This is a genomic window from Mycobacterium heidelbergense (genome assembly GCF_050205645.1).
Classification (GTDB): Bacteria; Actinomycetota; Actinomycetes; order Mycobacteriales; family Mycobacteriaceae; genus Mycobacterium; species Mycobacterium heidelbergense_A.
Genome location: NZ_JBNMQT010000027.1, coordinates 1 through 57,671, shown reverse-complemented (window position 1 = coordinate 57,671; position 57,671 = coordinate 1). Strand labels below are relative to the sequence as shown.

Genomic DNA, 57,671 nt, shown 5'->3' with positions numbered 1-57,671 from the left:
CGTCGCCGTCGACGAACACCGTCTCCACGCCCCAGCGCGGCAGGATCTCGTTGCACACCACGAAACACGACCCGAACAGGCTGCGCGAGGCGACCAACCGGTCCCCGGCGGCCAGCAGCGCGCCCAGCGAGGTGAACACCGCGGCCATGCCGCTCGCGGTGGCGAATGCGGCCGGCGCGCCCTCGATCAGCCGCAACCGTTCCTCGAACATGGAAACGGTGGGGTTGCCGTATCGCGAGTACACGAAGCGGTCGATTTCGCCGGTGAACGACTTCTCCGCGTCGGCGGCCGACTCGTAGACGTAGCCGGACGTCAAATACATGGCCTCGGCGGTCTCGTCGAAGCCGGACCGCAGGATCCCGCCGCGCACCCCGGTGGTGGCCTGGCTGACGCCGTCGGGCAGCGGCTCGGGAATGCGGACCGAGGGAACGTCGGTCATGTGCGCCGCTCCTCCTCATCGCTTCGCTCTGCATCGTCGCCGGCGCGGGTCATAACTGCTTCCAGGGCAATCCTATTGCCCGCCAACCCGTTTCGCCGCGATGGCCGTGAGCGTTGAGATGACCTTCAAAGCCGTCGAGCACGTTGTAGGCCGGGGTGATGCCGACCTCGGTCGCGACCTCTGCGGCCCCGATGGAGCGGTTGCCCGAGCGACACAGGAAGACCACCGGCCGCTCTTCGTCGTCCGCTGCGGGCGGTATGTGGTTCCGCAGTTCGGCCGCGAAGTTCTCGTTGCGCGCCCCGTCGGTCGTATTCCATTCGATGTACACCACGTCCCGGCCGAGGCTGGACAGATCGGGCACACCGACGAACCGCCATTCGGCATCGGTGCGCACGTCGACCAGCACCGCATGGGGGTTGTCGCTGAGCATCTTCCATGCCTCGAGCGGCGTGATATCTCCTGCGTAGCTCACCCGCGTGAGTCTCGCATATTCACCGCGGTCGCCACCTGTCGGGCGCGGTCACGTGCGGCCGCCACAGCTGGCGCTGTGGCCAGCGCCACACCGAGTTGGCGCGCCGCACCCGCGGGCGGGCCGAACACCAGGAGATCGCCTTCGGGGACGGCGAGCGCGCCGCTGAGCGCGTCGGCGCCGGGAAATCCTCCCCCGTCGGTCCGCGGTATCGCGTGGGCGGCACCCGGCGAAATCATGATCGTGTCCACCGGCAGGCCGAGAATGGCGCGTGCCTGCAGATCGAACACCGAAAGCCGCTGGGTGCGCAGCGTTACCCAGGCACTCTGCCGCGGGAATGCGGTGACGTCGTTGAAGTACACCTCGTCGCCATTGATCATCAATTCGACACCGAAGACCCCGCGCCCGCCGAGCGCCTTGACGATGCGCGCGGCGATGGATTTGGCGGCGTCCAGCGCGGCGCCGCTCATTTCTTGGGGTTGCCAGGATTCCAGCAGTCCGGCCTCGGCGCGGCGATGACCGATGGGCGGGCAGAACTCGATCACCGGTCCGCGCGCGCCTTCGCTGCGCACCGCGAACAGGGTGACGTCGAATTCGATCTCGACCACCGCTTCGGCCAGCACTCGCGGTTGTGCCTGCCCGCCCGCGGCACGCCGCCAGGCGGGCGCGATGTCGTCGGGTCCGTCGACCATCGATCGTCCCGGGCCTGCCGGCCCCCTGACCGGTTTGACCAGCAACGGATACCCCGCGTGCGCGGCCACCGCCTCGAGCTCGCCGACCGATCCGGCGAACCAGAACGGCGCCGTGGGCAGGCCCAGTTGGTCGGCGGCCAGCCGGCGCAAGCCCTCACGGTCGGCGGTGAGCCGCACGGCGCGAGCGCTGGGCACCGCTTCTGCGAGCTCGTTGTGGGTCCCGGTGGCCAGGGCGTCGAGGGCGTCGACGGAGACCGCCTCGGTGGCGGTCACCACGAAGTCGGGTTGCAGCCGCAGGAAGGCCGCCGACAGCTCGTCGGCGTTGGTCATGGCGATGACGAGCGATTGGTCGGCGACCCGGTGCGCGGGCGCGTCCGCGTAACCGTCGACCGCGATCACCTCGGCGCCCAGCCGCCGCAAGGTGATCGTCAGCTCCCGGCTGAGTTCGTCGGAACCCAGCAGCAGCACGCGGGGCCGCACGTCGCCGTCCCCGCCGGCGCGCGCCTCGCCGGCCTGCGGGGCCACCACGATCGCCGACGTTTTGTCGTCGTCGGCGGGTCCGCGGTTCAAGCCGTCAGTCACTGCACAAGGATAGGTCGGCGGCGCAAAAGCGCTGCTCAGGGCTGGCCCGGCAGCAACCGCACCATCAGGCCGGTGCCTTCGGCCAACACCGCGGCGTCGCCGTCGACCAATTCGGCGGACACGAACGCCTTGCGTCCCTCGGTACTGGTGACGCGACCGCGCACCACCAACGGCGTATCGATCGGGGTGATCTTGCGGTAGTCGACATGCAGGAAGGCCGTCCGGCTGATCGGCCGTCCCGCGGCGTGCGAGATCATCCCGAACATGTGGTCAAACAGCAGCGGCAGCACACCGCCGTGCACGGCGTGGTTGCCGCCGACGTGAAACCTGGTGAAATAGCCCGTCATTTCGACGCCGTCGGGCGCATACCGTGTCAATGTCCACGGCGGCAGCAGCAGGCTGCCCATGCCGGGCAGGTCGGGCGTCCGCCCGGCCGGCGCCTTACCCTCGTCGGCTTCGAACGGGCCCAGCAACTCCACCAGCGCCGCGGCACGATCGGCCGCGTCGTCCCAGACACCGTCGCCGGGGTCGGCGGACACGGCAAGGTCCTGCAGCCGGCGCATGGACTCCACGAAGCGGCCGAATCCACGCCCGGGGCTGGCCGGGCCGTATTCCGGAAAGCCGCCGTGATGCTCGTATTCGGGGTCGAGTTGTTTGGGGTCCGGCTCGACTTGTTCTGGTTGCTGGGTCACGGGCGGGCCGCCAGGATGTCGCGGCGCACGATCGTCTGATCACGTCCGGGACCGACCCCGATGCACGAAACGTGTGCTCCGGCAAGCTCTTCCAGACGCAATACGTAGTCGCGGGCCTTGGCCGGCAGGTCGTCGAACTCGCGCGCTGCCGAGATGTCCTCCCACCAGCCGGGCAGCTCCTCGTAGATCGGCTCGGCGCGGTGCAGATCGCTTTGCGTCATCGGCATTTCATGAGTTTGGGCCCCGTCGATCCGGTAGCCGACGCACACCGGCACCGTCTCCAGGCTGGACAGGACGTCGAGTTTGGTCAGGAAGTAGTCGGTGATGCCGTTGACCCGGGTGGCGTAGCGGGCGATGACCGCGTCGAACCAGCCGCAGCGCCGGCGCCGCCCGGTGGTGACACCGAATTCGCCGCCGGTCTTCGACAGGTATTCGCCGTTCTCGTCGAACAATTCGGTGGGGAACGGGCCGGAGCCCACCCGGGTGGTGTAGGCCTTGAGGATGCCGAGCACGGTGGTGATCCGGGTCGGCCCGATGCCGGACCCGACGGCCGCACCGCCCGCCGTCGGATTCGACGACGTCACATAGGGATACGTGCCGTGGTCGACGTCGAGCAGCGTGCCCTGCGAGCCCTCCAGCAACACCGTTTCGCCGGCTTCCAACGCGGCGTTGAGCAACAGCCGGGTGTCGGCGATGCGGTGCCGAAATCCCTCGGCCTGTTCCAGCAGGACCTCGACGACGTGGTCGGCCTCCAGCGCCTTGCGGTTGTAGACCTTGACCAGGATCTGGTTCTTGAGTTCCAGCGCCGCATCGACCTTGTGCGACAACAGCTCCGGGTCGAGCACGTCGGCGACCCGGATTCCCATGCGGGCGATCTTGTCCTGATAGCAAGGGCCGATGCCGCGGCCGGTGGTGCCGATCTTCTTGTTGCCCATGTAGCGCTCGGTGACCTTGTCGATGGCGACGTGGTAGGGCATCAGCAGGTGCGCGTCGGCGGAGATCAACAGCTTGGAGGTGTCGACCCCGCGGGCCTCGAGGCCCTTCAGCTCGTCGAGCAGCACGCCGGGGTCGACGACGACGCCGTTGCCGATCACGTTGGTGACGCCCGGCGTCAGCACCCCGGACGGGATCAGATGCAGCGCGAAGTTCTCACCGGTCGGCAAGACGACCGTGTGCCCGGCATTGTTGCCGCCCTGATAGCGCACCACCCACTGCGCGCGCCCACCAAGCAGGTCGGTGGCCTTACCTTTGCCCTCGTCGCCCCATTGGGCGCCGATGAGGACGATTGCCGGCATGACATGCTCCCACCTGGTCTCGCCTGCTTATTGTGGTCCAGCCGGTGACCTACCCTATCCCAGCGATTTGCGAGGAGTGTCGTGAACACGGCCGATACCACGCCCGGTGTAGCGGTGTTGGTGTTCGGCGACGCGCGGGTGCCCCGCGGGCTGAACGGCCTGCCGATCCGCCGAGCCGACGGCGCGGCCGACTCGGCCGCCATCGACGACGCCATCGGGCCACACCCTCGGCTGGTGGTGGTCGGCGGCGACGCCGACCTGGCGGCGGTGCTCACCCGGCTGTTGCGGGCGGAACAGCTCGACGTCGAGGTGGCGTACGTGCCGCGCCGCCGCACGGCGGCGACCCGGGTCTACCGCCTCCCCGTCGGACGCCGCGCGGCCCGGCGGGCCCGGCGCGGTACGGCCCGGCGGGTGCCGCTGATCCGCGACGAAACCGGCTCGGCGATCGTGGGCCGGGCCAGCTGGCGACCCGCCGAGGACCGGGAGCCGCTTCACGGCGAAGCCGTCGTCGATGACACTGCGCTGTTCGACGGCGACGTCGCCGGTGCGGACATCGAGCCGACGTTGTCCGTGCCGGGCCTGCGGGCCAGGACTCAGGGCGGCCGATGGATCACCGGCCGCGCCGTCCAGCTGGGCAGCACGGGCGTCGTCGTGGTGCGCGACGGTGTTCCGGCACCCCGGCCCGCGCGGCGGTCGACGTTCTACCGCCACGTCGAGGGGTGGCTGCAGGTCCGGTAGTCACATTTCGGGTCCGCGCGGTGTCGATGTTTCATGACACGCATCAACGTCGCCTATTGGGCGACGACCGGCCTGCTCGCAGCCGAGTGTTTTGTGGGTGGGGCGATGGGCGCCTTGCGGCTGCAACCGTTCAAGGGCGTCGTGACGCATCTGGGATATCCGCCGTACTTCATGACCATCCTCGGCGTCTGCTACGTGGCGGCCGGCGTCGCGCTGCTGGCGCCGCGGCTGCCCCTGGTGAAGGAATGGGCGTACGCGGGCCTGATGTTCGTCTACCTCGGCGCGACGGCCTCGCACATCTGGGCCGGCGATGACGCCAAAACGCTGGTGGGTCCCGTCATTCTGGTGGGGCTCACCGTGGCCTCCTGGGCGCTGCGCCCACAGCGGAGGCGCTTGGCGGTCCGGTAGTTTCGATCGGTGAGCTTTCCCCGGGTGCACGAATCGGTGCGCCCCAGCCCGATCTTTTTGGCCCTACTCGGATTGACCGCGATCGGCGGCGTGCTGGCCTGGCTGGCCGGGGCCACCGTGCGGCCGCTGGCCTACGCCGGGGTCTTCACGTTTGTGATCGCGGGCTGGCTGGTGTCGCTGTGCCTGCACGAATTCGGGCACGCGGTGACCGCCTGGCGCTTCGGCGACCACGACGCCGCGGTGCGCGGCTATCTGACACTGGATCCACGGCGCTATAGCCATCCCGGGCTGTCGCTGCTGTTGCCGATGGTGTTCATCGCCCTGGGCGGGATCGGCCTGCCGGGCGCCGCGGTGGACCTGCGGACCTGGTTCATGACGCCCACGCGCCGCACCCTGGTCAGCCTGGCGGGCCCGGCGGCCAACCTGCTGCTGGCGATCCTGTTGCTGACGCTCACCCGGTTGTTCTTGGACCCCAACCACGTGGTGCTGTGGGCCGGCGTCGCGTTTCTCGGCTTCCTGCAGATCATGGCCGTCGTGCTGAACCTGCTGCCGATCCCGGGCCTGGACGGCTACGACGCCCTGGAGCCACACCTGAGCCCCGCGACCCAGCGCGCGGTGGCACCCGCCAAGCAGTGGGGGATTTTCATCCTGCTGTTCGTGCTGCTGGCGCCGGTGCTGAACCAATGGCTCTTCGGAATCGTGGGTTGGCTGTTCGATCTCTCGGGCGTGCCCCACATGCTGGCGGCCGCCGGCAACTCCCTCACCCGGTTCTGGAGCCGCTGGTTCTGACCCTTGCAATACATGCGCCAACGCGCATATATTGCATTCCCATGGGCGCCGGCCACAACCACACCCCGGCCGAGGCCGACGCGTCGCGGATGATCCCCCGCATGATCATGGCCGCGGCAATCCTGGCGGCCTTCTTTGTCGTGGAGTTGACGACGTCGCTGCTGATCAATTCGATCGCGTTGCTGGCCGACGCCGGCCACATGCTGACCGACGTGGTGGCGGTGTTCATGGGCTTGGCCGCCGTCGTGCTGGCCCGGCGCGGCAGTTCGTCGCCTGCACGCACCTACGGCTGGCATCGCGCCGAGGTGTTCACCGCGGTCGCCAACGCAGGGCTGCTGATCGGGGTCGCGCTATTCATCCTCTGGGAGGCCATCCGGCGGCTCCGGGACGCTCCGTCGATCCCGGGCGTGCCGATGATTGTCGTCGCGCTGGCCGGCCTGGCCGCCAACTTCGTGGTGGCGCTGCTGCTGCGCTCCCACTCGTCGCAGAGCCTGGCCGTGAAGGGCGCCTACATGGAAGTCGTCGCCGACACGGTCGGCAGCCTGGGCGTCCTGATCGCGGGCGTGGTCACCGTCACCACGCACTGGCCGTACGCCGACGTGGTGGTCGCCGTGCTGGTCGCGCTGTGGGTCCTGCCGCGGGCCATCTCCCTGGCCCGCGACGCGCTCCGGATCCTGTCCGAATCGTCGCCGGTTCACATCGACGTCGAGGAGCTGCGTTCGGCCCTGCACGCCGTCGACGGCGTGACCGAGGTACATGACCTGCACGTATGGACGCTTTCGCCCGGCAAGGACATGTGCACGGCGCACTTGACCAGCACCGCCGACTCCGCGCGCGTGCTGCAGGACGCGCGAGCGGTGTTGTCCGCGCGCGGGTTGCACCACGCCACGGTTCAGATCGACGGCCCGGGCGGCAACGGCGACTGTTCGGACGGCTGCTAGAGGCCGAGCGCCGTGCGGGCGGCCGGATCGCAGTCGTCGAGCAGATCCAGGCAACGCGCGTACTCGTCGGTCTCACCGATCGCGTCGGCGGCCCGCGCCAGCGCCGCCACACACCGCAGGAAGCCCCGGTTGGGCTCGTGCGAATACGGCACCGGCCCGAAACCCTTCCAACCATTGCGGCGCAGCTGATCCAGGCCCCGGTGATAACCCGTGCGCGCGTACGCGTAGGCCGTGATGGCCTTGTCGTCCGCCAGCGCCTCCTCGGCCAGCGCCGCCCAGGCCACCGACGCCGACGGATGCGCGGCGGCGACGATGCCCGGGTTCTCCTTGGCGAGCAGCGCGGCCTCGGCATCGCTGTCAGGAGGCAACAGAATTGGATCAGGTCCCAGAAGATCACCCATCGGCGTCATGTCGTCTATTCTGCCGTCATGCCCAACGCACCCGAGCCCGACCGCGGCGGCGCGCCGAACCGGCCTGGGTCCGAGCCGCCGGAAACCCGGAACGACCCGGCCGACGAGCGGGCCGCGGAGTTCGGCGAAGAGCAGCCCGAGGGCCAGCCCCTGATCCCCAACGACGCCGAGACCGAGACGGTGGTGCTCAACAAACCCGAGCCGGCCGGCGATCCGGAGAATCCGGAGGGGCAGCAGCGCGAACGTCGTTTCACCGCACCGGGATTCGACGCGAAAGAGACGGCGATCATCGCCACCACCCCCGAGCCCGCCACCGAGGTATTCGCAACGCCGCCGACGACGCCCGTGCCAACGCCGCCCGCCGGAATGCCACCGAAATCTGCTGTACCCCAGTCGATTCCACCACGCGACGGGGAAAAGGTCCGGACAGCAAGGCAATTCAACTGGGGATTGGTGCTGGCGCTGATCGTCGTGGTGTTGGCCCTGGCGGCGATCGCGATCCTGGGCACGGTGCTGCTGACCCGCAGCAAGCACTTGAAGGTCTCGCCGGAAGATCAGGTCCGCCACACGATCCAGCAGTTCGACGTCGCCGTGCAGCGGGGCGATCTGACGGCGCTGCGCAGCATCACGTGCGGCACCACCCGCGACGGCTATGTGGACTACGACGAGCACGCGTGGGCCGAGACCTACCAGCGCGTCTCGGCGGCCAAGCAATATCCGGTGATCGCCAGCATCGACCAGGTGGTGGTCAACGGCCAACACGCCGAGGCGAACGTCACCACGTTCATGGCCTACGACCCGCAGGTGCGCTCGACCCGCAGCCTGGACCTGCAATACCGCGACGACAAGTGGGAGATCTGCCAGTCCCCCAGCGGCTAGCTTTGGACTCTTCCGGTTTGTGCCGAGTGCCCGGCCAGCCGCGCGTTCGGTGCCGAGTGCCCGGCCAGCCGGGCATTCGCGGCGAAATCGCGGCTAGCTGACCGACTTCCCCGCGCAGTGCAGGTCGTTGCAGGCCTCGATGACCCGCTCGGTCATAGCGGCTTCGGCCTTCTTGAGGTAGCTGCGCGGGTCGTAGACCTTTTTGCTGCCCACCTCGCCGTCGACCTTGAGGACGCCGTCGTAGTTGGTGAACATGTGGCCGGCGATCGGGCGGGTGAAGGCGTACTGGGTGTCGGTGTCGACGTTCATCTTCACCACGCCGTAGCGCAGCGCCTCTTCGATCTCCGACTTCTCCGAGCCCGAGCCGCCGTGGAAAACGAAGTCGAACGGCTTGGCGTCCTCGGGCAACCCGAGCTTGGCCGCCGCCACCTTCTGCCCCTGGGCCAGGATGTCGGGGCGGAGCTTCACGTTGCCCGGCTTGTACACGCCGTGCACGTTGCCGAAGGTCGCGGCCAGCAGGTATTTGCCGTGCTCGCCGTGGCCCAGCGCGTCGATGGTCTTCTCGAAGTCGTCCGGCGTGGTGTACAGCTTGTCGTTGATCTCGTTGGCGACACCGTCCTCTTCCCCGCCGACCACACCGATCTCGATCTCGAGGATGATCTTTGCGGCCGCGGCCTCTTTGAGAAGCCCCTGCGCGATGTCCAGGTTCTCGTCGATCGGCACCGCGGAGCCGTCCCACATGTGGGACTGGAAGAGCGGGTCCTTGCCGGCGGCCACCCGTTTGGCCGAGATCGCCAGCAGCGGTCGCACGTAGGTGTCGAGCTTGTCCTTCGGGCAGTGATCGGTGTGCAGCGCGACGTTGATCGGGTATTTGGCCGCGATGCTGCGGGTGAACTTGGCCAGCGCCACCGCGCCGGTGACCATGTCTTTCACCCCGAGCCCCGACGCGAACTCCGCGCCGCCGGTGGAGAACTGGATGATGCCGTCGCTGCCGGCGTCGGCAAAGCCTTTGATGGCGGCGTTGACGGTCTCCGAGGAGGTGCAGTTGATGGCCGGGAAAGCGTATGAGTTCTCCTTGGCACGGCCCAGCATCTCGGCGTAGACCTCGGGCGTTGCGATGGGCATGAAAACTCCTCCCGGAAAGAATGACGCCTCAGTATCGCAACCGCGGCGAACGGGCTCGACACCCACTCTGGGCGGCGGCTTTGCCCGCCTGAAAGGCAACGACGGTATGTTGAACCACCATGCACACCGCCGTCACGGCCCTGCCGGACATCCTCGACCCGATGTACTGGCTGGGCGCCAACGGCGTCTTCGGGTCCGCGGTGCTGCCCGGGATCCTGATCATCGTCTTCATCGAGACCGGATTGCTGTTTCCGCTGCTGCCCGGGGAATCGCTGTTGTTCACCGGCGGGCTGCTGGCCGCGCACCCGAACCCGCCCGCCAGCATCTGGGTGCTGGCGCCCGCCGTCGCGCTGGTCGCGGTGCTGGGCGATCAGACCGGATACTTCATCGGACGGCGGATCGGGCCGGCGCTGTTCAAGAAGGAAGATTCCCGGTTCTTCAAGAAGCATTACGTGACGGAGTCGCACGCGTTCTTCGAGAAGTACGGGCCGTGGGCGATCATCCTGGCCCGCTTCGCGCCGTTCGTGCGGACCTTCGTTCCGGTGGTCGCCGGGGTGTCGTACATGCGCTACCCGGTGTTCCTCGGGTTCGACATCGTCGGCGGCATCGCCTGGGGCGGCGGCGCGACGCTGGCGGGTTACTTCCTGGGCACCGTGCCGTTCGTCCACCAGAACCTGGAAAAGATCATCCTGGCCATCCTGTTCGTGTCGCTGATGCCGGCGTTCATCGCCGCGTGGCGCGGATACAAGGGTCGCCGCCGCGCGGCCAAGCAGCCCGCGGCCGAGCAGGAGCCCGAGTCAGACCCGACTTCGCCGGTACGCAACGAAAGCGTCTAGCAGTTCCGGCCTGTCGACCGAACTGCGTTGCACGGCCTCACCCGGTGCCGCCCCGAGCAGGATCCGTTTGATCGGGATTTCCAAGCGTTTGCCGGTCAGCGTCCGCGGGATACCGGCAACCGCGAGGACGGCATCCGGCACGTGCCGCGGTGAGGCGTGCCGACGGATTTCGGTGACGATGCGCGACTTCAGCTCCTCGTCGAGTTCCACACCGTCCGTCAGGTCCACGAACAGCGGCATCCAGTAGCCGCCGTCGTCCTGCTCCACACCGACCACCAGGCAGTCGCGCACCTCGGGCAGGCCCTCGACCGCGCTGTAGATCTCGGTGCTGCCCATCCGGACGCCGAGCCGATTGAGGGTGGCGTCCGAACGGCCATGCACCACAACGGATCCCCGGTCGGTGATGGTGATCCAGTCGCCGTGACACCACACACCCGGGTACTTGTCGAAGTAGGCGGCGCGGTAACGGCTGCCGTCGTCGTCGTTCCAGAAACAGACCGGCATCGACGGCATCGGCTGGGTGAGCACGAGTTCGCCCTCCTGCCCGATGACCGGGCTTCCGTCGGCCGACCAGGATTCGACGGCCGCGCCCAGGCAGATGCACGACAGCTCGCCGGCTACCACCGGCAGAATCGGGCAGCCGCCGAGGAACGCCGTGCACACGTCGGTGCCACCGCTCATCGAGATCACCGGAACGCACCGGCCGAGTCCCTCTTGTACCCAACGGAATCCGGCCGCCGGCAGCGGTGAGCCCGTTGAACCCACCGCGCGCAGTCCGTCCAGTGGATACGTCGCACCGGGTTTCAGCTTTTCCTTGGCGCAGGCCAACAGGTAGCCGGCCCCGGTGCCGAGGAACGTGACACCGGCCTGGGCGGCGACCCGCCAGAGGCCGTCGGTCGTCGGATGGGTCGGGCTGCCGTCGTAGAGCACGATGGTGGTGTCGACCAGCAGACCGGACAGCTGAATGTTCCACATCGCCCAGCTGGTCGACGAGTACCACAGGTAGCGGTCGCCGGGGTGCAGGTCCAGCTGCAGGCTCAGATACTTCAGGTGCTCCAGCAGCACGCCGCCGTGGCCGTGCACGATGCCCTTCGGCTTGCCGGTCGTCCCCGACGAGAACAGCACCCACAGCGGATGCGCGAACGGTACGGGTGTGGTCTCCAGGGCGGCGTCCGCTTGGACGGCCGCAACCCACGGCACCAGTTCCGCGTCGGGTTCCACATCGAGCCCGAGCCGCGGCACCACCACGGTGGCCCGCAGGGTCGGCAGCGCCCGCCGGATCATGGCCAGCTCGTCGCGGCGATCGATGCGGTTGCCGGCGTAGCTCGAGCCGTCGCTCGCGACCAGCACGGCCGGCTCCAGTTGACCGAGCCTCGCGACCACGCCGTCGACGGCCAGGTCCTGATTGCACACCGCCCAGATCGCGCCCACGCTGGCCGCGGCCAGGGCGGCGACGACGGCCTCGGCGACGTTGGGCAGGTATCCGACGACCGCGTCGCCGGGCTGGACGCCGAGACCCTTGAGGTAGGCGGCGAACGCCGCCGTCTCCCGCTCCAGCCGGGCCCACGACCACTCGCTCGAGCCGTCCTCGCCGACGACGATCAGGGCGGGTCGCTCGTCGGTGGCGTGGCGGAAGACCTCGGCGGCGTAGTTGAGCGTGGCACCCGGAAACCACTCGGTGCCCGGCATGGCACGGTTGCCCAGCACCGAGCGCGGTGGGCTGCCCGTCTGGACGTCGAAGTAGGCGAAGACCGCGTCCCAAAACCATTCGATGTTGGCCACCGACTTGGCCCACAGCGCGTGGTAGTCCGCGAATTCGCCGCGTCCCGTCGCGGCGAGCCAGCGCAGGAAGCGGGTGAGGTTGGCATGCGCCAGCGTTGCCTCGTCGGGAATCCAGCCGCCGGGTTCGGTCATCTCGCGCCGGCCGCCGTCACGGCGGTGACGTTACAGGCGGCCTCCATCAGCATCCACCCGGACAGCTGCACCGACAGATCGCGCTCGGCAACCTCGGATTCCATCACAGCGCCCGCGACGAATTGCGCCGCGTGGCCGTCGGCGGTGGGCAATTGGGCGTCGCGGTCCCAGAACGGCCCGAAGACCGGCAGACCGTTCACCGTTTGCCGGTAGTCCCATGCGGATTTCGCGCTGGCTAGCACCAGTATGCGTGCGGTGTCGCGGGCCACCGCGTCGTCGGCCGAGTCTCCCGGCAGCGCGGTGGCCACCAGCGCGAGGTAGCGGGCGGTGATGCCGGCGAACAGTCCGCCGTCCCCGCCGCCGGCGCCCTTGAGCACACCCGACGTCGCCATGTGCTTGTCGACGGCCGCGACCAGGCGATGCACGCGGGCCTGGTGGCGGGCCCTGGCTTCCGCGCCGGTGCGTGACGCCAGCTCGGTTTCCAGCCCGAGCACCACGCCCTGGCAGTAGGTGTACTGCGCGCGTACCAGCGACCCGGCCTTGATGCCGTCGAACACCAGCTGCGTCTCCGGATCGATCAGTGTGGCGTCTATCCAGTCGCCCATCTGCTCGGCACGTTTCAGGACGTCGGGATGGCTGTCGGAGTAGCGGGCCAGGAACAGCCCCGCCGGTCCGTTGGCGGGGGCGTTGAAGAACTGGTCTTGCTTGCGCCATGGGATGCCACCGCCGTCCTCGGGCACCCACGCCTCGACGAACTGGTCGGCGAGCTTGGGCAGCGCGCGGTGGCGTTCGACGCCGGCTATCCGCGCCGCCCGTTCCAGCGCCAGCGCCAGCCACGCCATGTCGTCGTAATAGCTGTTGGTCCAGCGAAAGTTGTTGCGCAGCCGGTGCGAGCGCACCTGGCGGTTGATCTCGGTGCGCCGCTGCGGCCGCGGATCCCGCAGCTGCGCATCGACCAGGCAATCCAGCAGATGCGCCTGCCACCAGTAGTGCCAGGTGCCGAAAAGGCGGTCCTTGCGGGTCGACGGCCAGGCGACGACTCCGAGTTGGGTGCCCGGCAGCGCCCACAGCCGTTTCAGGTGTCGTTGTGCGACAGCGGCTTCGGAGCTGGCCGCCCGGTTGGCCCATAGCTGATCCATACCGTCCGATCCTCCCTCATGCCGGTTGCGTCGAGTCGAGTGCGCTATGACAGCTTTGCGTGTGCGTCCAGGGCGGCGACACGCCGACGAACTCCACCCTCATTGCACACTCGGGAGGATCAGACGCGCCCGGGAACACCCACTAGCTTGCCACCCACGAATTCGCAATCGGGCGCGTTGGCCAGTTGGTTGAGCGAGCCCGGCCGGTAATGCTCGGCTTGTGGTTTTGTGTTGGCGACGCAGTTCCAGACAACGCCGGTGTTCGATCGCGATCCTTGCAATGTCGCGGCCATCATGGCGACCGCAATCAGCGCAATGCCCAGTGCGGCTCCAAGCAGCTTGGCGTCCAATCTGATTGGATTGCGCGGCGCGGGGCGAGATACCGGCGGCTGGTCCGCGGTCAGGTGTCCCAATTGTGCTGACAGATCGCGGTTTTCGGCTTCCAGCCGCGCGATTTTCCGCTCGAGATCGGCGATGATTCCGACCGTGACTCGTTCGGCACCGTCGCCCGTGTCGCGGTGGTGCGGCTCAGCCACGGATTCGCGCCGCAGTAGCAGCGCGGTAGTCACTGCCCCGGCCAGGAACAGCCCGCAACTGACGCCGAACGCGACGGTGTAGCCGTGCACTGCGGCGGCGGGTTGCAAAGCGGAGCTGGGTGGCCGATGACTGGCCATGTAGCGGGTCAGTGCAGACGCGAAAATGGTTGAGAGCGCGGCCGTTCCAATGGCACCGCCGATCTGCTGGCTGGTGTTCACCATCGCCGACGCGACGCCGGCATCGGGGCCGTCAACACCTGCCGTCGCCGTGGCGATCGCAGGCGCGAACGTGAGGCCCATGCCTACTCCCAGGGCCAGGAGCGGCCCAAATACATTGCCCGCATAGGTGGAGTGGACGTCGAGCTGCGCCAGCCAGAACATGCCGCCGGCAGCGATGAGCATCCCGGGCGGAATCACCCGGCGGGGGCCCAGCCTCGGAATCAATCGCGCGTTGGCCAGACCGGCCGCCACCGCGATACCACCGGCCAGCGGCAAGAAGGCCACGCCGGTCTTGAGCGGGCTGTAGCCGAGGTTTTGCTGGGCATAGTAGGTCAGGAACAAGAAGGCGCTGAACATGCTGCAAAAGGCGATCATGATGGCCAGGTATGCGCCAACGCGGTTGCGGTCCATGACAATCCGCAGCGGCAGCAACGGTGCGTCGGCCCGCGCCTCGATCACCGCGAAGGCGGCCAGCAGCAGGCCGCTGCCGATGAACATCACGACGGTCAGCGGCGCGCTCCAGCTGTGCGTTTCGGCGTTGGACAGCCCGTAAACCAGACAGAACAAGCCCCCGGAAGCGGTGATGACGCCTAGCCAGTCGAGCCGGGCCAAGCTGCCGCGGTGATCTTTCGCCGCCACCAACGCCAGCACCCCCGCGGCCGCGACGACCGCGAAAACCAAATTCACGTACAGACACCATCGCCACGACAGCCACTCGGTCAGTGCGCCGCCGAGCAACAGACCCACGACGGCACCGCCCCCGGCGATCGCGCCGTACACGGCGAACGCCTTTCCGCGCTCTTTGGCGTCGGTGAAGACGACGTTGAGGGTGGACAAGGCCGCCGGGGCCAGAACCGCCGCGAAGGCACCCTGGAATGCGCGCGCGCCCGCCAGCACCGCGAAACTGGTCGCCGCGCCGCCGACCGCTGATGCGGCGGCGAATCCAGCCAGGCCGATCAACAACGTGCGGCGGCGCCCGACGATATCCGACAGCCGCCCCCCCAGTAGCAATAGGCTGCCGAACGCCAATGAGTAGGCGGTGATGATCCACTGCCGGCTTTCGACGCCGAAATGAAGGGACGACTGCGCGGAGGGCAACGCGATGTTCACGATCGTGGTGTCGAGCACCACCATCAACTGCGCGATGCCGATGACCGCCAGGACCAGCCATCGGTGCTGTCCGCGCGGCCGCTGCTCGGGGCCGGCGGCGCGGCGGGGAATGTCGGTTTGCGTGCTCACTGCCATGACTGTCTGGTACCCGCTGAGCCGCGATCGAAAGCCGCGGCCCCGTTACCAGGCGCGGGTCAGGTCCGCGTGCTGCCTGATCCAGGCATGCATCGCGATCCCGGCGGCGACGCCCGCGTTGATGCTGCGCGTGGAGCCAAACTGGGCGATGGACACCGTGATCGACGCACCCGTGCGGGTGTCGCCGGTGATGCCGGGCCCCTCCTGGCCGAACACCAGCAGGCACTCGCGCGGCAGCGCCGTCTCCTCCAGGCGCGCCGCGCCGGGAACGTTGTCCACGGCGACGACCGTCAGACCCGCGTCGGCGGCGAAGTCCAGCAGTTCGGCGGTGCTGTCGTGATGACACAGCCGCTGGTAACGATCGGTCACCATGGCGCCACGGCGATTCCAGCGACGTCGCCCGACGATGTGCACCGTGTGCACGGCGAACGCGTTGGCGGTTCGCACCACCGAGCCGATGTTGGCGTCGTGGCCGAAGTTCTCGATCGCCACATGCAGCGGCTGCCGGCGCGTATCGATGTCGGCGATGATCGCTTCCCGGGTCCAGTAGCGGTAGGCATCGACGACATTGCGAGTATCGCCGTCGCGCAACAGGATTGGGTCATAGCGCGGGTCGTCGGGAAGGTCGCCCTCCCAGGGCCCGACACCCCCGGCCGGTAGGCCCCATTCGGTCGGTCCGGGTCCCGTCATTTCTGCGTCCACACCCCGGCGTGGGTGCCGTCGACCGCCACCGTCGCGTAGAGCAGCGCCTCGTTGATCTCGCCCTGGGTGCACAGCGACGCGTTGACGTGAACGGCGTCCAGCGACGCGTCGGGAAGGATCAGCACCGACGACCCGTACGCCGCGCAGGCCGGATTCAATCCCGGCCCGGGCAACGTCGGCGAGGAGAGCAACATCAACGGGCCGCCGCGCTTGGCCGAGTCGTCGCGATAGCGGGCCGCGACGGAGTCGGCTTCCAGCCCTAACAGCATGTAGCCGTTGCCGTTGAACGCCCCCGCATCGCCCAATTGCGCCTTGGTGACCGGGATTCCGTCCGCGCGCCAGGCCGACAGGCTGGTGGTCTTGACGACCAGGCCGGTGTCGTTGGCATTGGTCGGCATCATCCCCAGCGGAAACGCCGCCGGATAGGCCGCCGACGTATTCGGGATCCGGTCCCGCGGCGAGTAGCTGTAGATCCCGCGGACCTGACTGTGGTCCTTCAGCGGGCCGAGGCAGACCGTGCCGGTCAGCCGGTCGGGCGGGGCCGACAGCGGAGATCCGAGGTCGTGCACGCTGGTCGCCGCGGCGTTGCAACTGCCGAGCCCGGACGCCTCGATGGGATGCGCCAGCGCGCCGTAAAGCCCGAACCGGATGTCCTCGGGCTTGGCGTGCGGCGCATGCGAATCCTTGGACGCCACCGCAGCCGAGACGTCGACCAGCACGTAGTCGCCGTCCCAGCGCAGGTTCGACACCGACATGTTCCAGCCGAGCAGCGCCAGCGATTCGCCGAGCCGCGCGCCCTGGGCGCCGTACGGGTTGACGGGATGGGTGGACCCTGAGCAGCCGACCAGGCAAACGGCCAGACAGGCGACTACCGCGATGAAGCTGCGCATACCGCCCGCGGCCTAGCCCAGCCCCAGATCGGCGAGGCCCAGCACGCTGCGGTACGACAGGCCCTCGGCCTCGATGGCCTCCGCGGCGCCGGTCGCGCGGTCCACCACGGTGGCCACGCCTACGACGTCGCCGCCCGCATCCTGCACGGCACGCACGGCCGTCAGCGCCGACGCGCCGGTGGTGCTGGTGTCCTCGACCACCAGCACGCGCTGACCGGCGACCTCCGACCCCTCGATAAGGCGTTGCAGGCCATGAGCTTTCGCCGACTTGCGCACGACGAACGCGTCGATCGGACGGCCCGGCGCGTGCATGATCGCCGTCGCCACCGGATCGGCGCCCAATGTCAGGCCGCCGACGACCGCGTAGTCCCAGTCGTGGGTGAGCTCACGCATCAGCCTGCCGATCAGCGCGGAGGCCCGGTGGTGCAGGGTGGCGCGGCGCAGGTCGACGTAGTAGTCGGCCTCCTTGCCCGACGACAACGTCACCCGCCCGTGCACCACCGACAGCTGTCGCACCAGATCGGCCAGCTCCGTGCGCTCGTCAGCTCCGGTCACGACCGCCGACTCTCTTCGTCGCGTGCGTAGCGTCGGGCGACGGGGCGTGGCATGAGCGACAGTGTACTGACCGGGTCCCGACCGGCCCGGCGCGCTATCAGCGCTGGTAGTTAGTGGCCTGATGGCCGTTGCGTCCCGCCGGCGGCGGACGCCCGCCGGGGTCGCGGCGGACCGGCTCGGGTTTGCGGCGGGCGCCCTGAACGTCGGAGCCCAGCAGCCCGGCCACGTCTTGCTGTGGGCGCCGCGCCGTCAACTCCGCGCGGCCAGCCGGAGCCAACGGCCGGCTCGGTGACGCATTGCGAAGGCCGGCCGGCGCTCCCGCCTCGGCGGAGGTCTCCTCCGGCAGCGGCGGCAACACCCGCAACAGGTCGTTGAACTGGCGGACCGTGCGCAGGCCCTCGTCCCATTGGGTGCGCGTGCTCGCGATCGGCATGGCGACCAGCGTCCAGTTCTGCTCGTTCCACATGATCTCGGCGCTGTCGGGCGCGGTGTGCGCGAAGGTGACCATGCGGCGGTCGCAGGCCCGCCGCGCCGCGTCCAGGTTGGTGGAATACACCATCCGCGGCCCGATCGCGCCCAGCAACCAAATGTCGCTCTCCCGTGGCTCTTTCAGCCCTTTGAGCCGCAGGTCGACGACCACATTGGTGCCCACCTTGCGGTGCAGCGCGATCACCGTGGCGACTTCCTCGAGGTCGAAGATGTACACGGCCTCGCCGCGAATCTGACCGAGCACGACGTTGTGGGCCGGGACATCGCCGACCGTCGACATCACCCCGCGCTTCCAGCGCTTCAGGATGTCGGTTGATTCGCGCTCGAAGTCGAAGCCGTGCGACCGCGCCCACGACCGACGCCGCCTGCTGCGTCCCCGGCGTCGATCGATATCGACGTACAGCAACACCACCGCGCCGACAAAGCACAGCGCGGAGAGCGTGAACCAAAGGGGGACCATCCCCAACAGGGTATCTGCTATCGGCCTGGAATACAGAAACCGACCAGGTCACAACCCCATCACAGCATGCACCAGGCGTCCCAGTGTGCGCTGAGGGTTTTGAGTGTGAGCCGGCGGCGCCCGGGATTCACACTCGGTTAGCCCAGAACCAGCGAGTCGCCGCCGGGACTGACGTTGACGGGCACCACGTCGCCGTCGTGCACGTCGCCCGCCAGCAACATCTTGGCCAGCTGGTCGCCGATGGCCTGCTGCACCAACCGGCGCAGCGGCCGGGCGCCGTACACCGGGTCGAACCCGCGCTGCGCCAGCCACTTCTTGGCCGGCAGCGACACCTCCAGCTGCAGCCGGCGTTGCGCCAGCCGCTTGCCCAGCTGGGCCAGCTGAATGTCGACGATCTGCACCAGCTCTTCGGGGTTGAGACCATCGAAGACCAGCACGTCGTCCAAGCGGTTGATGAACTCCGGCTTGAACGTCGCACGCACCGCGGCCAGCACCTGCTCCTCGCTGCCGCCCGACCCGAGGTTGGACGTCAGGATCAGGATCGTGTTGCGGAAGTCGACGGTGCGGCCCTGGCCGTCGGTCAGGCGACCCTCGTCGAGCACCTGCAGCAGCACGTCGAACACGTCCGGGTGGGCCTTTTCGACCTCGTCGAACAGCACCACCGTGTAGGGCCGCCGGCGTACCGCCTCGGTGAGCTGACCGCCCTGGTCGTATCCGATGTATCCGGGAGGCGCGCCCACCAGGCGGGCCACCGAGTGCTTCTCGCCGTACTCGCTCATGTCGATGCGGACCATCGCCCGCTCGTCGTCGAACAGGAAGTCCGCGAGCGCCTTGGCCAGCTCCGTCTTGCCGACGCCGGTGGGGCCCAGGAACAAGAACGATCCCGTCGGCCGGTTGGGGTCGGCGACCCCGGCGCGGCTCCGGCGCACCGCGTCGGACACGGCCTGCACGGCCTTCTTCTGCCCGACCACGCGCTTGCCCAGCTCGTCTTCCATCCGCAGCAGCTTGGCGGTCTCGCCCTCCAACAGCCGCCCGGCCGGGATGCCCGTCCACGCCGACACCACGTCGGCGATGTCGTCGGGACCGACCTCTTCCTTGAGCATCACGTTCTCGCGGGCTGTGCCCCTGCCGGCGGCCAACAGCCCTGCGGCGTCGAGTTTCTTCTCCACCTCGGGGATCCGCCCGTACCGCAGCTCGGCGGCCTTGGCCAGGTCGCCGTCGCGCTCGGCGCGCTCGGATTCACCGCGCAACGTCTCGAGCTGCTCCTTGAGCTCGCGCACGACGTCGATCGCGTTCTTCTCGTTCTGCCAGCGCGCGGTCAGCTCGGCCAGCTTCTCCTTGTGATCGGCCAGCTCGGCGCGCAGCTTTTCCAGCCGCTCCTTGGACGCCTCGTCCTCTTCCTTGGCCAGCGCCATCTCTTCGATCTCGAGCCGGCGCACCAGCCGCTCGACCTCGTCGATCTCGACGGGCCGCGAGTCGATCTCCATCCTCAGTCGCGATGCCGCCTCGTCGACGAGGTCAATCGCCTTGTCCGGCAAAAAGCGCGCCGTGATGTAGCGGTCGGACAGCGCCGCCGCGGCCACCAGCGCGGAGTCGGTGATGCGCACACCGTGGTGCACCTCGTAGCGGTCCTTCAGGCCGCGCAGGATGCCGACGGTGTCCTCGACCGACGGCTCGCCGACGAAGACCTGCTGGAAGCGCCGCTCCAGCGCGGCGTCCTTTTCGATGTGCTTGCGGTATTCGTCGAGGGTGGTGGCGCCGACCAGCCGCAGCTCGCCGCGGGCCAGCATCGGCTTGATCATGTTGCCGGCGTCCATCGCGCCCTCGCCGGTCGCGCCCGCGCCGACGATGGTGTGCAGCTCGTCGATGAACGTGATGATCTGGCCCGCGGAGTTCTTGATGTCGTCGAGCACGGCCTTGAGCCGTTCCTCGAACTCGCCGCGGTACTTGGCCCCGGCCACCATCGAGCCGAGGTCCAGGGCGATGACGGTCTTGTCCCGCAGGCTTTCCGGCACATCGCCGGCGACGATGCGCTGCGCCAGGCCCTCGACGATGGCGGTCTTGCCGACGCCGGGCTCGCCGATGAGCACCGGGTTGTTCTTGGTGCGACGGGAGAGCACCTGCACGACGCGGCGAATCTCGTTGTCCCGCCCGATGACCGGGTCGAGTTTGCCCTCGCGGGCCCGCCCGGTCAGGTCGGTGGAGTACTTTTCCAGCGCTTGGTAGGTGGACTCGGGATCGGGGCTGGTGACCCGGGCGCTGCCGCGCACTTTGACGAACGCCTCCCGCAACGCTTGCGGCGAGGCGCCATGTCCGGTCAGCAGCTTGGCGACGTCGGAGTCACCGGTGGCAAGCCCGACCATGAGGTGCTCGGTGGAGACGTATTCGTCGTCCATCTCGGTGGCCAGCTGCTGGGCGGTGGTGATGGCGGCCAGCGATTCGCGTGACAGCTGCGGTTGCGAGCTGGCGCCGCTGGCCTGCGGCAGCTGGTCCAGAAGCCGCTGCGCTTCGGCGCGGATGGTGGCGGGCTCGACGCCGACAGCCTCCAATAGCGGCGCGGCGATCCCGTCGTTCTGGGTCAGCAGCGCCAACAGCAGGTGAGCGGGCCTGATCTCGGGATTCCCGGCTTCGCTCGCCGCCTGGAGTGCCGACGTCAGGGCCGCCTGCGTCTTGGTTGTCGGGTTGAAAGAATCCACGACACCTCCGTTCAAGTACGTAGTGAAAATGCTTGTCGCGATGTTCAACGTCGTCAAGGTTGAGTCTGTTCCGCTCAACTCTACCTTTTTGATCTTCGGGAGTTGACGTCCTGCTCGGAACTTAGAATCGGCGTCCGTGGGCTTAGACGACCGGGACGCGCTGCAGGTGCTGCGCGACGCGTTCGCGCCGGAGGGCCCGGGCCTCGGGAACGAACTCGTCCGCAGCTTCTACACCAACTGGTTCGACCTCGACGTCTCGATCCGCGACCTGTTCCCGCCCGAAATGGAGGCCCAGCGCGCCGCTTTCGCCCACGCGCTGCACTGGGTGTTCGGCGAGCTGGTCGCGCAGCGCGCGCAGGAGCCGGTGGCCTTTCTCGCCCAGCTCGGCCGCGACCATCGCAAATACGGTGTGCTGTCAACCCATTACGAGACGTTGCATCGCGCGCTGTATGCATCGCTGCGCGGGCACGTCGGTGATGGCTGGACCGACGCGATCGACGACGCGGCCACGCAGTCGCTTCACCTCATCACCGGGGTGATGAGCGGGGCTGCGGACGCCGAGGAGGGACCCGCCTGGTGGGACGGCACCCTGATCGAGCACCTTCGGGTGTCCCGGGACCTCGCGGTCGTCCGGCTGCGGCTGGACCGGCCGATGCCCTATCATCCGGGCCAGTACGTCAACGTCCAGGTTCCGCAGTGCCCGCGCCGCTGGCGGTATCTGAGCCCCGCCATTCCGGCCGACCCGGACGGCGGCATCGAGTTTCACGTCCGCCTGGTTCCCGGCGGGTTGGTCAGCACCGCGATCCTCGAGGAAGCCCGCCCCGGCGACCGCTGGCGATTGTCCAGTCCACACGGCGGCCTGAGCGTCGACCGGGACGGCGGCGACGTGCTGATGGTGGCCGGCAGCACCGGCCTGGCGCCGCTGCGGGCGTTGATCATGGACATGTCCCGCTACGCGGAGAACCCGCGGGTGCACCTGTTCTTCGGTGCCCGCTACTTCTGCGAGCTCTACGACCTGCCCACCCTGTGGCAGGTCTCCACGCACAACCCGTGGCTGTCGGTCTCGCCGGTCACCGAGTACAACCGCGACCCGCCCTGGGCCGCCGACTACCCCGACGTGACGCCGCCGCGCGGCCTGCACGTGCGCCAAAGCGGACGGTTGCCCGACGTGGTGACCAAGTACGGCGGCTGGGGCGACCGGCAGATCTTGATCTGCGGCGGGCCGGCCATGGTCCGCGCCACCAAGGCCGCTCTGATCGCCAAAGGCGCCCCACCGGAACGCATTCAGCACGACCCGCTGTCACGTTAAGCTGACCGCGTGCATGTCGTGACCCTGCACGACGCGTCGTCATCGGTGACCGCGCAGTGGGTGCCCGACGCGGGCATGATCGGGACGTCGCTGGCCGACTCCGGTATCGAGCTGCTCGGGCAACGCCGCGGGCTGGACGCCTACGTCTCCGACGGCAAGACGATGGGGATTCCGATTTTGTATCCCTGGGCAAATCGGTTGGGCGACACCACATATACGGTGGAGAACGTCACCGTGAAGCTGGCGCCGGGCGAAAACGGTGTGCGTGCCGATCCCAACGGGTTGCCCATCCACGGCGTACTGGCCGCCTACCCGGGCTGGCGGGTGACGGCGGAGTCGGCCGACGAGTTGACCGCCGAACTGGACTTCGGCGCCGACCCCCGGCTGCTGGCCAGCTTCCCCTATCCGCATCTGCTGACGGTGGAAGTGCGGCTGGCGGATCGGAGGCTGACGGTGCGCGCCACCGTCACCGCAACCGGGGAGACGGCCGTTCCGCTGTGCTTCGGCTTTCATCCGTATCTGCGGCTGCCTGACGTGGCCCGCGGGGAGTGGATCGTCGAAACGCCACCGCTTCGCCATTTGAGCCTCGACGAAAAGGGCCTGCCCACCGGCGAATCGGAAGAGCAGCCGGCGCGGGAAGAGCCGTTGGGCGACAAGGCCTTTGACGACGCCTACGACGAGGTGGCCGATGGGGAGGCGTTCGCCGTGTCCGGCGGTGGGCGCCGCCTGGAAGTGCACTTCGAGCGGGGGTATCCGGCGGCGCAGATCTTCGCGCCGCTCGCCGAGGACGTGGTGTGTTTCGAGCCGATGACCGCACCGACCGATGCGCTGCGCCGCGGTGGCTACCGGTCCGCACACCCCGGCAAGCCGGCGGTCACACAGTTCTCGATACGGGTCTAGCGGAGGAAGTCTCAGCGGCCCTTGCGCGGCTGCCAGACCACCAGCGCGGTGCTCTTGGGCACCACGGCGACATCACGACGCTGGTTGGCGCGCAACATGGCTATTTCCTCGGCCATTTCCTTCAGCCGCGCCTGCAGCGCCTCGACCTGATTGGTCAGCTCGATGATCCGCTTGATGCCGGCGAGGTTGACGCCCTCGTCCTGGGAAAGCCGCTGCACCTCGCGCAGCAGATCCACGTCGTGCTGCGAATAACGGCGTCCCCCACCGGAAGTCCGGCGCGGGGTGACCAGCCCGAGGCGGTCGTAGGTCCGCAGGGTCTGCGCGTGCATGCCGGCCAGTTCGGCGGCGACCGAAATCAGGAAGGTCCGCGCGTCGTCTCGCTTGGGGTGTCTAGCCATCAGCGATTACCTGCCCATCCGGCCCGGGGATTGAAGCCACTGGAGCGCTCGGCCTCCGCGTACGCCTCCAGGGCCTCCTGGGCGGCGCCTTCCACGTTCGGTGGGACGGCGACCTTGACGGTGACGAGCAGGTCCCCGCTGCCGCCGTCCCGCTTGGGCACGCCGCGTCCGCGCACCCGCAGGATGCGGCCGTCGGCGGTGCCCTTGGGCACCCGGACACCCACCTTGCCGTCCAACGTGGGCACCGAAAGCGTTGAGCCCAAAGCTAATTCGGTGAAGCTGACCGGAACGGTCACGGTGAGGTCATCGCCGTCACGGCCGAAGATCTTGTCCGGCCGCACATGCACGGTCACATACAGGTCACCCGACGGGGCGCCCCGCAACCCGGCCTCGCCTTGCCCCGCGAGCCGAATGCGCTGTCCGTCCTCGACACCCGGCGGAATCCGCACGTTGATGGTGCGGGTGCGCGTGGTGACACCGGTGCCCTTGCACTCCTCGCAGGGGTGCTCGATGATCGACCCGCTCCCCCGGCAATCGGTGCAGGGCTCGGAAAAGCCGAAAGCGCCCTGATTCCGGCTGATTACGCCGGAGCCGTTGCAGGTTGGACACACCTTCGGGCTGGTGCCCGGCCGCGCGCCGCTGCCGTGGCAGTTGGTGCACGGCGCGGGACTGGTCAGCCGCAACGGCATCGCGACGCCCTTGGCGGCCTCGACGAAATCAAGCTCGGTCTCGGTCTCCAGATCGTTGCCGCGCCGCGGCCGGCTGGGACGTGCGCTGGAGCCGCGGCCGAACAGGCCCCCGAACAGGTCGCCGATGTTGGTGCCGCCGGTTCGGCCCGCGGCGTCGAACAAATCGTTGAGATTGAACTCGGCGCCGTCACCGCCGACGTCGAAGCTGAAGCCGCCGGTGTCGAACCTGCGGCCACCGAAGCCTCCGCCGGCGAACAGCCGGCGGGTTTCGTCGTATTCCTTGCGCTTGGCGGGATCCGACAAAACGTTGTGCGCCTCCGACACCGCCTTGAATCGCTCGCCGGCGGCGGGGTTGTCGGGATTCGCATCCGGATGCAAATCGCGCGCTAGCTTGCGGTAGGCACGCTTGATCTCCTCGGGACTGGCGTCGGAGGAGACGCCCAGCTCCTTATAGAAGTCCTTTTCGACCCATTCACGCTGGGCCATGTCGCGCCACCCCCTCCCACCTTTCTCTTCGGTTGTTGTCTTGATTCTGAGCCTTAGTCACCTGAGGTGTCGGCGTTATCGTCCGCATCGGCCGGCTCGGCTTCGGCCTCGCTTTCGACGGGTTCGGCAGCGGCGGCCGAGTCTTCGCCGTCCTCGGCGACCGTGTCGACGACGCCGACGAGGGCGTGGCGCAGCACGTTCTCGCCCAGCCGGTAGCCCTGCCGCATGACAGTGCCGATGACCGGTTTGGAGTCCTCGCCGCCGTCGCCCTCGTGTTGCACCGCTTCGTGCAACACCGGGTCGAAGTCTTCGCCCTCGGCGCCGAACGCCGCCAGGCCGAGCCCGGTCAGCGCGCTCATCAGCTTGTCGGCGACCGACTTCAGCGGGCCTGAGTCGAGGTCGCCGTGGGCGCGTGCCCGGTCGAGATCGTCGAGTACGCCCAACAATTGGCTGACCACGGTGGCCTTCGCCCGATCCGCCGCCGCCTGCTGATCGCGCAGCGCCCGCTTGCGGTAGTTGGCGAAATCAGCCTGCACGCGCTGCAGATCGGCGGTCAGCTCGGCGACCTTGGCGCCCGCCTCGTCGGCCTTGTCACCGGCGGACGGCGCCGCCCCTCCCGGCGCGGTGCCGGGAGGGACATGCCGTACTTCGCCGGTCTCGGGATCGATCCGCCGTTTGTCGGTAACGGTTACCTGTTCCTGCGGGTTGCCTTCGGTCACTTGGCCTCCCGGTCGTCGTCGACCACCTCCGCGTCCACGACGTCGTCAGCGGAGCCGGCTCCGGCGCCGCCGCCGGGCTCGCCACCACCGGCCTGCGCGGACTCCGCCTGGGTGGCCTCGTAGATGGCCTGTCCGAGCGCCTGAGACTCCTGACCCAGCTTCTCCATCGCCGCCTTGATCGCGGTGATATCCGTGCCGCCGAGCGCCGACTTCGCCTCGGCCACAGCGGCGTCCACCTTGTTCAGGGTGTCCTCGGGAACCTTCGAGCCGCCCTCGGCCTCACGCTGCTCCTTGACGAACTTCTCCGTTTGGTAGACCAGCGTCTCGGCCTGGTTGCGAACATCGGCCTCCTCGCGACGCTTGCGGTCCTCCTCGGCGTGCGCCTCGGCGTCCTTGATCATCCGGTCGATCTCCTCCTTGGAAAGGCCGGAGCCCTCCTGGATCTTGATCGTGTTCTCCTTGCCGGTGCCCTTGTCCTTGGCCGTGACGTGCACGATGCCGTTGGCGTCGATGTCGAAGGTGACCTCGATCTGCGGGACGCCGCGCGGAGCCGGCGGGATACCGGTCAGCTCGAAGCTGCCGAGCAGCTTGTTGTGCGAAGCGATTTCGCGCTCACCCTGATAGACCTGGATCTGCACCGACGGCTGGTTGTCGTCGGCCGTCGTGAAGGTCTCCGATCGCTTGGTCGGGATCGTGGTGTTGCGTTCGATGAGCTTGGTCATCACGCCACCCTTGGTCTCGATACCCAGGCTCAGCGGCGTAACGTCAAGCAGCAGAACGTCTTTCACCTCGCCCTTGAGGACACCCGCCTGCAGGGCCGCACCAACGGCGACGACCTCGTCGGGGTTGACGCCCTTGTTGGGCTCCTTGCCGCCGGTCATCTCCTTGACCAGATCCGACACCGCGGGCATCCGGGTGGAACCACCCACCATCACGACGTGGTCGATCTCGGACACCGAGATGCCGGCGTCCTTGATCACCGACTGGAAGGGCTGACGGGTGCGGTCGAGCAGATCCTGGGTGATCTTCTGGAACTCGGCACGGGTCAGCTGCTCGTCGAGGAACAGCGGGTTCTTGTCGGAGTCGACGGTGATGTAGGGCAGGTTGATCGAGGTGCTCTGCGAACTCGAGAGTTCGATCTTGGCCTTCTCGGCGGCCTCGCGCAGCCGCTGCATCGCCATCTTGTCCTTGGTCAGGTCGATGCCGCTGGTGCCCTTGAACTTGTCGACGAGCCAGTTGACGATGCGGTCGTCCCAGTCGTCGCCACCGAGGTGGTTGTCACCGCTGGTGGCACGGACCTCGACCACGCCCTCGCCGATCTCCAGCAGCGAGACGTCGAAGGTGCCGCCACCGAGGTCGAAGACCAGGATGCGCTGTTCCTTCTCGCCCTTGTCCAGCCCGTAGGCCAGCGCGGCCGCGGTCGGCTCGTTGACGATGCGCAGCACGTTCAGTCCGGCGATCTGGCCGGCCTCCTTGGTCGCCTGACGCTGGGCGTCGTTGAAGTAGGCGGGTGTGGTGATGACCGCGTCGGTGATGTCCTCACCGAGGTAGGCCTCGGCGTCGCGCTTCAGCTTCATCAGCACGCGGGCGCTTATCTCCTGCGCGGTGTATTTCTTCCCGTCGATCTCAATGGACCAGTCCGTGCCCATGTGCCGCTTGACCGACCGCACGGTGCGGTCGACGTTGGTCACCGCCTGGTTCTTGGCGGGCTGGCCGACGAGCACTTCGCCGTTGCGCGCGAACGCGACGATGGACGGAGTGGTCCGTGAGCCCTCGGAGTTTGCGACGACGACAGGGTCGCCACCCTCGAGTACCGCGACGACGGAGTTGGTGGTCCCGAGGTCGATACCGACCGCACGAGCCATAGTGATTCCTCCTGAGTGTGTAGAGCTTTTTGGTGGCACTATGCTGAGTGAACCCCACTCAAGCCTGCCCTTTCGGGCTTCCGGGTGTCAACCCAGAATTGAGCCTGGGTCACTCAACTTGTTGATCATCCTAACGGCGGGCGAGAGCGTGTTGTTCCCCGGGTCCCGCGGCAGCGGGAAATTGCCTGGCCCCGGGGTCTGAACTCTCAGAATCCGAAGTCGCCGCCGCCGGAGTCGGAGCCGCCGCCGAAGTCCGAGCCACCGCCGAAGTCCGACCCGCCGCCGAAGTCCGAGCCACCGCCGGAGTCCGACCCGCCGCCGAAGTCGAAGTTGCCGCCGCTGGAGTCGTAACCGCCGCCGAATCCGACGTCGCCGCCGGAACTCGAGTAGCCCCCGTCAAATCCGACGTTGGCCTGCTGGCTGTCGTAGCCGGCGGACTGACCGCTGTTGAAGCCCGAGTCCGCGAACGCCGGATCCCGGCCAGCTTCGAAGCCGCGCTCGTAGCCGCCGTAGCCGCCGCCCCAACGGTCGTCCAGCAGCGCGTCGAGCAACACCACATCGGCGACAGCCCAGCCCCAGCCCGGACCCCAGAACGCATACGGGTAGTAGCCGGGATTGAAGAACATCCCGTTGTAGTAGCCACCGCCGTAGTAGTGCGGGTAGCCCGGTTGCGGCACCGCCCGATAGTCGTTGTTGTTGATCGTGACGTACTGCCCGGTGTCCGGGTTCTTCGCCCGCACCTGCGCCTGCTTGGGATCTTCCTCGGCGTTCGCGGCGTACTTCGCCGGGTTGAGCTTCCGGTCGGCCTTGTCCACCGTGGACCGCACCGCCCTGAGGTGTGCCAGCGCCGCGGTGTAGTCCCCCGTCTCGGATGCCTGGCGGGCGTCGTGCAGGCCGGCATTGGCCTTCAACTGCTCCGCGCTGACGTCCGGGGTGCTCTCGGCGAGCACCGCGTTGTCGAGGTCGGCGACGTCGGATTCCGCCGCGATCAGTTCCTGCTTGAACTGCTCTCGCGCCTCGGACTCCTTGCGGCGCTTACGATTCCGGCTCGCGACGAATGAGATCAGGCCGACCGTCACCAGCGCAAGGGCGACGATGGCCAGCAGCACCCACAGCCACGTCCAGCTGGTGTGCTTCTGGTGCACCACCGGGGAGCTCGTTGCCGGCGCGCCGGAAGCCACCTGCACGGCGGTCAGCCTGGCGACGAACTGACGGGCCGCGCCGCGGGGGTCGTTGCGGTTATCCCTGGCCGCCTGGCCCATGAGTCGGTCGACGTTGTCCGCGATGGCCTTCGGCACGTTGTAGGCGCGCACGTGGTAGCCCTTGGCGTCGATGACCAGGATGACGCCGCTGAAGTCGGGATTGCGACGCACCATGACGTCGTGGATGGCGTCCGGCGTGGTGATGCCGGTTTGGGCGGGTGTCACCGCCGCCACCCAGACGGGCGGGGTCGAACTCCACGTCCACCGGCCGGTGAGGATCTGCTCGTTCAGGCTGTCGGGGTTCTGCAACGGCGGGCTCGCCGCCGGGTCGGCGACCACGTGCGTCTGGGCATTGAACTTGGCCACCAGCGCGTCGGTGTAGGTGTCGGCGTGCGCCGGCCAAGCCAGCAGGGCCGCCAGCGCCCAGATAAGCGGAAGCGCCAGGAGGCCGCCGAGTCGTCGTGTCACTTTTCTCCCGTCGTCAGCCCGCGCTGGGTTTGCCCATTCCCGCCGATCGAACCACAACGTGCACGCACGAGCTTTCGTTCCCGCTGACGAGCGTGCGGCACAGCCATGGGTTAGCCTGAGCTTTCCCGAAGCCACCACGGCAGGAGCTCGATGTCAGAGCCAGACAGCGCCGCCGCGCGGCTCGCGCGCGAAGACGCGGGCTATCACAAGGGCCTCAAAAATCGCCAGATACAGATGATCGCCCTCGGTGGCGCCATCGGAACCGGCCTATTCCTCGGTGCCGGTGGACGGCTCGCGTCGGCGGGGCCCGGGCTGTTCGTGGTCTACGGGATCTGCGGCATCTTCGTCTTCTTGATCCTGCGCGCGCTCGGCGAGCTGGTGCTGCACCGCCCGTCGTCGGGATCGTTCGTGTCCTACTCCCGCGAATTCTTCGGGGAGAAGCTGGCTTTCGTCGCCGGCTGGATGTATGTCCTCAACTGGTCGATGACGGGCATCGTGGATACCACCGCGATTGCCCACTACTGCCACTACTGGAAAGCGTTGCAGGTCGTCCCGCAGTGGGCCCTCGCGTTGATCGCGCTCGTGCTGGTGTTGTCGATGAACCTGATCTCGGTCAAGGCCTTCGGTGAGCTGGAGTTCTGGGCTTCGCTGGTCAAGGTGCTGGCGCTGGTGACCTTCCTCGTCGTCGGCACGGTCATTGTGGTCGGGCGCTACAAGGTCGACGGGCATGACACCGGGACGGGGCTGTGGGACAGCCATGGCGGCCTGTTACCCACCGGCCTGCTGCCCTTGGTGCTGGTCACCTCGGGTGTGGTGTTCGCTTACGCCGCAATCGAATTGGTCGGCATCGCGGCCGGGGAAACGGCCAACCCGGAGAAGATCATGCCGCGCGCGATCAACTCGGTGGTATTCCGCATCGCGGTCTTCTACATCGGGTCCACGGTCCTGCTGGGCCTGCTGCTGCCCTACACCGCCTACCGGGACCACGTCAGCCCGTTCGTGACGTTCTTCTCCAAAATGGGTTACAGCGGCGCGGGCAGCGTGATGAACCTCGTGGTGCTCACCGCCGCGCTGTCGAGTTTGAACGCGGGGCTGTATTCCACCGGCCGAATCCTGCGCTCGATGGCGATCAACGGCAGCGGGCCGCAGTTCACCGCGCCGATGTCGAGGAACGGTGTGCCGTACGGCGGGATCCTGCTCACGAGCGGGGTCGGTTTGTTCGGCATCGTGCTCAACGCCGTCAAACCGAGCCAGGCGTTCGAAATCGTGCTCCATGTCGCCGCCGTGGGCATTGTCTTCGCGTGGGGGACGATCGTGGCGAGCCAGCTGCAGCTTTACCGGTGGGCGAAGGCCGGAAGGGTGGAACGGCCGAATTTCCGGATGCCGCTCTCGCCCTACAGCGGCTATCTCACGCTGGCCTTTCTGGTCGGCGTCGTGGTCCTGATGTTCTTCGACAAGGTGCAGGGCCCGTGGCTGCTCGGCGCGACGATCATCGGCGTCCCGGGGCTCTTCGGCGGTTGGTTCCTGGTACGACATCGGGTCAGGACCGCCGCGCTCGACGCGATCCCGGCCCTGCCGCCGACCGACCCATCCGTGGCGGCTTAAGGCGCGGTGTCACACCGCGGTAAACCTGCGCCATCGGCTCGATATCGATAACCGCCCGCCTGCAGCAACTTTCGTTATGTCGGCCGTACGCTGATTTCCTGATATCTGAGATCCTCGGGGAGTAACGCGTGCGGTTATCGCGGAAGGCGCAGCGAAGTCTGGCCGGTGGCTCGCTGCTGGTCGTGGCCCTGCTGGCGAGTCTTGAGTTGGTTTCCGGCTGCAGCTCCGTCATCGAGGGCAGGCCGATCGCCAAGCCGGGTACGGGGCCGACGGAACCGTCCTTCCCCACGACGACGTCGAGCCCCTCGCCTTCGTCGTCGACGCCCCCCACCAGCACGACACCGGCAAGCCCGACCGCGCCGGCCGGTGCCATCCCGCTGCCACCCGACAACAACGGCTACGTCTTCATCGAAACCAAGTCCGGCGTGACGCGCTGCCAGATCAACAAGGACACCGTTGGGTGCGAGGCGCCGTTCACCAACTCTCCGCTGCAAGACGGCGAGCACGCCAACGGCGTCAGCATCACTTCGGGCGGTTCCGTCGAGTGGGTGCTGGGCAACCTGGGGGCCATCCCGACCGTCACCATCGACTACAAGACGTACGCGGCCCAGGGCTGGACGATCAACGCCAGCACCGACGGAACCCGGTTCACCAACGACCACACCGGGCACGGAATGTTCGTCAGCGTCGACAAGGTGAACACGTTCTGAGCTGACCCGCCGGAGGGGTCAGTACCATCGGTGCCGTGGCACGCACTGGCCCGCCGGACGACTTCCACAACGAACCGACCCGGCATGCGGGTTTCGGCATGGGTGAGCGGCCGCCATCCACCGAAGCGGCCCCCACCGGCCAGGCCCCCGGGGAACCTCCGCCCGGGCAGTACCAACCGGATCAATCCGTCGATCCGTTCGACGAGGAAACCGAGCCCACAGCCTGGTACCGCCGGCCGGTCATGCTGCTCGGATGGGCCTTGCTCGTCCTGATCCTGATCGCGTTGATCGTTTTCGGCATCACGCAGCTGCTCGGCGGAGACCAGGGCACCAGCCACGTCCCGAGTACCAGCACGACCACCCCCACCAGCACAACCACGACGACCACCACCACGACGTCGCCGAGCACCACGACCGAGTCACCGCCGAGCAGCAGTGCGGTCGAGCCCCCGGCCCAACAGCCGACCCAGCAGCCCACGCAGCAGCAGCCGTCGCATCGGCATCACATGCCGTCGCTTCCGCCGGTGATCACCATTCCGGGAGGGCCAACCATGACGGTCCCGCCCGCCCTGCGCTGACGGCAGGTTGCGGTGCGATCAAGGTTTGATCGCTGATCGGTGGCGGGCGCGCGTGGCAGCGGTCCGCGGGTTGCGCCCGCCGATACCGTCATCGGCCATGACGAGCTATGCGCCGCCGCGTGCGATTGGCGTGATCGGGGGAACGCAAGAGCCCGAGCCGGCGGAGTCGATCCCGCGCTGGCGCAAACTGATCGCGTTGGTCGGATGGGGCGTCCCCATCGCGGTCCTCATCGCACTCAACATCTGGGGCGTCCTGCAGCTGGCCCAGGGTCCCTCCATGTCAGCGCCGGTAATCGAGACCACGCCGACAACCGCGGCGCCCGTCGTTCCGCGGCCTCGACCGGTGCTCGACGAGACGGCCGCGGCCGCCGGAGCAACCATCGACTCGCCGGCGCCCGAGGCTTTCCCGGAGGTACCGTCGGTCGTCACGTCGCCGCCGCCCGAGGCTTTCCCAGAGGCTTTCCCCGAGGTGCCCACGTTGGTCACGTCGCCGCCACCAACGGCCGAGGTCAGCTTGCCGCCGGGCCGGTGATGCGGCGGCGCACCTAGACTCGCCTGCGAGACAACGGACACGGGGGTGCGCAATATGGGCGAGTCGCTCGGGTTGTCGCTGGGCGTGGCCAACCTGGTCGCGGCCCGCGAGGGCAGCGCCCCGCTGGTCCGCAAATCCGTGCTGACGGTGTACGACCAGCGGCCCTCCGAAGTTGGCCTGCCAGAAGAGAATCCGAACGCAGCCGAACCCGGCCTGGTGATGCGGGGGTTCGTCGAGCGGGTCGGAGACCGGGCTTCGTTGGTGGCAGCCGACGGAAGCAAATACCTCGGCGAGGCCCTGACCGTCGAGGCGCTCGAGGCGATGGCGCGCACGGCCGGCTACGGGTCGCCGATCACCGTGGCCGTCCCCGCGTATTGGTCCGAGGCGCAGTACGCCGCCCTGCGTGCCGAGTTTTTCGCCCAACCGACGCTGGCTGCCAACGGCGTGGCCCCGGCGTTGATCTCCGACGCCACGACCGCGCTGACGGCACTGCGCGCCAAACCGGGATTTCCGACTGGCGGCACGGTCGCTCTGTTCGACTTCGGCGCCGGCGGCACCACCGTCACCCTGGCCGACGCCGCGACGAACTCACAGCAGACCGGTCCTTCGGTCCGGTATACGGATTTCTCCGGCGACGCCATCGATCAGCTCATCCTCAACCACCTGCGGTCGGCGGCCGACGCGGACACCACCCGCGCCGCCGCCGGCGTCACGCGGCCCGCGTCGTTCACCCGCCTGCTCGTCGAATGCCAGCGCGCCAAGGAACATCTGTCGGCGGCCACAATGGCCACGATCCGGGACGGTTCCGGCAGGGACGTCGGGCTGTCGCGCAGCGAATTCGAGCAACTCATCGCCCAGCCCCTGGATCGATTTGTCGGCAGCGTCGAAGAATTGTTGCGGCGCAACGGGATTGCGCGATCCAGCCTCGCCGCCGTGGCGATTGTCGGCGGTGGCGCGAGCATCCCGCTGATCACCACGCGACTGTCGGGGCGTCTGCAGGTGCCGGTCCTCACCACTCCGCAGCCCGTCTACAGCGCCGCCATCGGCGCCGCGGTGCTCGCCGGACTGCAGTCGTCGGCTGGCGCGGCGACCGCCGCGAGTCCGCTCGTCGAGAACCCGACCGAAACGGTTGCCACCGCAGCTGGAGCGGGCGTGCCGCCGGTCCCCTTGGCGTGGTCGCAGGACGCCTACGGGGCGGAGCCGGTCCCCTACACCGGCCCCGAACACCCGGCCGGCTACGGCAGGGAACCAACGGGATTGGGCTACGCCGAAGAGGATCGTTATGCCGCGCCGGCCGCCGGGCTGCCTTGGTACAAACGCACCGCGCTGGTGTTGACCGTGGCGGCGGCGATCGCGGCGGTGCTGGTGGCCGTGGTGTTGGCGCTGACCCTGCTCCGCACCAACACCGCCCCGACGAACGCACCTGGACCCCCGCAGACGTCGCAGACCGTCACCATCACCGGGCCGAACAGCAGCCCCACTGTGACGGTGATCCCACCGCCGCCGCCGTCGACGAACACCACACAGTCGCCCGCGCCCACGACGACGACCCCAGCCCCCACCACCACGACGAGCGCGGCGCCCACGACGACCAGCCCGCCGCCGACCACCACGGCCACCACGGCCCCGCCGACCACGACGTCGCAGGTAACCACCACCGCCGCGCCGACGACCACGCGCGGGGGACTGCCGCTGCCGCAGTTTCCGTTCGGGCGCTAACGCGCCTCCCGGGCGGCGCTGAGCCGCAGGCCAGGGGCGTCGCCGGACGGCAGGTTAGGGCAACCTCTCTCGCGTCGAAAGCGGCGAAGGTGTCACTATGAGCAAGCCTGAGCAGGCAACAAAGCACGCTAGAGCAACGACGCATGGGAGAGACCTGCTGTGACCACGCAGACCGTCATCAGACTGGTAGTGGGCCTGGCCATGACCGTGTTGGTGGGGGCGTTGGCGGCCCGCCGGGTCCTATGGCTGTACAAGCTGGTGATGTCCGGCCAGCCGGCGACCGGGCGCACCGACAACGTCGGGACCCGGGTCTGGACCGAGGTCGCCGAAGTCTTCGGGCAGCGCCGGCTGCTGAAATGGTCGATCCCGGGGCTCGCGCACTTCTTCACCATGTGGGGCTTCTTCATCCTGCTCACGGTCTACATCGAGGCCTACGGCTTGCTCTTCCAGCCGAACTTCCACATCCCGATCATCGGCCGATGGGACGCGCTGGGTTTTCTGCAGGACTTCTTCGCGACGGCCGTGTTCCTCGGTATCGCCACCTTCGCGGTGATCCGCATCATGCGCAGCCCGCGCGAAATCGGCCGCACGTCAAGGTTTTACGGCTCGCATACCGGCGGCGCGTGGCTGATCCTGTTCATGATCTTCAACGTCATCTGGACGTACGTGCTGGTGCGCGGGTCGGCGGTCAACAACGGCACGCTGCCCTACGGTGACGGGGCGTTCCTGTCGCAGCTGTTCGGCGCGATCCTGCGGCCGCTGGGCCACACCGGCAACGAAATCCTGGAAACCGTCGCGCTGCTGCTGCACATCGGCGTGATGCTGGCCTTCCTGATCATCGTGCTGCACTCCAAGCACCTGCATATCTTCCTGGCGCCGATCAACGTGGTGTTCAAGCGGCTGCCCGACGGGTTGGGCCCGCTGTTGCCGGTCGAGTCCGGCGGCAAGCCGATCGACTTCGAAAACCCGCCCGACGACGCGGAATTCGGGCGCGGCAAGATCGAGGACTTCACCTGGAAGGGCATGCTCGACTTCGCCACCTGCACCGAGTGCGGGCGCTGCCAGTCGCAGTGCCCGGCCTGGAACACCGGCAAGCCGCTGTCGCCCAAGCTCGTCATCATGGACCTGCGCGACCACTGGATGGCCAAGGCGCCGTATCTGTTGGGTGAAAAGGAACCCGTCGCCGAGGGCGGCTATGTCGAGTCGGGTCGCGGTGAGCACCATCATGTGCCGGAGTCCGGCTTCGGCCGCGTGCCCGGGTCGGGTCCCGAGCAGGTGAACCGCCCGCTCGTGGGCACCGAGGAACAGGGCGGCGTGATCGATCCCGACGTGCTGTGGTCCTGCGTCACCTGCGGCGCGTGCGTCGAGCAATGCCCGGTGGACATCGAGCACGTCGACCACATCGTCGACATGCGCCGCTACCAGGTGATGATGGAGTCGGAGTTTCCGTCCGAGCTGTCCACGTTGTTCAAGAACCTGGAAACCAAGGGCAATCCGTGGGGGCAGAACGCCGGCGACCGGACCAACTGGATCGACGAGGTGGACTTCGACGTCCCGGTCTACGGCCAGGACGTGGAGAGCTTCGACGGCTACGAATACCTGTTCTGGGTGGGCTGCGCGGGCGCCTACGACGACAAGGCCAAGAAGACCACCAAGGCCGTCGCCGAGCTGCTGTCCATCGCGGGCGTGAAGTACTTGGTTCTCGGCACCGGTGAAACCTGCAACGGCGACTCCGCGCGCCGGTCGGGCAACGAGTTCCTGTTCCAGCAGCTGGCCCAGCAGGCCGTGGAAACGCTGGACGGACTGTTCGAGGGCGTGGAGACCGTCGACCGCAAGATCGTGGTCACCTGCCCGCACTGCTTCAACACCATCGGCAAGGAATACCGGCAACTGGGCAGCAACTACACCGTGCTGCACCACACCCAGCTGCTCAACCGCCTCGTGCGCGACAAGAAGCTGGTTCCCGTCACCCCCGTGTCCCAGGACATCACCTACCACGACCCGTGCTATCTAGGCCGGCACAACAAGGTGTACGAGGCGCCGCGCGAACTGATCGGGTCCTCCGGGGCGAAGTTCACCGAGATGCCACGCCACGCCGAGCGCAGCTTCTGCTGCGGCGCCGGCGGCGCCCGCATGTGGATGGAAGAGCACATCGGCAAGCGCATCAACCACGAACGCGTGGACGAGGCGCTGGCCACCGGGGCCACCACCGTCGCCACCGCGTGCCCGTTCTGCCGGGTGATGGTCACCGACGGCGTCAACGACCGGCAGGAGGAGGCGGGTCGCAGCGGCGTCGAGGTGCTCGACGTGGCCCAGGTGCTGTTGGGGTCGCTCGAGTACGACAAGGCGACACTGCCGGCGAAGGGCACGGCCGCCAAGGAGGCCGAGAAGCGGGCCGCCGCGGCGCCGAAGGCCGCGGCGCCGAGCGCACCCGCGGAAGCCCCGGCTGAGGCGCCCGCCGAGACACCCACGAAGCCCGCCGAGCAGCCCGCTGCGGCCAAGGCTCCCGCACCCGCTGCGCCGGTAAAGGGGCTGGGTATCGCCGGCGGCGCCAAGCGACCCGGTGCGAAGAAAGCGGCGCCAGCGGCCGAAGCGTCGGCAAGCGCCCCGCCCGCCGCGCCGGCCGCACCCGCCAAGGGCCTGGGGTTGGCCGCCGGCGCCAAGAAACCCGGCGCCAAGAAGGCCGCAGCCCCGGCGGCCGAGCAAAGCGCGCCGGCCGCGGAAGCCGAGGCCCCGGCCACGCCCGACGCACCCGCCGCACCCGCGGCGCCGGTGAAGGGGTTGGGTATCGCCGCGGGCGCCAAACGGCCCGGCGCCAAGAAAGCCGCGCCCGCCGCTCCCGCGCAGCCAACGCCGGCCGAGCAGCAACCGGAAGCGAAAGCCGAGCAGGAGCCGTCCGAGGACGCCGACGGCGAGGCGGCCCCGCCGCCGGCACCCGCCGCGCCTGTTAAGGGGCTGGGCATCGCGCGCGGCGCCCGCCCCCCAGGGAAGCGTTGATCACAGTTTGAGCTCTGTCAGCAAATTTCGGTGGACAGAGATGGCACCATAGGTGACGTGACCGCTCACCAGCTGCACCTGCATACCGCAGGTCATCACCGGCAGCGCGCCTTCGCGCAGTCGTCCAAGCTTCAGGACGTCCTGTACGAAATCCGCGGCCCGGTGCACCAGCACGCGGCACGGCTGGAGGCCGAAGGGCATCGGATCCTCAAGCTCAACATCGGCAACCCGGCGCCGTTCGGCTTCGAGGCGCCCGACGTGATCATGCGCGACATGATCCAGGCGCTGCCGTACGCGCAGGGCTACTCGGACTCGCAGGGCATCCTGCCGGCCCGGCGCGCGGTGGTCACCCGCTACGAGCTGGTCGACGACTTCCCGCGGTTCGACGTCGATGACGTCTACCTGGGAAACGGGGTCTCCGAGCTCATCACCATGACGCTGCAAGCCCTGCTGGACAACGGCGACCAGGTGCTGATCCCGTCGCCGGATTACCCGCTGTGGACGGCGTCGACCTCCCTGGCGGGCGGCACCCCCGTGCACTACCTGTGCGACGAGACGCAGGCGTGGCAGCCGGACATCGCCGACATCGAATCCAAGATCACCGAGCGCACCAAGGCGCTGGTGGTGATCAACCCGAATAACCCCACGGGCGCCGTGTACAGCCGCGAGGTCCTCACCCAGATGGTCGACCTGGCGCGCAAACATCAGCTGTTGCTCCTTGCCGACGAGATCTACGACAAGATCCTCTACGACGACGCCAAGCACATCAGCGTGGCGTCGCTCGCGCACGACATGCTGTGTCTGACCTTCAACGGTCTGTCCAAGGCCTACCGCGTCGCCGGGTACCGCGCCGGCTGGCTGGCCATCACCGGACCAAAGGACCACGCCGAAAGCTTCATCGAGGGCATCAACCTGCTGGCCAATATGCGGTTGTGCCCGAACGTTCCGGCCCAGCACGCGATCCAGGTCGCCCTCGGTGGCCACCAGAGCATCGAGGACCTGGTGCTTCCCGGCGGCCGGCTGCTCGAGCAGCGCGACGTCGCGTGGAAGAAGCTCAACGAGATTCCCGGGGTGTCCTGCGTCAAACCCGAGGGTGCGCTTTATACGTTTCCGCGGCTGGACCCCGAGGTCTACGACATCGAAGACGACGAGCAGCTGGTGCTCGATCTGCTGCTGCAGGAGAAGATCCTGGTCACCCAGGGCACCGGGTTCAACTGGCCCACACCGGATCACCTACGAATCGTGACGCTGCCCTGGGCCCGCGATCTGGCGGCCGCGATCGACCGGCTGGGCAACTTCCTGGCCAGCTACCGGCAGTAGGCGGTTTCCGGCCGCCTCTACGGTGGAGCGGGTGACCCACGCACACTCGCACACCCTGTCCTCCGGCCCCCCTTCGCTGGGACCGCTGCCCGCCCGGATCGTCGTCGGGCTGCTGGCCGCGATCGGCCTGGCCGTGATCGTCGGCGCCGTGTTGTTGTGGCCCAGCCGCCAGCACGTCGCCATCCCAATGCCGTTCCAGAACGCCTCCGGCGGCGCGGTGAGCACCCAGCGCGCCCACGTCCTGTCCAGCGGGCTCAGCGACTGCGGCAGCCCGTCGACCGGCCAGGTGCTGAGCACCGCGCCCCAGCCCGGAACCCCGGGCACGGGGCGGTGCGTACTGACATTGGTGGCAATCGATTCCGGACCGAACGCGGGCGCGAACACCCTGCTGGAGTCCTCCCCCGGTCCGGGTCAGCCCCAATTCGCGGCCGGCGACCACATCCGGCTCGTCCGGCAGGTCGACGAGCAGGGCGCCACCAGCTACGCCTTCTACGACTTCGAACGCGGCTGGCCCCTGGTCGGCCTCGCGATCGTGTTCGCGGTGGTGATCGTCGCGGTGGCGCGCTGGCGCGGGCTGCTCGCGCTCGTGGGCATCGTCGTCGCGTTCCTGGTGCTGGTGGTTTTCCTGCTGCCCGCGCTGCGAGACGGCGCGCCGGCTATCCCCGTGGCACTGGTGGCGTCGGCGGCGATCCTCTACGTGGTGATCTACCTCGCGCACGGGGTCAACCTGCGCACTAGCGCCGCGCTGCTGGGCACCTTGTCGGCGTTGCTGCTGGCCGCGGGATTGTCTTGGGCAGCAATCGAATTCGCTCATCTGACCGGGCTCTCGGACGACCAGAACTCCACGGTCAGCGCGTATCTGGGCAACGTCTCGATCAGTGGCCTCCTGCTTGCCGGGTTCATCATCGGTTCGCTGGGTGTGCTCAACGACGTGACGGTGACACAGGCGTCGACGGTGTTCGAGCTCGCCCACCTGGGCGGCTCGCGGCGGACGATCTTTCTCGGCGCGATTCGGGTGGGCCGCGATCACATCGCCAGCACGGTGTACACGCTGGTGCTCGCCTACGCCGGCAGTTCGCTGCCGCTGCTGTTGCTGTTCAGCGTCGCCAACCGCTCACTCGGTGACGTGCTCACGAGCGAGAGCGTGGCCATCGAGCTAGCGCGCTCGGCGGTTGGCGGTGTCGCGCTGGCACTTTCGGTGCCGCTGACGACGGCGATCGCGGCGGTGCTGGCCAAACCGGGAGGTGTCAGTTCCGTTCCAGCAGCTCCAGCAGGTAGCGCCCGTACCCGGACTTGACCAACGTGTGCGCGCGTCGCTCCATGTGCTCCGCGTCGATCCACCCCTGCCGCCACGCCACTTCCTCGGGAACGCTGACCTTCAGGCCTTGCCGTCGTTCCAGGGTGCGGACGTAGTCACTGGCGTCCAGCAGCGAGTCGAATGTGCCGGTGTCCAACCACGCCGTGCCGCGGGCCATCACCTCGACAGCGAGTCGACCCCGGTTGAGATAGATCTGGTTGACCTCGGTGATCTCGTACTCGCCGCGCGCGGATTTCTTTAAGCCCTTGGCGATTTCGACCACGTCGTTGTCGTAGAAATACAAGCCCGGCACGGCGTACTGCGACTTCGGCGTGGCTGGTTTCTCCTCCAGCGACAGGGCCATGCCGTCGGGCCCGAATTCGACGACGCCGTAATCCGACGGGTTGGCCACCCAGTACGCGAAAATTGCTCCGCCGCTGATGTTTTGGAAGCGGCTCAGGCTGGTGCCCAGCCCCGGGCCGTAGAAGATGTTGTCCCCCAACACTAATGCCACCGAATCGCCGCCGATGTATTTCTCGCCGACGACGAAAGCCTGCGCCAGCCCGTCGGGCCGATGCTGCGTCGCGTAGCTGATGTCGACTCCGAACTGCGAGCCGTCGCCGAGGAGTCGCTCGAAGCCCTCCGCGTCGTGCGGGGTGGTGATCACCAGAATGTCGCGGATGCCCGCCATCATCAGCGTGGACAGCGGGTAGTAGACCATCGGCTTGTCGTAGACCGGCAGCAACTGCTTGCTGATGCCCATGGTGATCGGGTGCAAGCGCGTGCCCGAGCCGCCCGCCAAGATGATCCCGCGCATGAATGCTCCTGATGCCTCAATCGATGGAATCGGCTTCGGTGAGCTCGGTGGCCGCCAACGCCGATGCCAGGTCGTGATGATGGAAGACCGAAGTGACGCGGTCATGGACCACCCGGAACGCCGACGCGGAGTTGGTGACCGCGCCGGGATCGTCCGGGCCGCTGAGCTTCTGCTCGACGACGACGACGCCGTCGTGCACGTAAATCCGGCCGATCTCCGCCTTCGCATTACGCGAGGCGGCCCACCTGCGCAGCGCCTCGTGGCCTTGTGCGGCCCCGTGGGCGTCGCCGATGTCGATGTCGTCGCTGGACAGGGCCACCAACGTGTCGAGGTCGGCGGCGTTGAGAGCGTCGTGCCACGCCAGAACGGTGGCGATCTCCGATGTGGTCATGGTCTGAAAGTTACCGTGTGCCCGCTCCGAACACGCCGTTTACCCGGCGCCGGCTAGAACGCGGTGTGTTCCAGCCAGTGGGACCACACCGAGTCGTCGCCGAACACTTCGACACCGGTGTCGCCGACGGGAACGCGGCGCACGAGCGCCAGCAGCAGCTCGGTGGCGCCGCCGCGCAGCGCCACGGTGCCCTTGCCATGCTCGTGCGCTAAGCCGATCCGGCCGTCGGCGGCACTGATCGTCCATTCGCTGGTTGCACTGGAATCGGTTGCGTGCAGGTGGATGGTGTTGCCCTCCTCGAGCGGTAATGCCTCGCCGTCGCTTCCGGCTTGGATCGCAACCCGTTCAAGCCATTCGGTGATCGCGTCGGCCGCGAGGTCGGGTTCCAGTGTGAACTCGCGGCCCAGCGCGATGGCGGCGTCGGCGCGATGCACCGCGACTTCATGAAGCCGGCGCCGAACCCACCAATTCGCCGGCCGCGTCCCGAGAAACGTCCACACCGGCGTCTCGACGCCCGACAGCTCGACGGCATCGACGAGGCGCTGGGCGCCGCCTTGCAGCCAGGAGATGGCGTCGGCGGGATCCGGCGGCGGCTTGCCGCCCTCGACGCTGCGGGGGTCGAGGTAGGTGTCGAGCCGGTCTCGCACGATCTGCGCCGCCCAGCGATCGCCGCGGCCGACGTGTCGCAGCAATTGCTTGAGGCTCCAACCGGGGCACGTCGGCACGGGCGTGGCTTCGTCGACGTCGCGGAAAAGCTCGGAGAACGCGCGGTTCTCCTTCAGGAACGCGGCCGCATAGTCCACGCGGTCAGGCTACCCGGACCCGTGGGGGGCGGGAATCACGCGGGTGCGGCGGCCTCCGCGACGGCGACCTTCTTGCGCGCGGGCGACCGGCCGGGCGTGCGGACGTAGGCGAACCAGGTGATCGCCGCGCACACCACGTAGAAGGCCAGGAAGACCCCGAACGCGGTCGTCGCCGATTTCGCGGGCGACAGGTACGACGCGCGCAGCACGACGTTGATCCCGACACCGCCGAGCGCGCCGATGGCCCCGGCGATCCCGATCAGCGCGCCCGACATCCGGCGCGACCAGTCGGCCTTCTCGGCCTGGCCGAGATCGTCCATGCTGTGCGCCTTGGCGTCGAAGATCGACGGGATCATCTTGTACACCGAGCCGTTGCCGATTCCGGACAGGATGAACAGCGCGACGAACCCGGCCACGTAGGCGGCCATGCCGCCGCCCGACACGGCGCCGTGGGCGGCGTCGGCCATCCGGCCCAGCGCCACCAGCCAGCCGGCCACGGCGATCATCGCGGCGAAGACGTACAGCGTGACCCGGCTACCACCGATGCGGTCGGACAGCGAACCGCCCAGCGGCCGCGCGATCGAACCCAGCAACGGGCCGATGAACGCGATCTGGGCGGCGTGCAGGGCCGCGTGGGCGGTCATGGCCGGGGTGACTTTGGCGCCGTGAGACAGGTTGGCCAGGAAGCTGATTTGCAGCACTTGGCCGAACGCGAACGAGAAGCCGATGAACGAGCCGAACGTGCCGATGTAGAGCAGCGCGATCAACCACGAGTCGCGGTAGCGCATCACGTCGATCATCGAGCGGCCGTTGGTGCGCTGGTTGGTCAGGTTGTCCATGAAGAGCGCGGCACCGACCGCGGCGAGCGACAACAGGACCAGATATACGGCGCATACCAGGTGCGGCGCACGGTTTCCCGCGGTGGCGATCACCAACAGCCCGACGATCTGGATCATCGCGACGCCGATGTTGCCACCGCCGGCGTTCAGGCCCAGCGCCCAGCCCTTGAGCCGCTGCGGATAGAACGCGTTGATGTTCGTCATCGACGACGCGAAGTTGCCGCCGCCCAGCCCGGCGACCGCCGCCACGATCATGAAGGTCGTGTAGGACGTGCCGGGGTGTGCCATGCAGTAGAGCGTGAGTGCGGTGGGTAACGCCAAAGCCACGGCGGAGAACACCGTCCAGTTGCGCCCGCCGAATGTCGCGGTCGCGAACGTGTAGGGCAGGCGCAGGATCGCGCCGATCAGCGTGGGCATCGCGACGAGGAAGAACTTTCCGGCGGCGTCGATGTGGTAGACGTTCTGCGGCATGAAAAGGACCATCACCGACCAGATCGACCAGACGGAAAATCCGACGTGCTCGGCGAAGATCGACCAGATCAAGTTGCGGCGCGCGATCTTTGCGCCGCCGTTGTTCCAGGCGTTGACGTCTTCGGCGTCCCAGTCATCGATGGTGTGTCGGCGCGTCTGTAACAGCATGCAATCACCGTAGGAAAGTGTTATTGCGGCAACGCTTCCCGCGATGACCCGCGTGCTACAAGCTGCTCACAATCGGGAACGCCGGGCGCGTGAGCTATTTATGAGATCGCCGTCACACCCAGCGGCTGCGTGCGGGCGGCGCCACCGGCGCCACCCAGGCCTTGGCGTAGCGGTTGGCCGACGCCTTCTGCGGGTCTCGGCTGCGGTAAACAAGATAGGGGCGCACCAGATATCCGGCCGGCGCGCTGAACATGTGCACCAGCCGCGTGTACGGCCAAATACCAAGCAGTGCAAGGACTATCAGCGCATGAACCTGAAACGTCCAGGGCGCGTTGGCCATCAGCTCGACCGCCGGATCCAGCGTGAAAAGGCTGCGAAACCACGGCGATACGGTCTCGCGATAGTTGTAGGTGGTGAACACGTTGTTCAGGGTGTTGAGCATCCCGGTCACCAGCGCACCCACCAGTAGCGCGTACATCACCTTGTCGCTGCGGGTGGTTGCCTTCCTGACCTCGGGCACCGTGATGCGCCGGTACAGCAGGATTCCCAGCCCGGTCACGACCGCGGCCCCGGCCAGCGAGCCCATCGTCACGGCCATCACGTGGTATGCCCATTCGGGGAATCCGACCGCCGACGTCCAGGATTCGGGGATCATCAGGCCGACGACGTGGCCACCGAAAACACCGAGCAGGCCGAAGTGAAAGAGCGGGCTGCCCATTCGCAGCAGCCGGCTTTCGTAGATCTGCGAAGACCGCGTGGTCCAGCCGAACTGATCGGTGCGGTAGCGCCAGAGGTGGCCCACGACAAACGATGTGAAGGCGACATACGGCGCGGTCATCCAGAGCACGATGTTCATCGGCGACCTCCGGCGCTCAGCGGATCCATCGCGAGCGGATCCATTGCGAACGGCTCGAGTCCGACGTCTTCCTCCGGCGGGCCCTCCGCGGCCAGCTCGGCGATGCGGCGCCGGTCGGCGGTGCTGATCGGCGGCAGCGTGGCGAGGACGGCAGCCAGGATGCCGGCATAGCCAGACCCGCTGTCCTGCAGCGACAATCGGAGCAATTCCAGTACCGGAACATGCTCGGCGAGCAGGCGCTCGCCTTGCGCGGGGTCGACGGTCGCGGCGAACTCGAGCACCAGCGGCAGGTAGTCGGGCAGTTCGTCGTCGCCCAGTTGCATCCCCGCCTGACGGTAGGCGTGCTTGAAGCGCAGCAGCGCCATGCCACGTTTGCGGGTGTCGCCGTAGGCGTAGTAGGTCAGGTGCAGGCTGGCGCGCCGGCGCATGTCGAACGTCTCGACGTAGCGCGCGGCCAGCCTCATCGGATCGGCGCCGCCGAACTCCTGCCGCAGGAACTCCAGTATCGGCGTGCCTAGCGCGCCGGGCAGTTGCGTTGCGGCGGCGGTCAATTCATCGGTCATCGCGAGCGTCTGGTCGCTGGGGTAGTCCAGCAGCAGCGCGGCGATGCGCCACGACAGCCGGCAGTCGCGCTCGGACAGCGCGGCGCCGCGTGACGGCCGACGATTGCGGGTCAACGTCTTCACTGCGCACTCATTTCGAAGGCACCAGCCCGTCGGTGCTCTTGCCGTCCCAGTTGAGCAGGTTCCTGCCGGACTTGCTGCGATCACCGTTGTCGGTGCCGTTGCCGTTGCCGTTGGTCAGATGGAACTTATCGGCCATCGCGTCGTACGCTGTCATTCCCGGCCCACCGTCGCCGTCGAGGCTGCATCCGGTGGCCAGTGCGTCCAGGCGGTGCGCGTCCGATCCCGCGCACTGGGGATCACGTAGCGGTCCGCGTACTTGGCGATCGCCAGCAGCCGGTACATCGATTCGATCTCGTCGCCGGTCAGCCGCACCGAGTCCGGGATGGTGTCGTCGAACTCCTCGCCCAGGTTCGCCGCGCGCATGTACGAACGCATCGCCGCAAGCCGTTGCAGCGCAAGGCGAACCGGCCCGGGATCACCGGCGGTGAACAGCTCGGCCAGATACTCGATCGGAACGCGCAGGGCGTCGATGGCGCCGAACAAGTTGTTCTTGTTCTCGCCGTCGTGGCCGGTCTTGGCCAGCACGTCGACGACCGGGGACAGCGGCGGGATGTACCAAACCATCGGCATGGTGCGGTACTCCGGGTGCAGTGGAAGCGCCAGCTGGTAGTCGACGATGAGCCGGTACACCGGCGAATTCTGCGCGGCCTCAATCCATTCGCTCGATATCCCGGCGCGTTCGGCCTCCGCCACCACCCGAGGGTCGTGCGGGTTCAAGAAGACGCCGAGCTGCGACGGGTAGAGGTCCTGCTCGTCTTGGACCGACGCCGCGGCCGCGACGGCATCGGCGTCGTAGAGCAGCACCCCGATGTAGCGCAGCCGGCCGACGCAGGTTTCCGAGCACACCGTCGGGATGCCCACCTCGACGCGCGGGTAGCAGAACGTGCACTTCTCGGCCTTGCCGGTCTTGTGGTTGAAGTAGATCTTCTTGTAGGGACAGCCCGTGACGCACTGCCGCCAGCCGCGACACTTGTCCTGATCGACCAGCACGATGCCGTCTTCGCTGCGCTTGTAGATCGCGCCGGACGGGCACGACGCGGCGCACGAGGGGTTGAGGCAGTGCTCGCAGATGCGCGGCAGGTAGAACATGAACGTCTGCTCGAATTCGAGCTTCACTTCGTCGGATAGCTTGGCCAGCAACGGGTCCCGACCGACCTGCTCGGGTCCGCCGCCGAGGTCGTCGTCCCAGTTCGCGCCCCAGGTCACCTTCGTGTCCTGGCCGGTGATCAGCGACTTGGGGCGGGCCACCGGCGTGGTGTCCATCGCGGGAGCGGACAGCAGGTTCTCGTAGTCGTAGGTCCACGGGTCGTAGTAGTCCGACACCGTGGGCAGGTCGGGGTTGGCGAAGATGTTGAGCAGCCGCTTGATCCGCGATCCCGACTTGAGTGTTAGCTTGCCGCGCTTGTTGAGCGTCCAGCCGCCCTTCCACTTTTCCTGGTCCTGGTAGCGGCGCGGGTATCCCTGTCCGGGGCGGGTTTCCACGTTGTTGAACCAGGCGTACTCCATGCCGCCGCGGTTGGTCCAGGCCTGTTTGCAGGTGACGCTGCAGGTGTGGCAGCCGATGCATTTGTCGAGGTTCATCACCATCGCGAGCTGAGCCATGACTTTCATGTCAGTACTCCACTTCTTGCGAACGGCGCCTGATCGTGGTGACCTCGTCGCGCTGGTTTCCGGTGGGGCCGTGGTAGTTCAGCGCGAAGGACTGCTGGGCGTAGCCGCCAATCAGGTGCGACGGCTTGATCATGATCCGGGTCAGCGCGTTGTGGATGCCGCCGCGTTTTCCGGTCTTCTCGGTGCGGGGCACGTCCACTGCCTTGTCCTGCGCGTGGTACATGAACACCAGGCCTTCGGGCATCCGGTGGCTGACGATCGCGCGCGCGTTGACCACGCCGTTGCGGTTGGTGCATTCGATCCAGTCGTTGTCCTTGACGCCGATCTTCGCCGCATCCACGTCGGACATCCAGATCGCCTGTCCGCCGCGGGAAAGCGTGAGCATGTGCAGGTTGTCCTGGTATGCGGAGTGGATGGACCACTTGGAGTGCGGCGTGAGATATCGCACGGTGATCCCGCCGGTGGTGTCGCCGACGGCCGGCTCGTCGAACAGGGCGGTCATGTCGAGTGGCGGACGGAAGATCGGCAACTGCTCGCCGAGTTCGCTCATCCAATCGTGGTCGAGGTAGAAGTGCTGGCGACCCGTCAAGGTGTGCCACGGCTTGAGCCGTTCGGTGTTGATCGTGAACGGCGAGTACCGGCGACCGCCCGTCTCCGAACCGGACCACTCCGGCGACGTGTTGACCGGCACCGGCCGAGACTGTGTGTCGGCGAACGTGATTCGCCGACCCTCATTCTCCTTCGCGAGGTCGGCCAGCTGGGTTCCGGTGCGCCGCTGCAGCGCCTCGAATCCCTCGACCGCCAGGCGCCCGTTCGTCGTTCCGGATAGCGCCAGGATCGCCTCGGCGGCGTGGGTGTCCTTGGCCAGCGACGGCCGCCCGACGGCCATGCCGCTGACCACGGTGCCGTTGACGCCCTTGAGGTACTCGACCTCCGCGTCGGGGTGCGTGGTCACACCCTTGGTCGTCAGCCCGACGGTTTCCACCATCGGCCCGAGCGCCGCCATCTTGTCGCCAACGGCCGGGTAGTCCCGCTCAACGACGACCAGCCGCGGCATCGTCTTGCCGGGAATCGGCTCGCACTCACCGGCTTTCCAGTCCAGCACGCGTCCGCCGGGCTGCGCGGTGGCGTCGGCGCTGTCGTGCTGCAGCGGCACGGCGATGATGTCTTTGCGCTTCCCCAGGTGCTTTTCGGCCAACCAGGAGAACCCGCGTGCGATCCGGTGGAAGGCCTCGAAGTCGGTCTTGGTCTCCCACGGCGGTGAGATCGCCGGCGAGAACGCGTGCACGAACGGGTGCATGTCGGTGCTCGACAGGTCGTGCTTCTCATACCACGTAGCCGCGGGCAGCACGATGTCGGAAAACAATGTGGTGCTGGTATTGCGGAAGTCGATCGACAACAGCAGGTCCAGCTTGCCCACCGGCGCCTCGTCGCGCCAGCGCACTTCCTGCGGCCGCACCGCGTCCTCGTCGGTCGCCGCGACGTTGGAATCGGTGCCCAGCAGGTGCTTGAGGAAGTACTCGTTGCCCTTGGCCGACGAGCCCAGCAGGTTGGACCGCCACACCGTCAGGCAGCGCGGGAAATTCTCGGGCGCGTCCGGGTCCTCGCAGGCGAACTGCAGATGGCCGGACTTCAGGCCGTCGACGACGTGCTCCGACGCGTCCTTTCCCAGCCGCGCCGCCTCGTCGGCCAGATCGAGCGGATTGCGGTTGAACGTGGGATAACTCGGCATCCAGCCCAGCCGGCTGGCCAGGGCGATGCTGTCAGCCGCGGTCCGGCCCGCGAACCGGCCCTCGGCCAGCGGGGAGGCCATCACCTCCGACGTGAACCGGTCGTAGCGCCACTGGTCGGTCGCGAGGTACCAGAACACGGTGCCCTGCATCTGGCGCGGCGGCCGCTGCCAGTCCAACGCGAAAGCCAGCGTCGACCACCCGGTGACCGGCCGGCACTTCTCCTGCCCGACGTAGTGCGCCCAGCCGCCGCCGTTGACGCCCTGGCATCCGGTGAGCATTACCAGCGTGAGAAACGAGCGATAGATCTGGTCGGAATGGAACCAGTGGTTGGTTCCCGCGCCCATCAGAATCATCGACCGGCCGCGCGAACGTTCGGCGTTGTCGGCGAATTCGCGCGCGATCCGTTCCACCGCTTTTGCGGGCACACCGGTGATCGGCTCCTGCCAGGCCGGGGTGTACGGCACGGTTGCGTCGTCGTAGTCCGCGGGCCACTCCCCGGGCAGGCCGTCGCGATGCACCCCGTATTGGGCGAGCAGAATGTCGAAGACCGTCGTGACGCGTTGTCCGGCAACGATTTTTGTCGGGACCCCGCGGGCCAGCACACCGGGCCTGTCGCCGTCGAAGCGCGGCAGCTTCACCTCGGCCACGTCGTCGCCGACGCCATGCAGCGTCAGCAGCGGGTCGACGCCGTGCAGGTCGAGGTTCCACTTGCCCTCGCCGGACGCCGTGAACCGGTGTCCCAGCGAGCCATTCGGCACCACGGGGTTGGCCTGCGCGTCGAGCAGGACCGTCTTGGACTCGGCCCCTTCGCCGGTGTCGCCGAGATCCGCTGCGGTGAGGAATTTTCCGGGCAGCCAGCCCCCGTCGCGCTCGGTCAGCGTCACCAGGAACGGCAGGTCGGTGTAGCGCTTCACGTAGTCGGTGAAGTAGGGGGTGGTGCGGTCGACGAAGAACTCCTTGAGGATGACGTGGCCCATCGCCATCGCGAGCGCCGCGTCGGTGCCCGGCCGCGCCGGCAGCCATTCGTCGGCGAACTTCGTGTTGTCCGCGTAGTCGGGCGAAACCACGACCACCTTTTGGCCGCGGTAGCGGGCCTCGGTCATGTAATGCGCGTCGGGCGTCCGGGTGACCGGAACGTTGGAGCCCCACATGATCAGGTATCCGGCGTCGAACCAGTCGGCCGACTCGGGCACATCGGTCTGGTCGCCGAACACCTGCGGCGACGCCACCGGCAGGTCGGCGTACCAGTCGTAGAACGACAGCATCGACCCACCGAGGAGCGAAATGAACCGCGCCCCAACGGCGTGACTGACCATCGACATCGCCGGTATCGGCGAGAAGCCGGCGACCCGGTCGGGGCCGTACTTCTTGATCGTGTGCACATGCGCGGCCGCCGCCATCTCGGCGGCCTCCCACCACTCGGCGCGCACAAACCCGCCCTTGCCGCGCGCCGCCTTGTAGCGGGCGGACTTGACGGGATCGTCCACGATGTCGGCCCACGCCAGCACGGGGTCGTTCAGTCGCGCCTTGGCCTCGCGGTAGTACTCCAGCAGGACCCCGCGCACGTACGGATAACGCACGCGCGCAGGCGAATACGTGTACCAGGAAAACGAGGCGCCGCGAGGGCAGCCGCGCGGCTCGTACTCCGGCTTGTCGGCGCCGACCGACGGGTAGTCGGTTTGCTGGGATTCCCAGGTGATTACGCCGTCTTTGACGTAGATCTTCCACGAACACGATCCCGTGCAGTTGACGCCGTGCGTCGAACGGACCACCTTGTCGTGCGCCCAGCGGTCCCGATAGAAGTCGTCGGCCGACCGGCCACCGACCTTGTGCAGCGCGCGGTGGTCCGGCGAAATCTCGCCGCGGTGAAAATATTTGCTGAAACCGAGCACCGCGTCGGCGGCGCTGTGGTAATTCGGGTTCAGATCGACCATGGCGCCTCCTCTCGAACGACGGCTATCGTGCGGTCATTTACCGAGGGTAAGGCAGGTTTTTACCCGATCAAAAATTCGCACCGACACGGTCTCACGGTTGTGCGGTTGCCGTAACACCACGGTCATATTGAGATGTGTGAGCCGCGTCGCACTTTTGCCAGCGGCGGCGGAAAAGCACTGATGGGAGGCATGGTCGCCGGAACGTGACGACGGCGGATCGCGCGGCCGTCACAGCGCGGAATCAAGCATTTTTCTTCTCGTTAACACATGTCTTGGGGCCCAGGGCGAGTCGCGCCTCGAGGCCGCCCGAACGGCCCGCTATGGCCCGGCTAAGGCCGTCGCGCGCCGAGCCGGAACACGCGCCAGCCCGCCCGCTGCCAACGAGCGACATCTAGGCAGTTGCGGCCGTCGACGATGACCCGGGCGCGCACCCGATCGGCGAGGTCGCCGGGGTCGAGGTCGACGAACTGCCGCCACTCCGTGAGCACCAGCACCGCGTCGGCGCGCTCGCAGGCCTCTTCCACCGATACCGCGTAGTTGAGCGTCGGGAAGAGTCGCTGCGCGTTGTCGAGGGCCTTCGGGTCGTACACGTTGACCGCGGCGCCGTTGAGTTGCAGCTGGCCCGCGACGTTGAGCGCGGGCGAGTCGCGGACGTCATCGGACTCGGGTTTGAACGCCGCACCGAGCACGGCGATGTTGGCGCCCAGCAGCGATCCGCCGCACGCGGCGGTGGCCAGTTCGACCATCCGGGTGCGGCGGCGCATGTTGATGCTGTCGACCTCGCGCAGGAACGTCAGCGCCTGGTCGGCACCGAGCTCGCCGGCGCGGGCCATGAAGGCGCGGATGTCCTTGGGCAGGCAGCCGCCGCCGAAACCCAAACCCGCGTTGAGACATTGGCGCCCGATCCGCGGATCGTATCCAAGCGCATCGGCCAGCACGCTGACGTCGGCGCCGGCGGCCTCGCACACCTCGGAGATCGCGTTGATGAACGAAATCTTGGTCGCCAGAAAAGCATTGGCCGACACCTTGACCAGCTCCGCGGTCTGCAAGTCCGTCACCAGGAACGGCACACCCGCACCCAACAGCGGCACGTAGAGTTCGCGGACCGCGGGCTCGGCGTGCGTCGAATCCTGTTGGACGCCAAGCACAATGCGGTCCGGGTGCAAGGTGTCGTGTACCGCGTATCCCTCGCGGAGGAACTCCGGATTCCAGGCCACCTCGACGTCGACGCCCCGCGGCGCCAGCGTCGCTGCCCGTTGACTCAACTCGGCTGCGGTGCCCACCGGAACGGTCGACTTGCCGACGAGCACCGACGGCCGGGTCAGGCGGGGCACCAGTGCGTCGATGACCGCGTGGACGTGGCGCAGGTCGGCGCCGTACTCGCCCTTCTTCTGCGGCGTGCCGACCCCCAGGAAGTGCACGTCGGCGAATTCCGCGGCCAGGTCGTAGTCGGTGGTGAACCGCAGTCGTCCCGCCGCCAGGTTCTCGGTCAACAGCTTCTGCAGGCCCGGCTCGTAGAAAGGAATGTCGCCGCCTGCGAGCTTGGCGACTTTACCCGGATCGATATCGACCCCGATGACCTCGTGTCCCAGCTCGGCCATCCCGACAGCGTGCGTGGCACCCAGATAGCCGGTGCCGAAAACGGTGCATCGCATACAACCGGTGTAGGTGGCCGCGATGAGCTAACTGCATCGTCCCGCTGAGCGACAGGCAAACGGGAGATGACAGGTGGCCACCGGGGAACTAGTGTCCGCGGCCTCCGCCGTGGCCGCCGCCGAAGCCGCCGCCACCGCCGAAGGGGCCGCCGCCGCCGAAGCCGCCGTGGCCGCCGCCGGGGAATCCACCCCCGCCGCCGCCGAACGGACCGCCGCCGTCGTGGCCACCGCCGCCGCCGTAGTCACCGTGGCCTCCGCCACCGCCGCCGGGGAATCCGCCACCGCCGCCGGGGAATCCGCCGCCAGGGCCACCGCCGATGCCGGGTATCGGCAACGGAATCGGCACCGGAATCGGTGCCACCGGCACGGGGGCCGGCGCCGGCGCGGCAGGAATCGGCGCCGGAGCCTCGGGAACGGGTACGGGAGCGGGGGCGGGCGCCACAACGGGCGGAGCCGGGGCCGGCGGCACCGCGACGGGAGCCGGAGCCTGGGGCGCCGGCGCCTCCGGAACTGGCGCGGGCGCGGGCGCCGGACCCGCGGCCGGGGCAGGCGCGGGAACCGCCGCCGGTGCGGGCGCGGGAGCCGCCGGGGCCGCCGGTGCCGGCTGAGCGGGGGCGACGACGTTGTGACCGGGAACGGGCCGCACGCCGGACGTCGGCCGGATGGCGATCGCAAGCGAAACGACCAGCGCCGCAACGCCCACGATGAAGATGCCCGCCAGGGCGCTCCCCACCAGGCCGAACGATCTCCGCTCGCCGACGTCGACAAAACCGGTCGCGGGGGCGTGCTCGCCGGTATAGGTGTCGGCGAAGTCCTCGGGAACGGCGCTGTAGGCCAGGTCCTCGCGGGCTTGCGTTCCGGGGAATTCGAAATAGCCGGGCGCGACCGCGAGCGGCTCGATGGCTCCGGTACCGGGATCCTGAGCGTAGGCACGTGCCGCAGTGGACGAGACAAACAGCGGCGCGCTCGCCGACGCCAGCGCGGCTCCGCGGGCCAATGCCGTGTGCGGCTCCTCGGGCGCCGTCAGCGGAAGGGTGGTCGCGGCCTCCAGCGCCGGCTTGATCAACGGGATGTCGATGCCGGAGCCGACGACGAACACCGCGTCCGGGCGCGCCTCCAACCCCTCGGCGGCGGAGACCATCGTGGCCAGCTTCGCCACCGCGGCCGCGTCGTCGTCCGGGAGCGCCTCGCGATGGACGTCGGCGATCGATCCGTCGGCGCTGTCGACGACCGCCAGGGTCGCGGTATCGGGCTCGATGTACAGCAGCGCCGTCTGGGCGTAGTTGGTCTGGTTGCCGACCGCTTGAGCCAGTGCGGCCGCGGCCAGAAAGGCCGAGACCAACATCACATTCTCGACCTTGTGCGCGGCCAGCGCATCACGCAGGGCAGCGGCCTCGACGGGGTCGGTGAAGGTGACGCCGGTCGACGCCAGTTGGTAGCCGCCCTCGGCGGCGCCCTCGCGGGTACCCAGGATCGCCGACACCACTTGGTCGGCCGCGCTCACTGTTGCCGCGTCGTCGTCAGCGGAAACGTCGAAGTTGTCTTCGTCGACGGTGGCGCCATCCCCGTTTTCACCCTCGACCAGCACCATCCTGACTGCCGTCGGCGCCATCGACACACCAAGTACGGTGTCCAAAGCTCCTCCATGGTCGTATCGCTAGCCATCACGTCCAGGGACGTCGTCGTCGCACGCTCAACCGGCGGCGCTACGCCGCGAACTCCCCCTGGGTTCCCCAATTGCCCGATTTTACGCGTGTTCCGAGCACCGGGGTCTTGGCCGAGGCTACCCGCTACTGGCCCGGAATGCCGTGCCCGATGTGGCGGTGCAACCAGTCGTCGACGCGGTCCCTGGTGCGCGTGGACGGATCCTGCGGCGGGGCGTCCTTAGGGGGTGCCGCCGTTTCCGGTCCGGGTCCCGCCGAGGGCGGCGGCGCGGGCGCCGGTGCGACGACGGACTTGCCGACATCCGGTCGCTGCTCCACGTGCGGGCGGCTGCCGAAGGCCAACGCGAGCGTCAGCGCGACCGTCCCGCCGACAAAGACCACCACCGCGGTGGCGATCGCCACCAGGGCCTTGCGGCTACGCCGCACACCCGGATCGGGCTCGGATTCGCGGGCGCCGTCGTCATCCGCGACGTCGCTGTAGGCGAGCCCGGCTGAGCCGGACCCGGCCGGATCCGCGTCGGGCAGCGCAGCGGTGGACGGGGCACCCAACTGAGCGTTCGCCGACGCCAGCGCCGCCCCGCGCGCCAATGCCATATCCGGTTCCTCGGGCGCCGTGACCGACAGCGACGTCGCCGCCTCCAGCGTCGGCTTGATCGACGGGATGTCCACGCCAGAACCGACGAGAAACACCCCGTCCGGGCGGGCTTTCATCGATTCCGCACCCGAAACCATCGCGGTCAGCTGCGCCAGCGCCGCGTCATCACCGTCGGGCAGGCGCCGCCGGCGCACATCGACGATCGACCCCGCGGAGCTGTCGACAACGGCCAGCGTCGCGTTGGCCGGCTCGACGAACAGCAGGGCGGTGCGCGCGCAATTCGTTGCGCTGCCGACCGCCTGAGCCAGCGCCGCCGCGGCCATGAACGCCGAGACCAGCATGACGTTCTCAATCTTGTGTGCTGCCAACGCATCACGCAGCGCGGCGGCCTCGGCCCGATCAGTAAAGGCCACACCGCTGGACACCAGCTGGTTGCCGCCTTCGACGGCGCTTTCCCGAGTTCCGAGGATCGCCGCGACCACTCGTTCCGCCGCGGTGACGGCCGCCCCACCACCGGTGACGTCGAAGTCGTCCTGATCGACGGTCACCCCGCCGGCGCCCATACCCTCGACGAGCACCATGCGGACTGTCTCCGGCGCCATAGAAACGCCAAGTACGATGTCCACCGTTATCTCCAAGTCCCCCAACGGTTTTGCTGCGCCACACAGCGCATTGCCGGGGCTTAACGATCACGGGCGCGACCAAGCCCCAGTCCGCCACCATAGCTCGACGCGGCCGATTCGCCGCACTGACGCGCGCGGCTACCTGTGCCCGAAACCGCCGAATCCGTGGCCGCCACCAAAGCCCCCGAAGCCATGACCACCGCCGAATCCGTGGCCGCCACCAAAGCCCCCGAAGCCGTGCCCGCCGAAGGGTCCATGTCCCCCGCCGAAGGGTCCATGTCCCCCGCCGAAGGGCCCGCCGCCGAACGGACCGTGACCGCCGCCAAAGGGCCCGCGCGGACCGGGCCCACCGCCGAAGGGTCCGCGAGGTGCCGGCGGTCCGATGATCGGAACGCGCGGAACGGGGACAAGCACAGGCGCCGGGATCGGCGGAGCGGCGGGCACCGGAGCCGCGGCCGGCGGGCCGATGGGATGCGGCACCGCCACCGGCGCGGGCGCCTGGATTTTCGGCCTCGCAATGTCGGGTGGCGCCGGTGCGGGCGCGGGCGCGGATTGGGTTGGGACGACGACGTTTTGGGCGGGATTGGGGCGCAACGCGACCGTCGGCCGGATGCTGATCGCCAGCGCAATCTCCAGCGCCACCACCGCGGTGATGAATATCACCGCGAGTGTGCTGCCCACCAGCAGGACCGACCGGCGGCGCTGCGCGACCTCATCCGAAACCACGCCCGCTTCCGCATCGTCGTCTGGTACCGCGCTGTAGGCCACGTCCGGGTTGCCCGCCTCGGCGCCGGCGGACGGCTCGGCGGCGCCACGGTATTCGGGCAGATATCCGGGCAGTAGTCCCGGCGACTGCGCGGTGAATGCCAGGGGGTCGACCTCGCCGGTGCCGGGATCCAGCGCGTAACCCAGCGCGGCTGTGGACGACGAGAACAGCGGCGCGTTCGCCGACGCCAGCGCCGCACCCCGAGCCAACGCCATCTCCGGCTCGTCGGGTACCGAAAGCGCGAGTGTGGTCGCGGCCTCCAGGGCCGGCTTGATCATCGGGATATCGACGCCGGAGCCGACGACGACCAGACCGTCCGGGCGCGTTTTCAGCGATTCCGCACGGGAGACCATCTGGACGAGTTCGGCGACGGCCTGGTCTTCGTCGTCGGGGAGAATCCTGCGGTGCACATCGGACACCGATCCGTCGGCGGTATCGACCACGGCCAGCGTCGCGGTGTACGGCTCCACAAAGAGCATCGCGGTGTTCGCATAGTTGGTGGCGTCGCCGACTGCCTGCGTCAGCGCGGCCGCAGCCATAAAGGCCGACACCAGCATGACGTTTTCGACCTTGTGCGAAATCAGCGCGTCCCGAAGCAACGCCGCCTCGACGTGGTCGGTCCAGGTCACGCCGGCCGACAGCAGCTGATAGCCACCCTCTTCGGCGCCTTCGCGCGTACCCAGAATGGCCGAGACGACCTGGATGGGTGCGGTGCGGGGCGAGTCGTCGGCGACGTCGAAGTAGTCCTGGTCGACGGCCGCCCCGTCGGCGCTTTCACCTTCGACAAGCACCATGCGGACCTTCGTCGGCGCCATCGACACGCCAAGCACGACGCCCACCACCGCTGAAAGTTCTCCCTCGATAGTCTCGTTGTTAGCCAAGGATTTTGGTCCCGCAGCACCGCGCAGGATCCACGATCCGGGATTAGCTGAGCTTTATGAAGTTCTAGCGAATGGGCGGCACGTCTTCTTGACCAGCCCGTATCTGTCTGAGCCTACCCGCGTAGCCGCGGGGTGGTGAGTACCCGTCGCGGTGCGTTTTCGAGTTGCAACACCCAAGCCCGTCCGGGCGCGACGGACGGCTACTTGTGCCCGCCGCCACCGCTACTGTGGCCGCCGCCGAAGCCCCCGCCACCGCCGCCAAAGCCTCCACCGCCGAGGCCGCCGCCTCCGAACGGTCCGCCGCCACCGAACGGTCCGCCGCCACCGCCGCTGTGACCGCCGCCAATCGGTCCGCCTCCGCCGATCGGTCCGCCGCCAATTGGTCCGCCGCCGAAGGGACCGCCACCGTTGTGGCCACCTCCCCCGAGGGGCCCGCCACCACCGAATGGCCCGCCGCCTCCAAACGGTCCGCCACCGCCAGGACTACTGGGTCCGGTGCCGGGCAACGGGACGTGGACCGGAGGCTGGGCGACCACCGGCGGCTGCGGGACATGCACCGGAGGCTGGGCGACCACCGGCGGCTGCGGGACATGCACCGGAGGCTGGGCGACCACCGGCGGCTGCGGGACGTGGACTGGAGGAGTCACTTGCGGCGGGGTTACCTGCGGCGGCTGCGGCACGTGGACCGGTGGAGTCACCTTCGGTGGAGTCACTTGCGGCGGGGTCACCTGCGGCGGCTGCGGCACATGGACCGGTGGGGTCACCTGCGGCGGCGTCACCTGCGGCGGGGTCACCTGCGGCGGCTGCGGCACGTGGACCGGTGGAGTCACTTGCGGCGGGGTCACCTGCGGCGGCTGCGGCACATGGACCGGTGGAGTGACCTGCGGCGGGGTCACCTGCGGCGGCGACGGCACATGGACCGGTGGAGTCACCTGCGGCGGCGATGGCAGCTGCGGGACCTGGACCGGCGGCTGATTCACCACCGGCGGCGATACGCGCGGTGGGAGCTGGATCACCGGTGGCCGCATCATCGTTTCGAGACCTGGCACCAGGAGCGGGGTCGCCGGAACCGGCGCCAGCGGAGGCACCACGACAGGCACCGGAATCACCGGAGCCGCGGGAGCAGGCGGAGCCGGCATCGCGGGAGCCGCGGGCAGCGGCGCGGCCTGCGGGTGTATCGGCATAGGCGCGGCTAGGGGTATCGGGGCGTTAATTTTCGGCGCCGGGGCGGATGCCTCCAGGGG

General features: G+C 68.2%; 47 protein-coding genes and 2 pseudogenes (1 of these 49 running past the window's edge). 16 read left to right on the top strand and 33 right to left on the bottom strand.

The window, feature by feature from the left end; genetic code table 11:
- From ACQI5H_RS22310 to ACQI5H_RS22290, 5 genes are all read right to left on the bottom strand, one after another.
- Nucleotides 1–439: the 5' portion of an O-succinylhomoserine sulfhydrylase gene (locus ACQI5H_RS22310; RefSeq protein ID WP_427081466.1), read on the bottom strand. It extends 782 nt beyond the left edge of the window; the window shows 439 of its 1,221 coding nt (coding positions 1–439); it begins with the start codon at nucleotides 437–439; its stop codon lies off the left edge, out of view.
- 49 nt (nucleotides 440–488) lie between these two features.
- The gene (locus tag ACQI5H_RS22305; protein ID WP_427081465.1) at nucleotides 489–911 is read right to left on the bottom strand and encodes a rhodanese-like domain-containing protein; all 423 of its coding nucleotides are present in this window, start codon (nucleotides 909–911) and stop codon (nucleotides 489–491) included.
- On the bottom strand, nucleotides 908–2,125 hold the full coding sequence (gene purT, locus ACQI5H_RS22300) for a formate-dependent phosphoribosylglycinamide formyltransferase (protein ID WP_427081470.1): 1,218 nt from the start codon (nucleotides 2,123–2,125) through the stop codon (nucleotides 908–910). The genes ACQI5H_RS22305 and purT overlap by 4 nt, the downstream gene beginning before the upstream one ends.
- Nucleotides 2,126–2,217: 92 nt before the next feature.
- On the bottom strand, nucleotides 2,218–2,874 hold the full coding sequence (locus tag ACQI5H_RS22295; protein WP_427081464.1) for a PaaI family thioesterase: 657 nt from the start codon (nucleotides 2,872–2,874) through the stop codon (nucleotides 2,218–2,220).
- Nucleotides 2,871–4,169, bottom strand: a complete 1,299-nt coding sequence (locus ACQI5H_RS22290) for an adenylosuccinate synthase (RefSeq protein ID WP_427081463.1) — start codon at nucleotides 4,167–4,169, stop codon at nucleotides 2,871–2,873. The genes ACQI5H_RS22295 and ACQI5H_RS22290 overlap by 4 nt, the downstream gene beginning before the upstream one ends.
- Nucleotides 4,170–4,250: 81 nt before the next feature.
- On the opposite strand from ACQI5H_RS22290, the gene ACQI5H_RS22285 reads away from it, so the two are divergent.
- Genes ACQI5H_RS22285 through ACQI5H_RS22270 form a run of 4 tightly spaced genes read left to right on the top strand, consistent with a single transcriptional unit; the run spans nucleotide 4,251 to nucleotide 7,045 of the window.
- Nucleotides 4,251–4,907, top strand: a complete 657-nt coding sequence (locus ACQI5H_RS22285; RefSeq protein ID WP_427081462.1) for a peptidase M50 — start codon at nucleotides 4,251–4,253, stop codon at nucleotides 4,905–4,907.
- Nucleotides 4,908–4,940: 33 nt separating this feature from the next.
- The gene (locus ACQI5H_RS22280; protein WP_427081461.1) at nucleotides 4,941–5,315 is read left to right on the top strand and encodes a DoxX family protein; all 375 of its coding nucleotides are present in this window, start codon (nucleotides 4,941–4,943) and stop codon (nucleotides 5,313–5,315) included.
- Between the two features lie 9 nt (nucleotides 5,316–5,324).
- Nucleotides 5,325–6,104, top strand: coding sequence for a site-2 protease family protein (locus tag ACQI5H_RS22275; protein WP_427081460.1), 780 nt, complete (start codon nucleotides 5,325–5,327; stop codon nucleotides 6,102–6,104).
- A 41-nt stretch (nucleotides 6,105–6,145) separates the two neighbouring features.
- The gene (locus tag ACQI5H_RS22270; RefSeq protein WP_427081459.1) at nucleotides 6,146–7,045 is read left to right on the top strand and encodes a cation diffusion facilitator family transporter; all 900 of its coding nucleotides are present in this window, start codon (nucleotides 6,146–6,148) and stop codon (nucleotides 7,043–7,045) included.
- On the opposite strand, the gene ACQI5H_RS22265 is transcribed toward ACQI5H_RS22270, so the two are convergent.
- Nucleotides 7,042–7,455, bottom strand: coding sequence for a DUF3151 domain-containing protein (locus tag ACQI5H_RS22265; RefSeq protein ID WP_427081458.1), 414 nt, complete (start codon nucleotides 7,453–7,455; stop codon nucleotides 7,042–7,044). The two genes, ACQI5H_RS22270 and ACQI5H_RS22265, sit on opposite strands and share 4 nt — an antisense overlap.
- A gap of 18 nt (nucleotides 7,456–7,473) precedes the next feature.
- On the opposite strand from ACQI5H_RS22265, the gene ACQI5H_RS22260 reads away from it, so the two are divergent.
- Entirely contained in the window at nucleotides 7,474–8,334 is an 861-nt protein-coding gene (locus ACQI5H_RS22260) for a hypothetical protein (RefSeq protein WP_427081457.1), read from the top strand.
- 93 nt (nucleotides 8,335–8,427) lie between these two features.
- On the opposite strand, the gene fbaA is transcribed toward ACQI5H_RS22260, so the two are convergent.
- On the bottom strand, nucleotides 8,428–9,459 hold the full coding sequence (gene fbaA, locus ACQI5H_RS22255) for a class II fructose-bisphosphate aldolase (protein ID WP_427081456.1): 1,032 nt from the start codon (nucleotides 9,457–9,459) through the stop codon (nucleotides 8,428–8,430).
- A gap of 119 nt (nucleotides 9,460–9,578) precedes the next feature.
- Here fbaA and ACQI5H_RS22250 point away from each other — a divergent pair, with 119 nt between their 5' ends.
- Complete coding sequence (locus ACQI5H_RS22250) at nucleotides 9,579–10,295, top strand: DedA family protein (RefSeq protein ID WP_427081455.1); 717 nt, start codon at nucleotides 9,579–9,581, stop codon at nucleotides 10,293–10,295.
- On the opposite strand, the gene ACQI5H_RS22245 is transcribed toward ACQI5H_RS22250, so the two are convergent.
- The 8 genes from ACQI5H_RS22245 to clpB form a co-directional block, all read right to left on the bottom strand.
- Complete coding sequence (locus ACQI5H_RS22245; protein ID WP_427081454.1) at nucleotides 10,257–12,209, bottom strand: acetoacetate--CoA ligase; 1,953 nt, start codon at nucleotides 12,207–12,209, stop codon at nucleotides 10,257–10,259. The two genes, ACQI5H_RS22250 and ACQI5H_RS22245, sit on opposite strands and share 39 nt — an antisense overlap.
- Nucleotides 12,206–13,348, bottom strand: a complete 1,143-nt coding sequence (locus ACQI5H_RS22240; RefSeq protein WP_427081453.1) for a glycoside hydrolase family 76 protein — start codon at nucleotides 13,346–13,348, stop codon at nucleotides 12,206–12,208. The genes ACQI5H_RS22245 and ACQI5H_RS22240 overlap by 4 nt, the downstream gene beginning before the upstream one ends.
- A 119-nt stretch (nucleotides 13,349–13,467) precedes the next feature.
- A complete protein-coding gene (locus tag ACQI5H_RS22235; RefSeq protein WP_427081452.1) occupies nucleotides 13,468–15,342 on the bottom strand; it encodes an MFS transporter in 1,875 nt (624 codons plus the stop codon).
- Between the two features lie 51 nt (nucleotides 15,343–15,393).
- A complete protein-coding gene (locus ACQI5H_RS22230) occupies nucleotides 15,394–16,038 on the bottom strand; it encodes a TrmH family RNA methyltransferase (RefSeq protein WP_427081451.1) in 645 nt (214 codons plus the stop codon).
- On the bottom strand, nucleotides 16,035–16,940 hold the full coding sequence (locus ACQI5H_RS22225; protein ID WP_427081450.1) for a hypothetical protein: 906 nt from the start codon (nucleotides 16,938–16,940) through the stop codon (nucleotides 16,035–16,037). Before ACQI5H_RS22225 ends, ACQI5H_RS22230 begins: the two co-directional genes overlap by 4 nt.
- Nucleotides 16,941–16,952: 12 nt before the next feature.
- A complete protein-coding gene (gene pyrE, locus ACQI5H_RS22220) occupies nucleotides 16,953–17,495 on the bottom strand; it encodes an orotate phosphoribosyltransferase (RefSeq protein WP_427081449.1) in 543 nt (180 codons plus the stop codon).
- 97 nt (nucleotides 17,496–17,592) lie between these two features.
- Nucleotides 17,593–18,444 carry a trehalose monomycolate transport factor TtfA gene (gene ttfA / locus ACQI5H_RS22215; RefSeq protein ID WP_427081448.1) on the bottom strand — a complete coding sequence of 284 codons (852 nt, stop codon included), beginning with the start codon at nucleotides 18,442–18,444 and terminating at the stop codon, nucleotides 17,593–17,595.
- Between the two features lie 137 nt (nucleotides 18,445–18,581).
- Nucleotides 18,582–21,140, bottom strand: coding sequence for an ATP-dependent chaperone ClpB (gene clpB, locus ACQI5H_RS22210; protein ID WP_427081447.1), 2,559 nt, complete (start codon nucleotides 21,138–21,140; stop codon nucleotides 18,582–18,584).
- A 136-nt stretch (nucleotides 21,141–21,276) separates the two neighbouring features.
- Between clpB and ACQI5H_RS22205 the strand changes: the two genes are divergently transcribed.
- Complete coding sequence (locus ACQI5H_RS22205; protein WP_427081446.1) at nucleotides 21,277–22,449, top strand: FAD-binding oxidoreductase; 1,173 nt, start codon at nucleotides 21,277–21,279, stop codon at nucleotides 22,447–22,449.
- Nucleotides 22,450–22,458: 9 nt separating this feature from the next.
- Nucleotides 22,459–23,349 carry an aldose 1-epimerase gene (locus ACQI5H_RS22200; RefSeq protein ID WP_427081445.1) on the top strand — a complete coding sequence of 297 codons (891 nt, stop codon included), beginning with the start codon at nucleotides 22,459–22,461 and terminating at the stop codon, nucleotides 23,347–23,349.
- Between the two features lie 11 nt (nucleotides 23,350–23,360).
- Here ACQI5H_RS22200 and ACQI5H_RS22195 read toward each other — a convergent pair whose 3' ends face one another.
- The 5 genes from ACQI5H_RS22195 to ACQI5H_RS22175 form a co-directional block, all read right to left on the bottom strand.
- A complete protein-coding gene (locus tag ACQI5H_RS22195) occupies nucleotides 23,361–23,747 on the bottom strand; it encodes a heat shock protein transcriptional repressor HspR (protein ID WP_427081444.1) in 387 nt (128 codons plus the stop codon).
- Complete coding sequence (dnaJ, locus tag ACQI5H_RS22190; RefSeq protein WP_427081443.1) at nucleotides 23,747–24,922, bottom strand: molecular chaperone DnaJ; 1,176 nt, start codon at nucleotides 24,920–24,922, stop codon at nucleotides 23,747–23,749. Before dnaJ ends, ACQI5H_RS22195 begins: the two co-directional genes overlap by 1 nt.
- A 53-nt stretch (nucleotides 24,923–24,975) precedes the next feature.
- Nucleotides 24,976–25,641, bottom strand: coding sequence for a nucleotide exchange factor GrpE (gene grpE / locus ACQI5H_RS22185; RefSeq protein WP_427081442.1), 666 nt, complete (start codon nucleotides 25,639–25,641; stop codon nucleotides 24,976–24,978).
- Entirely contained in the window at nucleotides 25,638–27,506 is a 1,869-nt protein-coding gene (gene dnaK / locus ACQI5H_RS22180) for a molecular chaperone DnaK (RefSeq protein ID WP_427081441.1), read from the bottom strand. Before dnaK ends, grpE begins: the two co-directional genes overlap by 4 nt.
- A 206-nt stretch (nucleotides 27,507–27,712) precedes the next feature.
- Nucleotides 27,713–29,176 (bottom strand): hypothetical protein, encoded by a 1,464-nt coding sequence (locus tag ACQI5H_RS22175; RefSeq protein ID WP_427081440.1) that lies wholly within the window; start codon nucleotides 29,174–29,176, stop codon nucleotides 27,713–27,715.
- A 150-nt stretch (nucleotides 29,177–29,326) separates the two neighbouring features.
- Between ACQI5H_RS22175 and ACQI5H_RS22170 the strand changes: the two genes are divergently transcribed.
- The 8 genes from ACQI5H_RS22170 (at nucleotide 29,327) to ACQI5H_RS22135 (ending at nucleotide 39,934) form a co-directional block, all read left to right on the top strand.
- Entirely contained in the window at nucleotides 29,327–30,781 is a 1,455-nt protein-coding gene (locus ACQI5H_RS22170; protein ID WP_427081439.1) for an amino acid permease, read from the top strand.
- Between the two features lie 128 nt (nucleotides 30,782–30,909).
- Nucleotides 30,910–31,491: a hypothetical protein gene (locus tag ACQI5H_RS22165; RefSeq protein ID WP_427081438.1), complete on the top strand. Its 582-nt coding sequence runs from the start codon at nucleotides 30,910–30,912 to the stop codon at nucleotides 31,489–31,491.
- A 35-nt stretch (nucleotides 31,492–31,526) separates the two neighbouring features.
- Entirely contained in the window at nucleotides 31,527–32,069 is a 543-nt protein-coding gene (locus ACQI5H_RS22160) for a hypothetical protein (RefSeq protein WP_427081437.1), read from the top strand.
- Nucleotides 32,070–32,166: 97 nt separating this feature from the next.
- On the top strand, nucleotides 32,167–32,601 hold the full coding sequence (locus ACQI5H_RS22155) for a hypothetical protein (protein ID WP_427081436.1): 435 nt from the start codon (nucleotides 32,167–32,169) through the stop codon (nucleotides 32,599–32,601).
- 54 nt (nucleotides 32,602–32,655) lie between these two features.
- Nucleotides 32,656–34,320 carry an Hsp70 family protein gene (locus ACQI5H_RS22150; RefSeq protein ID WP_427081435.1) on the top strand — a complete coding sequence of 555 codons (1,665 nt, stop codon included), beginning with the start codon at nucleotides 32,656–32,658 and terminating at the stop codon, nucleotides 34,318–34,320.
- A 159-nt stretch (nucleotides 34,321–34,479) separates the two neighbouring features.
- The gene (locus ACQI5H_RS22145; RefSeq protein WP_427081434.1) at nucleotides 34,480–37,317 is read left to right on the top strand and encodes a heterodisulfide reductase-related iron-sulfur binding cluster; all 2,838 of its coding nucleotides are present in this window, start codon (nucleotides 34,480–34,482) and stop codon (nucleotides 37,315–37,317) included.
- 30 nt (nucleotides 37,318–37,347) lie between these two features.
- Entirely contained in the window at nucleotides 37,348–38,637 is a 1,290-nt protein-coding gene (locus ACQI5H_RS22140; protein WP_427081433.1) for a pyridoxal phosphate-dependent aminotransferase, read from the top strand.
- A 31-nt stretch (nucleotides 38,638–38,668) separates the two neighbouring features.
- Complete coding sequence (locus ACQI5H_RS22135) at nucleotides 38,669–39,934, top strand: YibE/F family protein (RefSeq protein ID WP_427081432.1); 1,266 nt, start codon at nucleotides 38,669–38,671, stop codon at nucleotides 39,932–39,934.
- Here ACQI5H_RS22135 and rfbA read toward each other — a convergent pair.
- The 13 genes and pseudogenes from rfbA to ACQI5H_RS22070 form a co-directional block, all read right to left on the bottom strand.
- Entirely contained in the window at nucleotides 39,885–40,751 is an 867-nt protein-coding gene (gene rfbA, locus ACQI5H_RS22130) for a glucose-1-phosphate thymidylyltransferase RfbA (protein WP_427081431.1), read from the bottom strand. The two genes, ACQI5H_RS22135 and rfbA, sit on opposite strands and share 50 nt — an antisense overlap.
- A 16-nt stretch (nucleotides 40,752–40,767) precedes the next feature.
- Entirely contained in the window at nucleotides 40,768–41,142 is a 375-nt protein-coding gene (locus ACQI5H_RS22125) for a nuclear transport factor 2 family protein (RefSeq protein ID WP_427081430.1), read from the bottom strand.
- Nucleotides 41,143–41,195: 53 nt separating this feature from the next.
- Nucleotides 41,196–41,945 (bottom strand): maleylpyruvate isomerase family mycothiol-dependent enzyme, encoded by a 750-nt coding sequence (locus ACQI5H_RS22120; protein WP_427081429.1) that lies wholly within the window; start codon nucleotides 41,943–41,945, stop codon nucleotides 41,196–41,198.
- 35 nt (nucleotides 41,946–41,980) lie between these two features.
- Nucleotides 41,981–43,423, bottom strand: a complete 1,443-nt coding sequence (locus ACQI5H_RS22115) for a nitrate/nitrite transporter (RefSeq protein ID WP_427081428.1) — start codon at nucleotides 43,421–43,423, stop codon at nucleotides 41,981–41,983.
- 112 nt (nucleotides 43,424–43,535) lie between these two features.
- Nucleotides 43,536–44,279, bottom strand: coding sequence for a respiratory nitrate reductase subunit gamma (gene narI, locus ACQI5H_RS22110; protein WP_427081427.1), 744 nt, complete (start codon nucleotides 44,277–44,279; stop codon nucleotides 43,536–43,538).
- A complete protein-coding gene (narJ, locus tag ACQI5H_RS22105) occupies nucleotides 44,276–44,965 on the bottom strand; it encodes a nitrate reductase molybdenum cofactor assembly chaperone (protein WP_427081426.1) in 690 nt (229 codons plus the stop codon). Before narJ ends, narI begins: the two co-directional genes overlap by 4 nt.
- Nucleotides 44,966–44,972: 7 nt before the next feature.
- A pseudogene (narH, locus tag ACQI5H_RS22100) lies at nucleotides 44,973–46,567 on the bottom strand (nitrate reductase subunit beta).
- Between the two features lie 10 nt (nucleotides 46,568–46,577).
- The gene (locus tag ACQI5H_RS22095; protein WP_427081425.1) at nucleotides 46,578–50,243 is read right to left on the bottom strand and encodes a nitrate reductase subunit alpha; all 3,666 of its coding nucleotides are present in this window, start codon (nucleotides 50,241–50,243) and stop codon (nucleotides 46,578–46,580) included.
- A gap of 329 nt (nucleotides 50,244–50,572) precedes the next feature.
- Nucleotides 50,573–51,898 (bottom strand): UDP-glucose dehydrogenase family protein, encoded by a 1,326-nt coding sequence (locus ACQI5H_RS22090; protein WP_427081424.1) that lies wholly within the window; start codon nucleotides 51,896–51,898, stop codon nucleotides 50,573–50,575.
- Between the two features lie 88 nt (nucleotides 51,899–51,986).
- Nucleotides 51,987–53,534, bottom strand: a complete 1,548-nt coding sequence (locus ACQI5H_RS22085; RefSeq protein WP_427081423.1) for a DUF7159 family protein — start codon at nucleotides 53,532–53,534, stop codon at nucleotides 51,987–51,989.
- Nucleotides 53,535–53,688: 154 nt separating this feature from the next.
- On the bottom strand, nucleotides 53,689–54,783 hold the full coding sequence (locus ACQI5H_RS22080; RefSeq protein WP_427081422.1) for a DUF7159 family protein: 1,095 nt from the start codon (nucleotides 54,781–54,783) through the stop codon (nucleotides 53,689–53,691).
- A 135-nt stretch (nucleotides 54,784–54,918) separates the two neighbouring features.
- Nucleotides 54,919–56,388 (bottom strand): DUF7159 family protein, encoded by a 1,470-nt coding sequence (locus ACQI5H_RS22075; protein ID WP_427081469.1) that lies wholly within the window; start codon nucleotides 56,386–56,388, stop codon nucleotides 54,919–54,921.
- 239 nt (nucleotides 56,389–56,627) lie between these two features.
- Nucleotides 56,628–57,671, bottom strand: a pseudogene (locus tag ACQI5H_RS22070) (DUF7159 family protein); the annotation flags it as partial.

Bases quoted from the DNA above. Each gene is read 5' to 3' on its own strand.
- ACQI5H_RS22290 (WP_427081463.1), bottom strand. From the start codon at position 4,169: ATGCCGGCAATCGTCCTCATCGGCGCCCAATGGGGCGACGAGGGCAAA.
- ACQI5H_RS22280 (WP_427081461.1), top strand. From the start codon at position 4,941: ATGACACGCATCAACGTCGCCTATTGGGCGACGACCGGCCTGCTCGCA.
- ACQI5H_RS22270 (WP_427081459.1), top strand. From the start codon at position 6,146: ATGGGCGCCGGCCACAACCACACCCCGGCCGAGGCCGACGCGTCGCGG.
- ACQI5H_RS22265 (WP_427081458.1), bottom strand. From the start codon at position 7,455: ATGACGCCGATGGGTGATCTTCTGGGACCTGATCCAATTCTGTTGCCT.
- ACQI5H_RS22260 (WP_427081457.1), top strand. From the start codon at position 7,474: ATGCCCAACGCACCCGAGCCCGACCGCGGCGGCGCGCCGAACCGGCCT.
- fbaA (WP_427081456.1), bottom strand. From the start codon at position 9,459: ATGCCCATCGCAACGCCCGAGGTCTACGCCGAGATGCTGGGCCGTGCC.
- ACQI5H_RS22250 (WP_427081455.1), top strand. From the start codon at position 9,579: ATGCACACCGCCGTCACGGCCCTGCCGGACATCCTCGACCCGATGTAC.
- ACQI5H_RS22245 (WP_427081454.1), bottom strand. From the start codon at position 12,209: ATGACCGAACCCGGCGGCTGGATTCCCGACGAGGCAACGCTGGCGCAT.
- ACQI5H_RS22240 (WP_427081453.1), bottom strand. From the start codon at position 13,348: ATGGATCAGCTATGGGCCAACCGGGCGGCCAGCTCCGAAGCCGCTGTC.
- ACQI5H_RS22230 (WP_427081451.1), bottom strand. From the start codon at position 16,038: ATGACGGGACCCGGACCGACCGAATGGGGCCTACCGGCCGGGGGTGTC.
- ACQI5H_RS22225 (WP_427081450.1), bottom strand. From the start codon at position 16,940: ATGCGCAGCTTCATCGCGGTAGTCGCCTGTCTGGCCGTTTGCCTGGTC.
- ttfA (WP_427081448.1), bottom strand. From the start codon at position 18,444: ATGGTCCCCCTTTGGTTCACGCTCTCCGCGCTGTGCTTTGTCGGCGCG.
- ACQI5H_RS22195 (WP_427081444.1), bottom strand. From the start codon at position 23,747: ATGGCTAGACACCCCAAGCGAGACGACGCGCGGACCTTCCTGATTTCG.
- dnaJ (WP_427081443.1), bottom strand. From the start codon at position 24,922: ATGGCCCAGCGTGAATGGGTCGAAAAGGACTTCTATAAGGAGCTGGGC.
- dnaK (WP_427081441.1), bottom strand. From the start codon at position 27,506: ATGGCTCGTGCGGTCGGTATCGACCTCGGGACCACCAACTCCGTCGTC.
- ACQI5H_RS22170 (WP_427081439.1), top strand. From the start codon at position 29,327: ATGTCAGAGCCAGACAGCGCCGCCGCGCGGCTCGCGCGCGAAGACGCG.
- ACQI5H_RS22155 (WP_427081436.1), top strand. From the start codon at position 32,167: ATGACGAGCTATGCGCCGCCGCGTGCGATTGGCGTGATCGGGGGAACG.
- ACQI5H_RS22150 (WP_427081435.1), top strand. From the start codon at position 32,656: ATGGGCGAGTCGCTCGGGTTGTCGCTGGGCGTGGCCAACCTGGTCGCG.
- rfbA (WP_427081431.1), bottom strand. From the start codon at position 40,751: ATGCGCGGGATCATCTTGGCGGGCGGCTCGGGCACGCGCTTGCACCCG.
- ACQI5H_RS22125 (WP_427081430.1), bottom strand. From the start codon at position 41,142: ATGACCACATCGGAGATCGCCACCGTTCTGGCGTGGCACGACGCTCTC.
- ACQI5H_RS22115 (WP_427081428.1), bottom strand. From the start codon at position 43,423: ATGCTGTTACAGACGCGCCGACACACCATCGATGACTGGGACGCCGAA.
- narI (WP_427081427.1), bottom strand. From the start codon at position 44,279: ATGAACATCGTGCTCTGGATGACCGCGCCGTATGTCGCCTTCACATCG.
- ACQI5H_RS22095 (WP_427081425.1), bottom strand. From the start codon at position 50,243: ATGGTCGATCTGAACCCGAATTACCACAGCGCCGCCGACGCGGTGCTC.
- ACQI5H_RS22090 (WP_427081424.1), bottom strand. From the start codon at position 51,898: ATGCGATGCACCGTTTTCGGCACCGGCTATCTGGGTGCCACGCACGCT.